The sequence below is a fragment of the Flavobacterium sp. GP15 genome, assembly GCF_014281985.1.
Classification (GTDB): domain Bacteria; phylum Bacteroidota; class Bacteroidia; order Flavobacteriales; family Flavobacteriaceae; genus Flavobacterium; species Flavobacterium pygoscelis.
The window spans coordinates 634,384-692,054 of the sequence record NZ_JACFTC010000002.1 but is presented as its reverse complement, the minus strand read 5'-3'; the positions used below and the strand labels follow the sequence as shown (position 1 = coordinate 692,054).

General features: G+C 32.1%; 54 protein-coding genes and 1 tRNA gene (2 of these 55 only partly in view). 26 read left to right on the top strand and 29 right to left on the bottom strand.

Features of this window, described 5'->3' with window-relative positions; translation table 11 throughout:
- Positions 1-3,007: the 5' portion of a tetratricopeptide repeat protein gene (locus H2650_RS07290; protein WP_188050133.1), read on the bottom strand. It extends 8 nt beyond the left edge of the window; 3,007 of the gene's 3,015 nt are visible here — the first part of the coding sequence; the start codon lies at positions 3,005-3,007; the stop codon falls past the left edge of the window.
- A gap of 247 nt (positions 3,008-3,254) precedes the next feature.
- On the opposite strand from H2650_RS07290, the gene H2650_RS07285 reads away from it, so the two are divergent.
- From H2650_RS07285 to H2650_RS07275, 3 genes are all read left to right on the top strand, one after another.
- A complete protein-coding gene (locus H2650_RS07285) occupies positions 3,255-3,941 on the top strand; it encodes a cell division ATP-binding protein FtsE (RefSeq protein ID WP_188050132.1) in 687 nt (228 codons plus the stop codon).
- Complete coding sequence (locus tag H2650_RS07280; RefSeq protein WP_188050131.1) at positions 3,941-4,858, top strand: glycosyltransferase; 918 nt, start codon at positions 3,941-3,943, stop codon at positions 4,856-4,858. The genes H2650_RS07285 and H2650_RS07280 overlap by 1 nt, the downstream gene beginning before the upstream one ends.
- 116 nt (positions 4,859-4,974) lie before the next feature.
- Positions 4,975-5,910 carry a glycosyltransferase family A protein gene (locus H2650_RS07275; RefSeq protein ID WP_188050130.1) on the top strand — a complete coding sequence of 312 codons (936 nt, stop codon included), beginning with the start codon at positions 4,975-4,977 and terminating at the stop codon, positions 5,908-5,910.
- Here H2650_RS07275 and H2650_RS07270 read toward each other — a convergent pair.
- Positions 5,897-6,301 carry an FdtA/QdtA family cupin domain-containing protein gene (locus tag H2650_RS07270; protein WP_188050129.1) on the bottom strand — a complete coding sequence of 135 codons (405 nt, stop codon included), beginning with the start codon at positions 6,299-6,301 and terminating at the stop codon, positions 5,897-5,899. The genes H2650_RS07275 and H2650_RS07270 overlap by 14 nt on opposite strands.
- 3 nt (positions 6,302-6,304) lie before the next feature.
- On the bottom strand, positions 6,305-7,378 hold the full coding sequence (locus tag H2650_RS07265) for a glycosyltransferase (protein ID WP_188050128.1): 1,074 nt from the start codon (positions 7,376-7,378) through the stop codon (positions 6,305-6,307).
- A gap of 46 nt (positions 7,379-7,424) precedes the next feature.
- Between H2650_RS07265 and H2650_RS07260 the strand changes: the two genes are divergently transcribed.
- Positions 7,425-8,321 carry a glycosyltransferase gene (locus H2650_RS07260; protein ID WP_188050127.1) on the top strand — a complete coding sequence of 299 codons (897 nt, stop codon included), beginning with the start codon at positions 7,425-7,427 and terminating at the stop codon, positions 8,319-8,321.
- Positions 8,322-8,351: 30 nt separating this feature from the next.
- Here H2650_RS07260 and H2650_RS07255 read toward each other — a convergent pair whose 3' ends face one another.
- Genes H2650_RS07255 through H2650_RS07240 form a run of 4 tightly spaced genes read right to left on the bottom strand, consistent with a single transcriptional unit; the run spans position 8,352 to position 12,551 of the window.
- Positions 8,352-9,839: an oligosaccharide flippase family protein gene (locus tag H2650_RS07255; RefSeq protein WP_188050126.1), complete on the bottom strand. Its 1,488-nt coding sequence runs from the start codon at positions 9,837-9,839 to the stop codon at positions 8,352-8,354.
- Between the two features lie 22 nt (positions 9,840-9,861).
- The gene (locus tag H2650_RS07250) at positions 9,862-10,965 is read right to left on the bottom strand and encodes a DegT/DnrJ/EryC1/StrS aminotransferase family protein (protein ID WP_188050125.1); all 1,104 of its coding nucleotides are present in this window, start codon (positions 10,963-10,965) and stop codon (positions 9,862-9,864) included.
- Entirely contained in the window at positions 10,962-11,912 is a 951-nt protein-coding gene (locus H2650_RS07245; protein WP_188050124.1) for a GNAT family N-acetyltransferase, read from the bottom strand. The genes H2650_RS07250 and H2650_RS07245 overlap by 4 nt, the downstream gene beginning before the upstream one ends.
- Positions 11,913-11,948: 36 nt before the next feature.
- A complete protein-coding gene (locus tag H2650_RS07240; protein ID WP_188050123.1) occupies positions 11,949-12,551 on the bottom strand; it encodes a trimeric intracellular cation channel family protein in 603 nt (200 codons plus the stop codon).
- Between the two features lie 178 nt (positions 12,552-12,729).
- On the opposite strand from H2650_RS07240, the gene H2650_RS07235 reads away from it, so the two are divergent.
- From H2650_RS07235 to H2650_RS07205, 7 genes are all read left to right on the top strand, one after another.
- The gene (locus tag H2650_RS07235) at positions 12,730-13,518 is read left to right on the top strand and encodes an RNA methyltransferase (protein ID WP_188050122.1); all 789 of its coding nucleotides are present in this window, start codon (positions 12,730-12,732) and stop codon (positions 13,516-13,518) included.
- 20 nt (positions 13,519-13,538) lie between these two features.
- The gene (locus H2650_RS07230; RefSeq protein ID WP_188050121.1) at positions 13,539-15,086 is read left to right on the top strand and encodes a serine hydrolase; all 1,548 of its coding nucleotides are present in this window, start codon (positions 13,539-13,541) and stop codon (positions 15,084-15,086) included.
- 100 nt (positions 15,087-15,186) lie between these two features.
- Positions 15,187-17,409, top strand: a complete 2,223-nt coding sequence (locus H2650_RS07225) for a bifunctional (p)ppGpp synthetase/guanosine-3',5'-bis(diphosphate) 3'-pyrophosphohydrolase (RefSeq protein WP_188050119.1) — start codon at positions 15,187-15,189, stop codon at positions 17,407-17,409.
- A gap of 105 nt (positions 17,410-17,514) precedes the next feature.
- Positions 17,515-18,000: a Fur family transcriptional regulator gene (locus H2650_RS07220; protein ID WP_188050117.1), complete on the top strand. Its 486-nt coding sequence runs from the start codon at positions 17,515-17,517 to the stop codon at positions 17,998-18,000.
- A 25-nt stretch (positions 18,001-18,025) separates the two neighbouring features.
- On the top strand, positions 18,026-19,297 hold the full coding sequence (locus H2650_RS07215) for an adenylosuccinate synthase (RefSeq protein WP_188050115.1): 1,272 nt from the start codon (positions 18,026-18,028) through the stop codon (positions 19,295-19,297).
- Between the two features lie 216 nt (positions 19,298-19,513).
- The gene (locus tag H2650_RS07210) at positions 19,514-20,095 is read left to right on the top strand and encodes an NUDIX domain-containing protein (RefSeq protein ID WP_188050113.1); all 582 of its coding nucleotides are present in this window, start codon (positions 19,514-19,516) and stop codon (positions 20,093-20,095) included.
- Positions 20,095-20,976: a DMT family transporter gene (locus tag H2650_RS07205; RefSeq protein WP_188050111.1), complete on the top strand. Its 882-nt coding sequence runs from the start codon at positions 20,095-20,097 to the stop codon at positions 20,974-20,976. Before H2650_RS07210 ends, H2650_RS07205 begins: the two co-directional genes overlap by 1 nt.
- Positions 20,977-21,042: 66 nt before the next feature.
- Here H2650_RS07205 and H2650_RS07200 read toward each other — a convergent pair whose 3' ends face one another.
- The 3 genes from H2650_RS07200 to H2650_RS07190 all read right to left on the bottom strand — a co-directional run bounded on the left by H2650_RS07200 (position 21,043) and on the right by H2650_RS07190 (position 24,097).
- The gene (locus H2650_RS07200; RefSeq protein WP_188050109.1) at positions 21,043-21,681 is read right to left on the bottom strand and encodes a peroxiredoxin; all 639 of its coding nucleotides are present in this window, start codon (positions 21,679-21,681) and stop codon (positions 21,043-21,045) included.
- Between the two features lie 248 nt (positions 21,682-21,929).
- On the bottom strand, positions 21,930-23,147 hold the full coding sequence (locus H2650_RS07195; RefSeq protein ID WP_188050108.1) for an MFS transporter: 1,218 nt from the start codon (positions 23,145-23,147) through the stop codon (positions 21,930-21,932).
- Positions 23,148-23,188: 41 nt separating this feature from the next.
- Complete coding sequence (locus H2650_RS07190; RefSeq protein ID WP_188050105.1) at positions 23,189-24,097, bottom strand: AEC family transporter; 909 nt, start codon at positions 24,095-24,097, stop codon at positions 23,189-23,191.
- Between the two features lie 226 nt (positions 24,098-24,323).
- Between H2650_RS07190 and meaB the strand changes: the two genes are divergently transcribed.
- Positions 24,324-25,472, top strand: a complete 1,149-nt coding sequence (gene meaB, locus H2650_RS07185) for a methylmalonyl Co-A mutase-associated GTPase MeaB (protein ID WP_370566822.1) — start codon at positions 24,324-24,326, stop codon at positions 25,470-25,472.
- 3 nt (positions 25,473-25,475) lie between these two features.
- On the opposite strand, the gene H2650_RS07180 is transcribed toward meaB, so the two are convergent.
- From H2650_RS07180 to H2650_RS07170, 3 genes are all read right to left on the bottom strand, one after another.
- Positions 25,476-27,416 (bottom strand): LTA synthase family protein, encoded by a 1,941-nt coding sequence (locus tag H2650_RS07180; RefSeq protein ID WP_188050101.1) that lies wholly within the window; start codon positions 27,414-27,416, stop codon positions 25,476-25,478.
- Positions 27,417-27,620: 204 nt separating this feature from the next.
- Positions 27,621-27,851 (bottom strand): hypothetical protein, encoded by a 231-nt coding sequence (locus tag H2650_RS07175; RefSeq protein WP_188050099.1) that lies wholly within the window; start codon positions 27,849-27,851, stop codon positions 27,621-27,623.
- Positions 27,852-27,859: 8 nt separating this feature from the next.
- Complete coding sequence (locus H2650_RS07170; RefSeq protein WP_188050097.1) at positions 27,860-29,254, bottom strand: MATE family efflux transporter; 1,395 nt, start codon at positions 29,252-29,254, stop codon at positions 27,860-27,862.
- 225 nt (positions 29,255-29,479) lie between these two features.
- Between H2650_RS07170 and H2650_RS07165 the strand changes: the two genes are divergently transcribed.
- Positions 29,480-29,998: a hypothetical protein gene (locus H2650_RS07165; RefSeq protein WP_188050095.1), complete on the top strand. Its 519-nt coding sequence runs from the start codon at positions 29,480-29,482 to the stop codon at positions 29,996-29,998.
- Positions 29,999-30,048: 50 nt separating this feature from the next.
- Here H2650_RS07165 and H2650_RS07160 read toward each other — a convergent pair whose 3' ends face one another.
- Entirely contained in the window at positions 30,049-30,927 is an 879-nt protein-coding gene (locus H2650_RS07160) for a PPK2 family polyphosphate kinase (RefSeq protein ID WP_188050093.1), read from the bottom strand.
- 150 nt (positions 30,928-31,077) lie between these two features.
- On the opposite strand from H2650_RS07160, the gene H2650_RS07155 reads away from it, so the two are divergent.
- The 3 genes from H2650_RS07155 to H2650_RS07145 all read left to right on the top strand — a co-directional run bounded on the left by H2650_RS07155 (position 31,078) and on the right by H2650_RS07145 (position 34,776).
- Complete coding sequence (locus H2650_RS07155) at positions 31,078-31,917, top strand: hypothetical protein (RefSeq protein WP_188050091.1); 840 nt, start codon at positions 31,078-31,080, stop codon at positions 31,915-31,917.
- Between the two features lie 65 nt (positions 31,918-31,982).
- Positions 31,983-33,851, top strand: coding sequence for a peptidase M61 (locus H2650_RS07150; RefSeq protein WP_188050089.1), 1,869 nt, complete (start codon positions 31,983-31,985; stop codon positions 33,849-33,851).
- A gap of 214 nt (positions 33,852-34,065) precedes the next feature.
- Complete coding sequence (locus tag H2650_RS07145; protein WP_188050087.1) at positions 34,066-34,776, top strand: DUF4369 domain-containing protein; 711 nt, start codon at positions 34,066-34,068, stop codon at positions 34,774-34,776.
- A gap of 151 nt (positions 34,777-34,927) precedes the next feature.
- Here the strand turns inward: H2650_RS07145 and H2650_RS07140 are convergent, their stop codons facing one another.
- The 7 genes from H2650_RS07140 to idi all read right to left on the bottom strand — a co-directional run bounded on the left by H2650_RS07140 (position 34,928) and on the right by idi (position 38,526).
- The gene (locus tag H2650_RS07140; RefSeq protein ID WP_188050085.1) at positions 34,928-35,383 is read right to left on the bottom strand and encodes a hypothetical protein; all 456 of its coding nucleotides are present in this window, start codon (positions 35,381-35,383) and stop codon (positions 34,928-34,930) included.
- Positions 35,384-35,505: 122 nt separating this feature from the next.
- Positions 35,506-35,579 (bottom strand) — tRNA-Thr (locus tag H2650_RS07135).
- A gap of 78 nt (positions 35,580-35,657) precedes the next feature.
- Positions 35,658-35,924, bottom strand: coding sequence for a hypothetical protein (locus H2650_RS07130; protein WP_188050083.1), 267 nt, complete (start codon positions 35,922-35,924; stop codon positions 35,658-35,660).
- 68 nt (positions 35,925-35,992) lie between these two features.
- Entirely contained in the window at positions 35,993-36,955 is a 963-nt protein-coding gene (locus tag H2650_RS07125; protein ID WP_188050081.1) for a type I phosphomannose isomerase catalytic subunit, read from the bottom strand.
- Between the two features lie 128 nt (positions 36,956-37,083).
- Positions 37,084-37,542 carry a peroxiredoxin gene (locus H2650_RS07120; RefSeq protein ID WP_188050079.1) on the bottom strand — a complete coding sequence of 153 codons (459 nt, stop codon included), beginning with the start codon at positions 37,540-37,542 and terminating at the stop codon, positions 37,084-37,086.
- Positions 37,542-37,952 (bottom strand): 6-carboxytetrahydropterin synthase, encoded by a 411-nt coding sequence (locus H2650_RS07115; RefSeq protein WP_188050077.1) that lies wholly within the window; start codon positions 37,950-37,952, stop codon positions 37,542-37,544. The genes H2650_RS07120 and H2650_RS07115 overlap by 1 nt, the downstream gene beginning before the upstream one ends.
- A gap of 22 nt (positions 37,953-37,974) precedes the next feature.
- Entirely contained in the window at positions 37,975-38,526 is a 552-nt protein-coding gene (gene idi / locus H2650_RS07110; RefSeq protein WP_188050075.1) for an isopentenyl-diphosphate Delta-isomerase, read from the bottom strand.
- A 553-nt stretch (positions 38,527-39,079) separates the two neighbouring features.
- Here idi and msrB point away from each other — a divergent pair.
- Both msrB and msrA read left to right on the top strand, forming a co-directional pair.
- Positions 39,080-39,640, top strand: a complete 561-nt coding sequence (gene msrB, locus H2650_RS07105; RefSeq protein ID WP_188050073.1) for a peptide-methionine (R)-S-oxide reductase MsrB — start codon at positions 39,080-39,082, stop codon at positions 39,638-39,640.
- A 1-nt stretch (position 39,641) separates the two neighbouring features.
- Complete coding sequence (msrA, locus tag H2650_RS07100; RefSeq protein WP_188050071.1) at positions 39,642-40,271, top strand: peptide-methionine (S)-S-oxide reductase MsrA; 630 nt, start codon at positions 39,642-39,644, stop codon at positions 40,269-40,271.
- A 94-nt stretch (positions 40,272-40,365) separates the two neighbouring features.
- On the opposite strand, the gene H2650_RS07095 is transcribed toward msrA, so the two are convergent.
- Positions 40,366-41,931: an NAD(P)/FAD-dependent oxidoreductase gene (locus H2650_RS07095; protein WP_188050069.1), complete on the bottom strand. Its 1,566-nt coding sequence runs from the start codon at positions 41,929-41,931 to the stop codon at positions 40,366-40,368.
- Between the two features lie 170 nt (positions 41,932-42,101).
- Here H2650_RS07095 and H2650_RS07090 point away from each other — a divergent pair, with 170 nt between their 5' ends.
- Positions 42,102-42,341: a hypothetical protein gene (locus tag H2650_RS07090; RefSeq protein ID WP_188050067.1), complete on the top strand. Its 240-nt coding sequence runs from the start codon at positions 42,102-42,104 to the stop codon at positions 42,339-42,341.
- A 74-nt stretch (positions 42,342-42,415) separates the two neighbouring features.
- Here the strand turns inward: H2650_RS07090 and recQ are convergent, their stop codons facing one another.
- Entirely contained in the window at positions 42,416-44,611 is a 2,196-nt protein-coding gene (gene recQ / locus H2650_RS07085) for a DNA helicase RecQ (RefSeq protein WP_188050065.1), read from the bottom strand.
- A gap of 85 nt (positions 44,612-44,696) precedes the next feature.
- Between recQ and H2650_RS07080 the strand changes: the two genes are divergently transcribed.
- The 5 genes from H2650_RS07080 to H2650_RS07060 all read left to right on the top strand — a co-directional run bounded on the left by H2650_RS07080 (position 44,697) and on the right by H2650_RS07060 (position 47,925).
- The gene (locus tag H2650_RS07080) at positions 44,697-45,662 is read left to right on the top strand and encodes an SIS domain-containing protein (RefSeq protein ID WP_188050283.1); all 966 of its coding nucleotides are present in this window, start codon (positions 44,697-44,699) and stop codon (positions 45,660-45,662) included.
- A complete protein-coding gene (tatC, locus tag H2650_RS07075) occupies positions 45,662-46,477 on the top strand; it encodes a twin-arginine translocase subunit TatC (RefSeq protein ID WP_188050063.1) in 816 nt (271 codons plus the stop codon). The genes H2650_RS07080 and tatC overlap by 1 nt, the downstream gene beginning before the upstream one ends.
- On the top strand, positions 46,470-46,814 hold the full coding sequence (locus tag H2650_RS07070; protein ID WP_188050062.1) for a carboxymuconolactone decarboxylase family protein: 345 nt from the start codon (positions 46,470-46,472) through the stop codon (positions 46,812-46,814). Before tatC ends, H2650_RS07070 begins: the two co-directional genes overlap by 8 nt.
- Before the next feature lie 103 nt (positions 46,815-46,917).
- The gene (gene lptB / locus H2650_RS07065; protein ID WP_188050060.1) at positions 46,918-47,658 is read left to right on the top strand and encodes an LPS export ABC transporter ATP-binding protein; all 741 of its coding nucleotides are present in this window, start codon (positions 46,918-46,920) and stop codon (positions 47,656-47,658) included.
- Between the two features lie 39 nt (positions 47,659-47,697).
- Positions 47,698-47,925 carry a DUF5808 domain-containing protein gene (locus H2650_RS07060; protein WP_188050059.1) on the top strand — a complete coding sequence of 76 codons (228 nt, stop codon included), beginning with the start codon at positions 47,698-47,700 and terminating at the stop codon, positions 47,923-47,925.
- A gap of 3 nt (positions 47,926-47,928) precedes the next feature.
- Here H2650_RS07060 and H2650_RS07055 read toward each other — a convergent pair whose 3' ends face one another.
- Both H2650_RS07055 and H2650_RS07050 read right to left on the bottom strand, forming a co-directional pair.
- On the bottom strand, positions 47,929-48,792 hold the full coding sequence (locus H2650_RS07055) for a glycoside hydrolase family 25 protein (protein WP_188050057.1): 864 nt from the start codon (positions 48,790-48,792) through the stop codon (positions 47,929-47,931).
- 5 nt (positions 48,793-48,797) lie between these two features.
- On the bottom strand, positions 48,798-49,514 hold the full coding sequence (locus H2650_RS07050; RefSeq protein ID WP_188050055.1) for a phosphatidylcholine/phosphatidylserine synthase: 717 nt from the start codon (positions 49,512-49,514) through the stop codon (positions 48,798-48,800).
- Between the two features lie 368 nt (positions 49,515-49,882).
- Here H2650_RS07050 and H2650_RS07045 point away from each other — a divergent pair, with 368 nt between their 5' ends.
- Together H2650_RS07045 and H2650_RS07040 are read left to right on the top strand one after the other, a co-directional pair.
- A complete protein-coding gene (locus H2650_RS07045; RefSeq protein WP_188050282.1) occupies positions 49,883-50,869 on the top strand; it encodes a PorV/PorQ family protein in 987 nt (328 codons plus the stop codon).
- A gap of 137 nt (positions 50,870-51,006) precedes the next feature.
- Positions 51,007-52,158 (top strand): DUF4105 domain-containing protein, encoded by a 1,152-nt coding sequence (locus tag H2650_RS07040; RefSeq protein WP_188050053.1) that lies wholly within the window; start codon positions 51,007-51,009, stop codon positions 52,156-52,158.
- Between the two features lie 22 nt (positions 52,159-52,180).
- Here the strand turns inward: H2650_RS07040 and H2650_RS07035 are convergent, their stop codons facing one another.
- The 4 genes from H2650_RS07035 to H2650_RS07020 all read right to left on the bottom strand — a co-directional run.
- Positions 52,181-53,575, bottom strand: a complete 1,395-nt coding sequence (locus H2650_RS07035) for an exopolysaccharide biosynthesis polyprenyl glycosylphosphotransferase (protein WP_188050051.1) — start codon at positions 53,573-53,575, stop codon at positions 52,181-52,183.
- Between the two features lie 80 nt (positions 53,576-53,655).
- Positions 53,656-55,002, bottom strand: a complete 1,347-nt coding sequence (locus H2650_RS07030; protein WP_188050044.1) for an O-antigen ligase — start codon at positions 55,000-55,002, stop codon at positions 53,656-53,658.
- A complete protein-coding gene (locus tag H2650_RS07025; protein WP_188050043.1) occupies positions 54,999-56,078 on the bottom strand; it encodes a glycosyltransferase family 4 protein in 1,080 nt (359 codons plus the stop codon). Before H2650_RS07025 ends, H2650_RS07030 begins: the two co-directional genes overlap by 4 nt.
- Before the next feature lie 171 nt (positions 56,079-56,249).
- Positions 56,250-57,671, bottom strand: the 3' portion of a protein-coding gene (locus H2650_RS07020; protein ID WP_188050041.1) for a nucleoside-diphosphate sugar epimerase/dehydratase. Its footprint extends 546 nt past the window's final position; 1,422 of the gene's 1,968 nt are visible here — the last part of the coding sequence; its start codon lies beyond the right edge, outside the window — the gene reads right to left on this strand; the stop codon is at positions 56,250-56,252.

Below are 57,671 nucleotides of genomic sequence, written 5' to 3'. Positions count from 1 at the left end.
CTACTGACGAATTCGTTTTAGATTCTTCTGTTTTAATAAAATCTAATGTTGTTTTAGCATCAGCAACCACATCAGAATAATCAGTAAAGTTTTTAATCACATTCTCTAATATATAAGTTGCCTGAAAACTATCTTTTAATCCGTAGAAATTTTTCGCCATTAAAACCAAGCCTTTTGCACCAAAATATTTATAACTAGAATAATTTTTAGCTAATTTTTGAACTGCTGTATTAGAGGCATCATAATTTCCTTCTTTATTTTTAAAATAAGCATCATAATACAAAGCCTCTGCCGCTAGTTCTCCTTTGGCAATAGTCATTAATTTAGCATAAGCTACTTTTGCTTTTGCTTCATCACCACTTTCTATAGCAGCTCTTGCAACAATAATTTGGGCATCACTTTTTACTTTATCATCGGTTTTAGGATTCGTCAAAACTTTTTCAGCATATAAGACTGATTTTGGATAATCCTTCATCGCATAATACGATTTCATCAAATTTGATTGTGCATACGTGACATTCTGCGCTACATCTCCTTCACTTTCTAAACGCAATAAAACAGGAATGGCTTTGTCTGTTTGTTTATTTTTTAGAAAAACTTGAGCTAATCGGGATAACGATTGTTCTGTAAATTCGGTAGTCGATTGCGCTATTACATATTCATAATAAGGAATTGCTTTACTTTCAGAACCTTCACCAAAATAAGATTGAGCTAGAAAATAATTCGCTTTTAAAGCATGAATTCCTTTAGGAAACTGATTGATATAACTGGTAAAGCCAGTAATTGCTTGTTTGACATTATTTTGCTGAAATTGTTTTTCGGCAGCTTCATAAGTATCATTATCGAGTTCAACATCTGTTACTGCAACAAAATCTAAAGTTCGAACCCAATTGGCATATTCGTCTACTCTACCGCTGTCTACATAAATCAAACGGGCTGTAGCAACAGCTTCTAAAGCTTCTGGTGTACGCGGAAAATTTGCCGCAACATTCTTGAATTTCAATAACGCTTGCTCATATTTATCAGTATTGTAATAAACTAATCCTTGACGCAAAACTGCTCTTGATGTAAAAGATCCTTTTTTAAATTCGACATTTAATCTTTCATAGGTTTTAATTGCCAAATCGTTTTTATTTTCAGCAACATAGGTATTAGCCAATTCAAAAAGTGCATCATCTTTGTACTCTGATTTTGGATATAACTGAATAAAGGAATTCAACTCCTCAATTTTTTTATCCACTTTTGACATAAATCCATAAGAAATAGCTTTTTGAAAATAAGCATAATCAGCATCAATACTTTTTGATTCTATTACCTTATTGTAAGCATCCACAGCTTGACTGTATTTTGAAGTTACAAAACGACAATCTGCCAAACGCAAATAAGAATCACTCAAACGAACTTTATCAGATGAGGATTTTTCGATCTGAGTTTGAAAATAATTTCCCGCCTGATCGTACTCTTTTAGTTTAAAATAAGTGTAAGCAATATTGTAATTGTAATTTCTAAATTCTGGTGTTTTTGAAGCTTGAGTTGATCCAGCAAACTGTTTGTAACTTAGTAAAGCTTCTTTAAAATCATTCAGAACATATTCCGTTTCTCCTTTCCAAAAAAGAGCTCTAGTTGTAAAAACAGGATCTTTTTGCTCTGTTGTAGCCTTAACAAACATCTTTAAAGCATCATTATAGTCACCATCATTATATAATTCTAATCCTCTGTAAAACAATACTTTTTGATAAGCTAATTTATTTTCTGCTGCTTTATTTTTTTCTAATAAAACGAGTGCTTCTTTATAATTTTTTGATGAAATATAAGAGTCAATTACTAATTTCTCCACCTCTGAACGATTGGCATTATTGGGATATTTAGTTAAAAAAGCTTGTAAGATTGAAGGCACACTTTGATACGAATTACCCAATTCATAACTCAGCTTTGCATAATTTAAAGCAGCGTCTTCTTGAATTGCTAAATCATAATCCATTTCGGATGCATTTTTAAAAGCATTTAATGCTTGTGGCTTTTTATCCGTATTTAAATAGCTTTCGGCTAAATGATAATAGGCATTTTGCGCAACAAAATCTTTTCCTCCAATGATTTTATTGAATTGAGAAATAGCATTCTCATACTCTTTTTGTTGGTAATAAGCATATCCTAACTGGTAATAATCGGTATTGTTCCATTTTCCTTTTTTACCTTTATAGGCTACTAAATAAGGAATGGAAGCATCATATTTTTTAAGATTAAAATAACTTTCCCCAATGATTTTATTTAATTCAGATTTTTCCATGGCGTTTGAGTTTGCCATCGCTTTTTGACCTAAATCTATTGCTTTCTGAAAATTACCCAATTTAAAATTCATATCTGCCTGATAATACGAAAGTTTCTCCTTGTATTTCTCCTCGCCCGAAACTTCATCAAAATACTTGGTTGCTTGCTTGTAATCGTCTCCTTCATAAGCCATAAAACCTAAGTAATATTTGGCTTGAGATCCATATTCCTTAGAGTTTACTACTTTATTAAAATAGGTAGTTGCCTCTTTTTTCTTTTTAGCGTTGAAGAAGCTATATCCTTTTTGAAAATTAAACTGATCTCGGTCACTAGAACTCAAACTGCTCTCATCTACTTTATCAAACCACTGTAGGGCTTGAGGATAATTACCTTGGCTAAAATGATAATGCGCTACCTCTATATAGGCTTGATTTTGCTTAACACTTGTTGGATAATCCGATACAAATCGCTCCATCAATTCATCAGCGTTAGACTGATTGGTACGAATGGCGCAATTTGCAGCATAATAGGCACAATCTGATTTTAATTCTTCGGTAGTTGCGGTTTCTTTTACTTTATCAAAAATTAATTGAGCCGAAGCATATTGTTGATCTTTGAACAAATAAACTGCTTTGTTAAAATCTTTTAATTCATGGGTATAAATAGTTGATTTTTGTGCCGAAACAGCAACGGTTATAATAAAACAAGAAAAGAAGTACAACCAGGAAAATTTACGCATTGTGATTTTATTTTAATAATTCAAATATATTATATTCCACACTCTATAACGAATCAAAATTAACTTTTATTATAATACCAAATTTTACAGATGGCTTTTTTGCGTTTTTAAGCATAGCATTCTTAGTATCAAATATCCTGCCTAACAAATAATACTTTTAATTTTTTAAATTCTACAGAATACAATAGAATTTATTTTGAATAGAACCGTTATCTTATTACTTTTACCCCATAAACAAAAGCAAATTATGTCACAATCCGTACTGTCTTTAAAAAATGTAACTATTTATCAAGAAGAAAAAACTGTTTTAACAGAAGTTAATCTGGAGGTAAATCATGGAGAATTCCTTTACATCATAGGAAAAACAGGTTCTGGAAAAAGTAGCTTAATGAAAACTTTGTACGCTGATTTAACTTTGACTGAAGGAGAAGGATCGATTGTCGGTTTTGATTTAGCCACCTTAAAAGAAAATGACATTCCTTTTTTAAGAAGAAAGATAGGCATTGTTTTTCAAGATTTTAAATTATTACCAGATCGCAATATTGATGACAACATGCTTTTTGTCCTAAAAGCAACAGGCTGGACAGATATTGAAGACATGCAAAATAAAATTGAAGAAGTTTTAAATAAAGTAGGAATGAGAGATTTTGGCAGAAAAATGCCACATCAGCTTTCCGGAGGAGAACAACAGCGTGTTGCTATTGCTCGTGCACTACTAAATGATCCCGAACTAATTCTTGCTGATGAACCTACAGGAAATCTTGACCCACAGACAAGTGTAGAAGTTTTAGAGGTTTTAAAGAAAATTAATGCCAATGGAAAAACCATTATTATGGCAACTCACGATTATGCTTTATTAATGAAATTTCCTTTCAAAACATTGAAATGTGAAGACTCTAAGATTTTTGAAGTGATACAGCAGAGAACAGCATAATGCTCTCCATTCTTATTCCGATATACAATTACAACGTTTATCCTTTAGTTCAGGAATTACATAAACAATGTTTGGAATGTGGAATAATTTTTGAAATTCTGTGTCAGGATGATGCCTCAAATTCACCACTAAATCAGATCAACGAAGCGGTAAATTCCTTAACCAATAGTTCTTTTGTTGCTTTAAAAAAAAACATTGCCCATCGTAAAAACAGAAATTCATTGGCTGCTAAAGCAAAATATGATTACTTGTTATTTATCGATGGCGACTCTATAATTATTTCCCCACATTACATTCAAACTTACATTTCTAATCTATGTAATTTTGAAGTTATCTATGGCGGAAGGATACATCCTAAAAAATGTCCAAGTAAAAATCAGAAATTACGATGGAAATACGGGCGATTTATTGAAGATAAAACAGCTATCAATAGATCAAAAAAGCCTTATCAGTCCATACTCTTTAACAATACGATTATTAAAAAATCATGTTTCGACAAAGTGAAATTTGATTCTGATTTAAAAAAATACGGTCACGATGATACCCAACTTTCCTATCAACTAAGTTTACTAAAAATAAGCGTCTTGCACATAGATAACCCAATTAAACATGGCGCAATTGATACCAATTTGGAATATATTATTAAAACGAAAGAATCGCTAGAAAATTTACTTTTACTATACGATGATCAAAAAATAGATCGTGATTTTGTACGATTAATAAAGCTGTATGTTTTTATAGAAAAAACTAAAGTAAAATTTATAATTACTAAAACATACTCCGTTTTCAGCAAATTCATTTTAAAGAATCTTATTGGAGAAAATCCCAATTTACTTGTATTTAATATTTTCCGAATAGGCTATTTGTGTTCCATTTCAAGCAAAAAACAAGGTAGTATTGGTGTTAGAAACGAATAATTTAATATTAATTCTTTTCTTGATTATAAAATACTCAACTTGATTAATTTACAAAAAAATCTCAATCAAAAGTCACTATAAAATCACCTATTTTTGTTGTCTTAATAAAAAAATAAATGCCTTTATTCTCCGTTGTAATTCCACTTTTTAACAAAGAAAATTTTATTCAAAATACTTTAAACAGTGTTTTGAATCAAACTTTTAATGATTACGAGATAATTATTATCAATGACGGATCGACTGATAAAAGTGAACAAATAGTTGAGGAATTCAATGATTCTAGGATTATTTATTTATCAAAATTAAACGAAGGCGTTTCGGCAGCAAGGAATTACGGAATTCAACATTCAAAAGGAAAATACATTGCATTTTTAGACGCTGATGATTTATGGTTACCATCTCATTTATCCGCATTAAAATCTCTTATTGACAGGCATCCAGAAGCTGGAATTTTTGCGTCACGCTATAAATTAATTTTCCAGAACCAAAGTATTTACACTCCGAATTATCAAAATATTAATGCGGAATACAGCGGAATTATAACTGATTATTTTGAATCGAGTTTGCATTATGCTGTTGCAACCTCCTCAAGCGTTGCTGTTCCTAAAAGCGTTTTTGAAAAAATAGGAAACTTTGATACTGCAATAAATATTGGAGAAGATATGGATATGTGGATAAGAATTGCATTAGAATATTCAGTAGTTATTGGCAACTCCGTTACTGTATCTTACTTGCATTTCGTAACGGATAGTTTATCTAAACAATCTATTTTTAATAAAAAAACAAAAGATTTTAGTTTTTATAAAGAAGCTGAAAAACAACATTCCACTCTTAAAAAATACCTAGATTTATATCGGATAGAATATGCGCTGCAATACAAAATGGCAAATAAAAAAAACATTGCCAAAAATTTATACCAACAGATTAATCCAGAAAACATCAGTTTAAAAAGTAAAATACTGTTTTACACACCCAGAATAATTTTAACTTTTCTCAAAAAAATCAAAATCATCTTGCGCAACAATGGTATAGAATTTTCTATCTATCACTAAATAATTTAGAGGCTATAAATTGATCAAAATCTCTGATATAATCATCTTCATCAAATACTGCCGAAGCGATTACTAAACAAACACTACCAGACGAAAAGTTATTGAGTTCTCTCCAAATTCCTTGATTTATTAACAACCCTTCAAAAGGTTTGTTTAATGTAATTGTTCGTTTTTCTTTTCCATCATTAAGTACCACATCAAAGCTGCCACTTAGCGCGATAAGAAACTCTTTTTGTGTTTTATGTGAATGTCCTCCGCGTTCTGCTGCACTTGGTACATCATATAAATAGTAAACTCGCTTCATTTCAAAAGGCAATACATCATGTTCAATAACAGATATATTTCCGCGATTATCTTCAATTTTTGGAATCGAAATAAATTCTACATTCATTTTTTATTCGGTATTACTTTTTAGTAACGTTATCCATTTTTGAGAAATTTTTTCCGATGAAAATTTAGCTACAGATCCTTTTGTATTTTCTTTGCAATAGGTATAAAGTACTTTTTCATATAGCATTCTATTCATTGCGATTTTCAAAGCTTCAAAATCCTGATTGTCTACTAAAAGACCATTTTCTTCATTCGTTATTAGTTCGCTTGGTCCCGTTTTACAATCAAAAGAAATTACGGTCGTACCAACAGATAAAGCTTCTAAAATAACCATTGGAAACCCTTCATAATTACTTGTTAAAACTAAAAAAAGAGCTTCTTTACAATAAAATAAGGTATTTTCTTTAAAACCCAAAAGATGAATATAATTTGAATATTGACTTTCTTGAATCAGTTTTTGCAAACGGTCTTTCTCCTCTCCTTCTCCTATAATTACTAAATGAATTTCACTATTTGGCAAATCACTTTTACAATAGGTTGTAATCAATTGATCAAATTGCTTCAATGACACTAATCTTCCTATTGCAAGACAATATTTAAAAGGTAAACTAGCTTCCGAATTCATTATTTTGTTTTTAACAATATTTGAAATTACAATCCCTTTTTCAAAACCATATTTTTTTTTGATTATAGCATTCATTTCACTCGAAACCGACACAATCTTAAAAGCTTTACTAAAAATTTGATTTGCCATTACTTTACTTGACGTAAAATAATGTTCTAAAACACTACTGTGAATCGTATAAATAAATTTAAAACCAGAATAGAGGTAATATAAAAAAACCAATTCCATCAACGGATTGATACGGTACCTAAAATCTATGATGTAGTCAAATTGTTGTTTGTTTAAATACTTTTTCAGTTTGAAGTATTTCTGAAATTTAGAATATTTCCCCAAATTAATTAAAGTACCATAATAAGGATAAGCTACTTTATTTTCTAAAACGATAACGTGAACCTCAAAATAGGAATCGTGCAATAGCTGCGATAACGAACTAAAGGCACGCTCTAAACCGCCATCAGCAAGTGTATATCCTATGAGCGCTATTTTAGTCGTTTTGCCTTGCTTTACCAACATTGAATTATTATTTTCGTAACAAATATAAAACTCCTACCTCAACTTAATGCAAAAAAATCCGCTAGTTACCGTAATTTGTTTGTGCTATAATCACGCATCATTTGTTGTTGAAGCTTTAGATTCTGTAATTAACCAAACTCATAGCAACGTAGAGCTAATTATAGCAGATGATTGCAGTACCGATAACTCTCAAAAAGTTATTGAAAGCTGGCTAAAAAACCACTCTGATATTCCGTTTATTTTAAACACTCAAAATAGAGGGAATACTAAAACCTTTAATCAGTGTTTAAAATTAGCTAACGGAGAATACATAATAGATCTTGCTGCTGATGATGTATTACATCCAGAATGCATCACAAAACAATTGAAAGGATTTGCTGAAAGCACGTATAAAAATCTTGGATTAGTATATGGTAATGCGGAATGGATTTCAGAAAAAGGGCAACACATTCACGACTATTTTGAAACTGACAAAAATAGAAAAGGAGTTACTCTACAACCTACTGGTAACATTTATATTAATTTATTAAATGGTAAAACAAAACTTTGCTCCGTAGCTGCTTTAGTAAAACGAGAGGTTTTTGACAAGCTCAATGGTTACGATGAGAATTTAGCCTACGAAGATTATGATTTGTGGATTCGGGCTTCAAGAGTTTATAATTTTGATTTTGTCGATGAAATTTTAGTTCAGAAAAGAAGGTTGAATAATTCTATGTACACTTTATTGCTACAAAAAAACAATTTGAAAACACGTCGTTTCAATTACTCGACTTATCTTATTTTGCAAAAGGTTTTTATTTTAAATCAAAACAAAGAGGAATTTAAGGCCATGCTGAAACGCATTCGAGTAGAAATGAAAATAGCTTTTCACACGCGTGATTTTTTATTGCTCACTAAGTATGTTTTTCTAGATTTGAAGGTTAGAGCAAAAACTTTGTACTAACTGATAGAGCGCTATAAATAGTTTTAATTATTAATATTTATTTCTAAAATTTGCTAAATAGCTTTTAATATTTATTCTTTTATCAAATTCTATATAAGATAAATAAAACGAATAAAAACAAAGTATAATCAAAATCCAAAAAGAATTAGGATAATCAATCCAAAAAACAACTATAGAAGCTAAAACCCCTAAAATTATTGATTTACAGATAATTATAAAAGTATTTTTTCTGAAATTAAATTCAAATTTCTTATTAACAATATAATAAACATACAAACCATAAAGAACGTAATTTAGCAGTAAGGCCAGACCAATACCTACTAAACCTAAATAGTTATAGAATAAAATAGTAAATCCAATATTCATTGTATCTGACAATAATTCTTGCTTAAAATACAATTTCTTTTCCCCTTTTGCTAAAATTATAAAAGCAAGTGGCCACATTATCGCCTTAATAATTATGGCTAATAATGCCAATTTAAGAATCAAAACTACTGCAATAAAATCTCTAGAATACAATATTCTAATTACAAAGGGCGCTAAAAGATAAAATACTAAAATAAGTGGCGTAATAAGCAATAAGCCCACTTCAATTTGATCATTCACCAAGTCTTTAACTTTTGCATTATCTTTTTGTACGATGGTCAATCGAGGATAAAAATCAGTACACATAGCATTAAAAATCAGCCCAACATAGCTAATCAGTATCGTAGAAGCAGCGACATACAATCCTAAAACAGACTCAGAAACATGCTGAAAATTGAAATAAAGTTTAAGTAAGTAAGCCGTTATTTGCCCGAAAATTACATTTACAGAGAGTAAAAACCCCAATTGTATCATATCCTTACCGCGTGATATCGTTTCTTTTATACTTACTTGAACCGGAATTACTTTAATCTTTCTTGAAAAAAACCAATTTACTAGATAATTCAAAATGGCAGACAAAAGCAAAACAGCTACAATACCATCTAATCTAAATAAATAATAGATAGGAATAGTAATTAGAGTTAATACAACCGAATAGACAACCGAGGAAAAAGCGATTTTTTTTATGGAGCGAGTGCTTTGCAAAAGCACCATTTTATGGACTGCTAAACTGGAAAAAATTAAATTAAAAGACAAAACGTAAAACCAATTAGCATGTGCTTCTGATCCAAAAGTCCAAATACTTAGATTATTTGCAAGTACAAAAGTCACTAAAAAACCAAAAAATCCTGTCACTATAGCAGCTCTTTTAAGGACTACAACTGTTCTTGAAAATTCTTCTATATGATTCTTAGAATGTGATAATGATACCATTCGTACACCACTTATACTAATACCAAATCCTGTTACAGCAGTAATTATGGATATCATATTTTGTAAAAGTCCTATAATACCAACGCCGGTAATTCCTAAAAACAAAGCGACAAATTTAGAGCCAACCAACCCAACAAGAATTTTTAATACTTGTGAAAAGCCAAAAACTCCTGTGGCTTTTAAAATGGTTTTCTGTGATTCCTTTCTTTCTGTTTCCACTTTATTTAAATACTACTTTGTACTAGATCCATTCATTTACTTTTTTTATGATAAAATTCACCTGCTCTATAGTTAAAGTTGGATTTAATGGCAGACTCAATACTTGATCATGAATTTTTTCGGTAATAGGAAAAGATAAATTATTAAAAGAGGCTAATGCTTTTTGTTTGTGTGGAGGTATTGGATAATGAATAACCGTTTCTATGCCATTCTCAGTCAAATAACTTTGTAATTCATTCCTGTAAGGAGTACGAATTACAAATAAATGAAAAATATGATTTACCGAATTATCATAAAACGGCAATGTAATTTTATCGTTTTTTATTTCTGATAAATAACGTTTTGCAATAGCACGTCGTTTATCATTATCGGCCTCTAAATAAGGCAATTTTATATTTAAAAAAGCCGCTTGTAATTCATCTAATCTTGAATTTACACCTGCAAAATCATTGTAATATTTGGTTTTAGAACCATAATTTCGAAGAGAACAAATTACTTTAGCCAATTCAGAATTGTTTGTTACTACTGCTCCTGCATCGCCTAATGCACCCAAATTTTTACTTGGATAAAAACTATAAGCAATGGCAGCTTCTTGATTTATTGTTTCTGTTTTTTGATTTGCTTTTGCACCATGAGCTTGCGCAGCATCTTCTACAACAACTAAATTATGCCCAGTAGCAATGGTATTTATTGCATCCATATCAGCTAATTGTCCGTACAAATGAACTGCTAAAATCGCCTTAGTTCTAGAATTGATTTTATCACTAATTAAGTCTGCATTGATATTATAGGTTTCTATTTTTGGCTCGACCAAAACCGGAACTAAATCGGCTTGTAAAATAGCCAAAATACTAGCGATATAAGTATTTGCGGGTACAATAACTTCATCGCCTTTTTGCAATTTACCTAAAACAATATATGCTTTAAAAAGCAACACTAAAGCGTCTAATCCATTGCCTGTACCAATACAATGTTTTGCGCCGCAATAGTTAGCAAATTGGGTTTCAAATGTTTTAACTTCATTTCCTAAAACATACCAACCGCTTTCTAAAACTGATTTTAATTTTTCATGAAAAGCAGTTTCAAAAGGTTCATTTATCTTTTTTAAATCTAAAAATGGTATCATATCAGATTCATTTTATAAAAATCTTGACTATAAACGGAACAACCCAACTCTTCTTTTTGTTTTAAAAGTCCAGCATGATATCCGCTTTCATTATCTTCATTTACAATACCCATATCAAAAAAAAGCTTTCCTTCTTGCTTATATTTTTGTATCAAGTTGATGAATAAAAAATCTAAAGCACGAAGGCTTTCCCCTCTATTGGTAGTTGCGCCATACTGAGACTTAACAGTTGTAGGAGTTTCAAATAGGGTAATTCCAGCAATAATTTCATTTTCATGATACACTGAAAATTGCTTGATATTATCTGGAAACCTATTTTTTAATTGTGTTATTTCGGCTAAAGTATGAACGGGTTTTGCATTGTATTTTTCTTTTAGACGTGGCTCTAATACTAATTGCCAAAAAGCATCTAATTGCTGTTCTTCGACTAAGTCTAAATCGTCCATTTCTATTTTTCTAAAGTGTTTTAATTTACTTTTTGAAATTTTTAGAGGCAGACTTAGATTTATAGCTAAATTCATTTCCTTTTTTAACACAAAGGCTCCTTTTTTAAATAAGAAAAAATCAGCTTCTTGATTACCCCTATAAGTGTAAAAAGAGGGAATTGGCTTGTAATAGAAATATAGAAATCCTTTTTGCTTCAAAAAAGATAACAAACCTTCAATAATAGGTGCTAGTTGCTCAGCATTTATTTTAGACGAATATACTAATCCACCATAAGTCAGCCCTTGATGGGAATAAACAGAATCCCCTACACGATTCGCAGGTAAAACAGCGACCAATTTTTGATCATCGTAGACCATCAATGAGAAATCCTTAAATCGATCTTTATGGTATTCCATAAAATCACGATGAAATAAAAAAGTTGCGTTTTTGGCTTGACCAATAAAGGCATTCCAGTTTAGATAATCGTTTTCTTGGTACTGTTTAAGAGAATAGTTTTTCAATATTTTATTTTAAACTTAGTGAAAGTGACCATTTTTTTATTTGTTTTCTAAAGTAGGTAAATACCATCTAAATTTTACAGCCATCAAACGCACAGAGATAATAACCAATGAGGTAGTCAAGTATAAAATATCATTATCTAAATTTAATTTTCGAAGTAAGAAGAAGACAGTTCCTCCTAAAATACATATGGTAGCATAGATTTCTCTTCTAAAAATAACGGGGATTTCGGTACATAAAATATCACGAATCACACCTCCAAAACACGCAGTCATTGTCCCTAATGCAATACAAATAACAGGATGAAGTCCGGTGTTTATTCCTTTTTCAAGACCTATCAATGTAAACACACCCAATCCGATGGTATCAAACAAAAACAACGAAGTACGCAATTTATCGAATTTTTTTCTAAAAATAATCGCCAACACAAAGCTAATTCCTATAACGTAAACATACTTTAGATCCAGCATCCAACCTACTGGGGTTCTTCCGATTAAAACATCTCGCAGGGTTCCGCCACCAACCGCAGTAACAAATGCAATAATAAAAACCCCAAAAGGATCCATCTTTTTATTCATAGCGGTTAATGCGCCCGACATGGCAAATGCCATTGTACCAATGATATCCAGTATTTGAAACATTTATTTTGGAAGTTTGAGTTTTGAAAATCGTACAAAAATAACTAAAATACGCGTCAAATCAGTTGGAAACTCTCTTAATTAAAGATTCTAATTATTCTAAATAAATATTCGAACCCGATCACAAAAACTGGATTTTCTCTGTGTATATTTGTAGCTATTAATTAAATAGTTGAAAGCTTTGAAACAAATCACTTCGATACAAAATTCATACATAAAATCTTTAGTGCTATTACAAGAAAAAGCGAAGGCGCGCAGACAATCGGGAACTTTTTTGATGGAAGGAAAACGTGAAATTGCTATAGCCATAAAAGGAGCTTACGAAATAGAAACACTACTGTTTTTTCCAGAAATATGTTCAGAGTCAGAAGCTCGTGAATTATCAAATAATGCGGAGCTAATAGAAATCAACAAAGAAGTCTATCAAAAACTCGCCTATCGAGATACCACCGAAGGGATTTTGGCTATAGCCAAAACAAAAGCACTACAATTATCTGATTTAAAATTATCAGATAATCCATTAATACTTGTTGCCGAAGCGCCAGAAAAACCAGGAAATATTGGTGCGTTATTAAGAACTGCCGATGCGGCAAATCTAGACGCAGTAATCATTGCCAATCCAAAAAGCGATTTATACAACCCTAATATTGTGCGTTCTAGCGTAGGTTGTCTTTTTACGAGACAAATCGCCACGGGAACAACATCAGAAATAATTGCTTTTTTAAAAGAACGAAACATCAATTTTTATTGTGCTACGTTACAAAATTCGACTGCATACCACACACAAGACTATACTGCTCCAACAGCATTAGTAGTGGGCACAGAAGCTACTGGTTTAACCCAAGAATGGCGAAAAGAAGCAACACAAAACATCATCATTCCTATGCAAGGTGAAATCGATTCTATGAACGTTTCTGTTGCTGCTGCAGTTTTGATTTTTGAAGCCAAAAGACAGAGAAATTTTAAATAATTAATTTTAAATTAAAAAAGATGAGAAAAAATATCTTAGCCTTATTATTAATCGCTTTTAGTGTGAGCACTTTTGCACAAATGAGTTCGACACAAGTCGACGAATTAGTAAATCGCACTTTAAAAACTTTTAACGTTCCCGGAATTGCAGTTGCCATTGTCAAAGATGGAAAAATTGTTCACGCTGAAGGATACGGTGTTAAATCTATTTTGACCAAAGAAAAAGTAGATGCCAATACACTTTTCGGAATAGCTTCAAACAGTAAAGCTTTTACCAGTGCAGCTTTAGCTATGTTAGTAGATGAGGGCAAAATGAAGTGGGACGACAAAGTCATTAAATACCTTCCTAATTTCAAAATGTATAATGATTACGTCACTAATGAATTTACGATTCGTGATTTACTAACCCACCGCAGCGGATTGGGTCTTGGTGCGGGTGACTTAATGATTTGGCCTGATGGAAGTAATTTTACAGCACAAGACATTATTCAGAATTTACAATATTTAAAACCAGTTTCCGCTTTCAGAACGCAATATGATTATGACAATTTACTTTATATAGTCGCTGGCGAAGTTATTCACGTTGCTAGTGGTTTAAGTTGGTGTGATTTTATCGAGCAACGCATTATGAAACCATTAGAAATGAATAACAGTGCGGCCTCTTTTTTACGACTAAAAGATACCACCAACATTATAGCTCCTCATGTGCCTATAGATGGAAAACTAAAAGTTATCAAGCGCTATCAAAATCAGCTTTTTGATGCAGCAGCCGGAATTTATTCCAGCGTAAATGACCTAAGCAAATGGACAATTATGCAAATGAATAACGGACAATATGGAGCAGATAAAAAGCAATTATTTTCAAAAAAAGAACACAACGAAATGTGGCAATTGCAAACTATCATTCCGGTAAATGCCAGACCACCTTATAATACCCATTTTAGTGGTTACGGATTAGGATGGTTTTTGAGTGATGTAAAAGGATACAAACAAGTGACTCATACTGGAGGATTAGAAGGAATTGTTACTCAAGTTACCTTACTGCCTGAATTGAATTTAGGAATTATTGTTTTGACTAATCAGCAATCTGGTGCGGCATTTAGAGCGATAACAAATACCATAAAAGATAGCTATTTAGGAATACAACCAGAAGATTATGTCGCCAATTACAGCAAGAGTTTAAAAGAAAATGAGGAATCTGCAGATAAAAAAACAGAAGCTGTCTGGGCGACAATTGCTACCAACAAAAAAAATAAAGTAAAAGAAGATTATAAGAGAATTTTAGGAACCTACAAGGACAATTGGTTTGGCGAAGTAGCGATTTCAGAAAAGAAAGGGAAATTATATTTTGCTTCCAAACGTTCGCCACAACTTACCGGTGAAGTTTTTTTTTATAAAGAAGGTAATTATGTTGTAAAATGGAACAATGCTTATTTTCATGCCGATGCTCATTTATTTTTTGAATATGACGCAACAGGAAAAGCAGCTCGATTGACAATGAAAGCCATTTCTGAATTAACCGATTTTAGTTATGATTTTCAAGATTTAGATTTTAGTAAAATAGACTAATGTTTTGATAAATTGTAATTTAATATTTAAGCATTGAAAAGCGTTTTTCCTTGCATATCTCCTAACAAATTTCTATTTTTAGGAATTGAATCCTACCCGTATGATAGAAATTGATCTAGAAAAAGAAAATAAAGCAATTGCTCAAGAATATAAAGAATTGCTGCGCATAAGCTATCAAACACTAAGTGATGAGGATAAAAAACTCATTCGCAAAGCATTTGATGTGGCTGTAGAAGCGCACAAAGACCAACGAAGAAAATCAGGTGAAGCTTATATTTTTCATCCCATTGCTGTTGCTAAAATTGTAGCCTCAGAAATAGGTTTGGGAGCAACCTCTATTGCTGCCGCATTGCTACACGACGTTGTAGAGGATACACCAACTACAGTTGAGGATATCGCCAATATGTTTAATCCAAAACTAGCTCAAATTGTAGAAGGACTTACAAAAATAGCATTGGTTCAAAAGGATTTAAACATCTCTATGCAAGCAGAGAATTTTAGGAAAATGATATTAACGTTGAATGATGATGTTCGCGTTATTCTGATAAAACTTGCCGACCGTTTGCACAATATGCAAACCATGGAATCGATGCGGGAGGACAAACAAGTCAAGATAGCCTCTGAAACACTATACATTTACGCACCTTTAGCGCACAGACTTGGCTTATACAACATCAAAACAAAGTTGGAAGACTTAGGTCTTAAATATACAGAACCAGCTATTTATAATGAAATTGTTAGCAAAATACAAGAAACCAAAGAAGAACAAGACGATTATATAAAATCTATTTCTGATGTACTTAAAAAGTCATTAGACGACGAAGGTGTCGAATACATAATAAAAGGGCGACCAAAATCGATCTATTCGATTCGTAGAAAAATGCATGCTCAAAACGTAAGATTCGAAGAAGTCTACGATAAATTTGCACTTCGGATTGTATACAAATCCAACACCCACGACGAGAAATTTATTGCTTGGAAAATATACTCTATAGTCACGGATCATTATAGACCGAGTCCAAGCCGTTTACGAGACTGGATTTCTTCACCAAAATCTACAGGTTATGAAGCCTTACACATTACTGTAATGGGACCTAAAGGACGTTGGGTAGAAGTTCAAGTACGAAGTGAACGTATGGATGAAATTGCAGAGAAAGGATATGCTGCACATTACAAATATAAAAATGGCGCTACAGAAGAAAGTGGTTTAGATGTATGGCTTAATTTATTGAAAGAAGCTTTAGAAAACTCTGAATCAAATGCAGTAGATTTTGTAGAAGATTTTAAAATGAATTTATATTCAAAAGAGATCTTTGTATTTACACCTAAGGGTGAAATTAAATCACTTCCTAAAGGGGCAACTTCACTCGATTTTGCTTTTAGCATACACTCGGAAATAGGAATTCGTACAAGAGGAACACGAGTAAACGGAAAATTAGTGCCTCTTAATTTTGAACTAAAAAGTGGCGACCAAATAGAAGTCATTACTTCACAACATCAAAAACCAACCATCAACTGGCTTGATTATGTGACAACTTCGAGAGCTAAAACAAAAATCAAAAATGTTTTAAACGAAAACACTAAGAAAATTGGTGAAGAAGGAAAAGAACTCCTAACTCGAAAATTAAAACACTTAAAAATAACGTTAAGCGAGCAAGTTATTAATGAATTGGTTAACTTTTTTAAATTAAAAACGAGTTTAGATCTATTTTACAGAGTTGGAGTTGGAGCCATAGAAAATCAACAATTAAAAGATTATGCTGCTCAAAAGAGCAATACCTTCATCAACTTTTTCAAAAACAAAATGAAGCGTTCTCCTAGCTCTCAGGCTATTGAGGACATACAAAGGCCAGTAATAAGCAGCAACTATGACATGCTTGTTTTTGGGAAAGAACAAGATAAATTAGATTATAAATTATCGCCTTGTTGCAATCCAATTCCTGGAGATGAAGTTTTTGGATTCGTTACGATTAACGAGGGAATAAAAGTGCATAAAAAAGATTGCCCTAACGCGATAGGAATGCAATCTAATTACGCTTATCGAATCATGCCTGCCAAATGGATTGACTCATCGCAAGAAGAATTTAAAGCAATCATTAACGTTACAGGAATGGATGTTTTAGGACTTACCAATCAATTGACAAAAGTAATTTCAAACAATATGCATGTCAATATTCAAAGTATAGCTTTGAATACCGACGCTGGAATTTTTCATGGTCAAGTAACTGTAATTGTACAGAACAATACGATCTTGAAAAAAATGATCAGTAACATCAAAAAAATTGATGGTGTAGATAAAGTAACTCGCGAATACAAAACATAAAAATTTGTTTATTTTTTATCTTTTAACCTAGAAAAAGGACAAACTTTGAACTTAACAAACGGGAAACTTTAATCTTTAAACTAAAAAAATTACCTTTGCCAGTATATGACACTCATTTCAATAGATAACACGAAAAACCAAGAAATTGTAAAAAATGTTTTTACAATGTATCTTGAAAATAAAGGACATCGTAAAACCCCTGAGCGTTATGCAATACTTCAGGAAATTTACGACAGCGAAGAACATTTTGATGTAGAGAATCTCTATATCAAAATGAAAAACAAGAACTATCGTGTGAGTAGAGCAACGCTTTACAACACCATCGAATTGCTTCTTGACTGTGCTCTAGTTCGAAAACATCAGTTTGGACAAAATCAGGCTCATTATGAGAAATCGTACTTTGACAAACAGCACGATCACATTATTATGACCGATACAGGTGAAGTAATTGAGTTTTGTGATCCCAGAATTCAAACTATTAAGAAAACAATTGAAGAAATTTTTGATATAGAAATCACTAATCATTCTTTGTATTTATATGGTGTAAAAAAACAAAAAAAGAACGAGGAACAAGACGGTTCCGAAATATAAAAATTAACTACAAATAACACACAGAATGACCGTAGATTTATTACTAGGATTACAATGGGGAGATGAAGGAAAAGGAAAAATTGTTGATGTTCTAACTTCAAAATACGACATTATTGCTCGTTTTCAAGGCGGACCAAACGCAGGACATACTTTAGAATTTGACGGAATAAAACACGTACTTAGAACCATTCCTTCTGGAATTTTTCACGGAAACAACATTAACATCATTGGTAATGGTGTTGTAATTGATCCTGTAGTTTTTAAAAGTGAGATTGATGGTTTGGCTAAATTTAATTTAGATCTACAATCTAAATTAATTATTTCAAGAAAAGCTCATTTAATCTTACCTACGCACCGTTTATTAGACGCAGCTTCGGAAGCTTCTAAAGGAAAAGCAAAAATTGGATCTACGCTTAAAGGAATAGGACCAACTTACATGGACAAAACTGGTAGAAACGGAATTCGTGTAGGAGATATCGAATTAGAAGATTTTGCTGATCGTTACAGAGCTTTGGCTGATAAGCATGAAGCGATGATTGCTTTTTACGATGTTGATATTCAATACAACTTACCGGAATTAGAAAAAGAATTCTTTGAAGCAATTGAAGATTTAAAAAAATTAGATTTTATCGATAGTGAAGAATATTTACACCAAGCACAGAAAGCAGGTAAATCTATCTTATGCGAAGGTGCGCAAGGCTCTTTATTAGATGTAGATTTTGGAACATATCCATTTGTTACTTCTTCTAATACTACTGCTGCAGGTGCTTGTACTGGTTTAGGAATTGCGCCTAATAAAATCAAAGAAGTTTTTGGAATTTTCAAAGCTTATATCACTCGTGTTGGTAGCGGACCATTCCCTACTGAGCTTTTTGATGAAGATGGTGCAACAATGGCAAGAGTAGGAAATGAATTTGGATCTGTAACAGGAAGACAAAGACGTTGTGGTTGGTTAGACTTAGTAGCGCTTAAATACGCGATTCAAGTAAATGGTGTTACCCAATTGATGATGATGAAAGGCGATGTGCTTTCTGGATTTGAAACACTAAAAGTATGTACGGAATACAATTATAAAGGAGAAAAAATTTCTCATTTTCCTTATAACATCGAACCAGAAAATGTAACTCCTGTTTACCAAGAGTTCAAAGGATGGAAACAAGATTTAACTGGTATGACAACTTATGATGAATTACCGCAAGAGCTTAAAGAATATATTGAATTTATAGAAAAAGAAGTTGAAGTTTCTATTAAGATTGTCTCTGTAGGACCAGACAGAAAGCAAACGATTCTAAAATAATATTACTAACGCTCTGATAATTCAGAGCGTTTTTTTTTAAACAATAGCTTTTTAATTAAGATCACAAACCTACTCCACTCTAAATCTCAAATTTATTTTGGCTATTTAGCAAATTGATGACGATTAACAAATACACTCCTTAAGTTATTATTGTAGTATGAAATAAACAGCTACATTATTGCTCTAAAATACTCTTTTAAACAAAATCCATTTCACATGAAAAACCCCGTAATTAACATACAAAAAACCGAAGTCCTTTCTAATAACCACTATATTTTAAATAAAGTAACATTTGATTATCAAAAGAAAGATGCATCATGGATCACTCAAAAAAGAGAAGTGTATGATCGTGGCAATGGTGCAGCTATTTTGTTGTACAACACCAAACAAAAAACAGTTATTCTTACCCGACAGTTCCGATTGCCTACTTACTTAAACGGGAATGCATCGGGAATGATGATTGAGGTTTGTGCGGGATTACTAGATCAAGATAATCCAGAACAATGCATCATAAGAGAGACTGAGGAAGAAACAGGATACCGAATTACTGCTGTACAAAAAGTAATGGAAACTTATATGTCGCCAGGTGCCGTGACAGAAATTCTATATTTGTTTGTAGGACACTATGACGAAAGTCTAAAAGTGAGTGAAGGTGGTGGATTAGAAAGTGAACAAGAAAATATAGATGTTTTAGAAATGTCCTTTGAGGAAGCTTATGCTAAAATCGAATCGGGTGAAATTAAAGATGCCAAAACAATCTTGTTATTGCAACATGCCAAAATAAAGAATCTTGTTTAATGAGCAAAACAACAAAAGGCATTTTATTTGCATTGCTAGCTACGTTTTTATGGTCGGTAAACATGGTTATTGCTAGTGGCGTAAAAGAACATATTCCGCCAATAGGATTGGCTTTTTGGCGTTGGACAGTTGCTTGTGTTGTCCTTACTCCTTTGGCTTTGAGAGCGACTATTACAGATTTTAAAATTGTAAAAAAACACATTAAATATCTCTTATTAACTGCAATATTAGGTATCTCGATCTTTAACACTTTAATTTACTTTGCCGGAAAAACCACGAGTGCTTTTAATTTATCCTTGATGGCTATCTCGATTCCCTTATTCATTATAGGGATTTCTAGAATTGTATTTAAAGAGAAAGTTTCGAATCTAGCTATAGCGGGAATTATAACTATAATTACAGGAGTTTTAGTACTTATTAGTAAAGGTTCATTAGACGCGTTGCTTCGTATTAACTTTGCATTTGGAGATTTATTAATGCTTCTCGCCTGTTTTTTCTTTGCTTGTTATACTCTTTTAGTTAGAAAAAAGCCAAAGGAATTAGAGCCTAAAGTGTTTTTATATTATGTATTCGTAATTGGTACCTTGATACTGCTGCCTTTTTACCTCTGGGAAAATACTTATCTCGAAAAAGTAGTAATCGATTCAAAGACACTTCTTATTATCTCCTATGTTGGCATATTCGCTTCGTTAGTTTCTTTTTACTTATGGAACGAAGCCATCGTATTAATTGGCACATCAAAAACAGCTGTTATTTATTACTTGATTCCAATATTTAGTGGCATTCTCGCATATTTTTTTCTAGGCCAATCTATTGAATTTATACAAATTATAAGCATGGCTATTATAGTATTGGGACTAATAATTACCAATAAAAAATAATTAGAAAACAAAAAGCAGTATAATAATACATACTGCTTTTTGTTTTAACTTGTAAAATGAAAAGACCTATTTATTAGGTTGTGGTGTCATTCTTAAATATGGTTTTATTCGTTCGGAACCTTTTGGAAATTTTGCCGCAATATCTTCATCTTTAATTGATGGTGAAATTACAACAGGATCACCGTCTTTCCAATTCGCTGGAGTGGCTACACTATAATTTGCAGTTAGCTGTAAACTATCAATTACACGTAACAATTCATCAAAATTTCTACCCGTAGAAGCTGGATACGTCAGTGTTAATTTAATTTTTTTATCGGGTCCAATTATAAAAACAGAACGAACTGTAAAACTTTCACTGGCATTGGGATGCATCATATCATATAACATAGCAACATGCTTATCCTCGTCGGCAATGATAGGAAAATTTACAGTAGAATTTTGAGTTTCATTTATATCCTTAATCCACTCCATGTGAGAAGCTACACCATCAACACTCAAAGCAATAACTTTTACATTTCGTTTTTGAAATTCAGGATAATAGTTTGCTACTGTTCCTAATTCAGTAGTACAAACTGGAGTAAAATCAGCTGGATGTGAAAATAATATACACCATGAATCTCCCAGCCATTCATGAAATTTTATTTTTCCTTGTGAGGTCTCTGCTTCAAAATCAGGGGCAATATCGCCCAATCGTACTGTTGCCATACTCATTTATTTATTTGATTAATAGTACGGTAAGTTATTGAATTTAAATTGATAAAGAAAAATATAAACTTAAAATTCTAATCGTTTTACTTAAAAACAAAAAAAAGTAATAGTAAAGTTCGCCTTAGGAATACTAAGCTCATAGCCCTGATCGCAATGGCATCCTTTTATTTCCTATTAAGACGAAGGAAGAATAGGAAATAAAAGATATAATGGAGAGCAGGAATAAGCTACATAAAAAATTTATATTAGGACTGTTTTTTCTTTAAGTTAGGCAAAAAGAAAGCTATGATCCCGATTAGAGGCAAATAAGCACATAAATGATATACATAAGTAATACTGCTATGATCTGCTAAATTTCCTAACAAAGCGGAACCAAGACCGCCCATTCCGAAAGCAAAACCATAAAACAGACCGGAAACCATACCCAGTTTTTTAGGCAATAATTCTTGTGCATAAACCAAAATTGCTGGAAATGCCGAAGAGATAATTGTACCGATTACTACTGATAATACACCTGTCCAGAATAAATCTACAAATGGCAACAATAATGTAAAGGGAGCGGCTCCTAATACAGAAAACCAGATAACATATTTTCGGCCAAATTTATCTCCTAAAGGACCTCCAATTAAGGTTCCTAAAGCACACGAAGCTAAAAAGAGAACCAAGTGAAATTGAGCATCTTGAACAGATAAATTAAATCTCTCCATCAAATAAAAAGTAAAATAACTAGACATACTAGCCATATAAACAAATTTTGAGAATATGAGCACCATCAAAATTACTACCGAAATTACAATTTGATTTTGAGACAAATTCGGTAAATCGATTACTGCTTTTTTGGTACTTCTTAAACTGAGGTGATTTTGATACCAAAGTGCTATTCTGCTCAAAACTAATAATCCGATGACTGCCGCTACAAGAAACCAAATAATGTAGTGTTGCGCATTAGGCACAACGATTAATGCCACTAACAAAGGTCCTAAAGCTGTACCAGCATTTCCACCCAACTGAAATATAGATTGTGCTAAACCACGCTTTCCTCCAGAGGCTAAAAAGGAGATGCGAGAAGCTTCTGGATGAAAAATTGAAGAACCAATTCCTACTAAAACAACCGAAAGAATAATCATAGAAAAACTAGCTGCGTAAGACAAAGAGATTATTCCGAGTGCTGTAAAAATCATTCCGAAAATCTGAGAAAAAGGTTTAGGCCTTTTATCGGTGTACAAACCTACCAAAGGTTGCAAAATCGAAGCTGCTAGTTGATATGCTAATGTAATTAAGCCTATTTGAGTAAATGTTAAATTATAATTGTCCTTTAAAATAGGATAAGCAGCAGGAATTACTGCTTGTAATAAATCATTAATCAAATGCGCAAATGCAATTGAAAATAATATAGGATAAACTGTTTTTTGTGCAGTAGAAACGCCATCAATAGTTGATGCGTTAGTGGAGGATAAATTCATTTTTTTTTAATAAAATACATTAATACTGCTTCAAATAAGATTTATAGTTGAAGTACAAAATACCAAAAAATTAAGGTGATGAAAGAAAGTGGAATTCCAAAACCAATCATCATGCTACTCAATTTAGGTTTTAATCCGTGAGTAGTTGCGAGAATGCTCCCAGTAATCATTGGAGCCATTGCAGATTCCATAACAGCTACGTCTATCGTTTTTGAATGCTGCTGCAAAATTACAACATACAGTAAATAGATGAAAGCCGGAGTGAGTATTAATTTAAATAAAAGTCCCAATCCTAAATATCTCCAATGCTGACTTCTTCTATCAAACTGTAATTGCAAACCAACAGAAAGCATCGCTAATGGCGTAATAACACTTCCTGTTTTTTGAAGAAAATATTGAATGTATTCGTGAAAATCAACATTTAAAAAATTCATCAAACAAGCTATCACAAAAGTGATGAATGGTGGGAAAATAGCAATTTTTTTTGCGATTTCGAGACCATTTGGCTTTCCAGTAGAATACAAAGTAGCGATGAGAATAGTAACCGTAGAAAGCACAACAAATGAGCCAGGTTGATCAACTAAAATAGCCGTTTTCAACCCTTCCTCTCCATACAATGCTTCGATGATTGGATAACCCAAAAAAGAGGTATTTCCTAAACCAGCTGTAATAATTAAACATCCTGTAAGCTTACGAGACCATCCGAGCTTTTTACCTAAAAGACTAAAAAACAGATAAGAAGCTGCAAATCCAAGCCAAGCTACTCCAATAGGATATAACAGTTGGTTATTCCATACGATTTTAGGTATATAATACAATGCAATAGCAGGAAGACACAAGTAAATTACAATCTTATTTAAAAGTTTGTAAATTTCCGTAGGGAAGCCCTTTAACTTTTGAAGAAAAAGACCTAAAAATAAAAAAATAAAAATTAATGCAAAGTTATACATGACACACAATTGATTGCAAAAATACTATTTATAAATCTCCTAGAAATAAAGAAAAACAGAAATGAATAATAATTACATCATTGCCATTTATAGCATTAATAATAATGATATTGGTAAAAAAGCATTGTATCCTTTTACAATTCTTATTTTTAATTGAACAAAAAAAAAGAATCCTTTTACAAGGTAAACAATGACTTGATATAGGATGCTTTTTTTGAAACTGTTTATGTTTTCACTACTTTTACTTTTCAAATCATCCATTTTGCAAAACAAAAAATCACATCTTAGCGCTTTGAATGAAAAAGCAGGAATTCCTCCACCAGAAACCACTAGTTTAACTTCTATTGGAACAATTCAGCATTTTAGAAAAATACAACCTTCAGCAACTGCATTAGTTGAAGGTATTTTAGAGGGAAACATAACTGCTTTGAGTCGTGCCATAACTTTAGTGGAGAGCACAAATAGCAATCACTTAAGCAAAGCCAATGAAGTAATCAATGCTTGTTTACCACATTCTGGAAAATCGATGCGAATTGGAATCACTGGCGTTCCCGGTGTAGGTAAAAGTACTTTTATTGAAGCCTTTGGTAAATTTTTGACCAATCAGGGAAAAAAAGTAGCGGTACTTGCTGTTGATCCTAGTAGCACCATAAGTCATGGTAGTATTCTGGGTGATAAAACTCGTATGGAAGAATTGGTTAAAGATAAAAATGCTTATATCCGTCCGTCTGCTTCTGGTGAAACATTAGGAGGTGTTGCTCGAAAAACTCGTGAAACAATTACACTTTGCGAAGCGTGTGGTTTTGATACTATTATTATAGAAACGGTTGGCGTTGGCCAAAGCGAAACCGCTGTTCATAGTATGGTAGATTTCTTTTTATTGCTAAAAATAGCGGGTGCTGGAGATGAATTACAAGGCATAAAACGGGGTATTATGGAAATGGCAGATGCTATTGTAATTAATAAAGCCGATGGTGATAACATTAAAAAAGCGCAGTTTGCTAAAATGGAATTCAATAGAGCCTTACATCTTTTTCCAGCAAAAAAATCAGGATGGATTCCTAAAACCTCCACTTGTAGCGCTATCACTAAGGAAGGAATTCCAGTAGTTTGGGAAATAATTCAAAAATTTCTAGCATTGACTAAAGAAAATCAATCCTTTTTTGAAAAAAGAAAAGAACAAAATCAATATTGGATGCTGGAAACCATAAATGAGCAATTAAAAATAAATTTCTACAACCAACACGAAATACAGAATCTTTTAGAACCTACAAAAAAAGCGGTGCAAAATAATGAAATATCACCATTTGCAGCCGCTCAAAAATTATTAAACTTGTATCAAAATTCTAAAAACAATCCGCAGAATACGGACTAGTTTCTATTTCTTTTTCTTGATATCTCTTAGCTTATATTTATTTTCTCTATATAAATTACCTGCAGTAATCACATGCGCTAAAGCATCTTTTGCCAATTCAGGATCTAATTTTACAGGAATCAATGTAGTATCATTTTTAATTTTAAATTGCAAAGGTTGCAAATTAGGTTGCATAATAACAACTTGATCCTCAATTCTAAAAGCATTGATATCATTAAACTGCATGATTGATCTTCCTTTTGTTGTTGCCTTTATTTTAGTTAAATTTCTCCCCACCATAGGAGTTTCAAACTCAGCGCCTAAATAACTTAATAATGTAGGCGGAATGTCAATTTGACTCGCTAATTGATCGTATGTTTTTCCTTTAGGAACATTTGGACCAATTATTAAAGCAGGAATATGAAATTTATTGATTGGAACTAAATTTTTACCAAATGTTCTGGTGTTGTGATCTGCTATCACAATAAAAATAGTGTTTTTATAATACGGTTCTTTTTTAGCCATTTCCATGAATTTTCCAATCGAGAAATCAGCATATTTCATGGCATTGTTCACCGTTGCAGCTTTCTGATCGTATCTTTTTATTCTTCCTTCAGGATATTCAAAAGGTTCGTGATTGGATGTAGAAAACATCAATGAAAAGAATGGTTTGTCTCCTTTAGATTTAAAATAATCGTTGGCCTTAACTACTAAATCTTCATCAGAATAACCCCAAGTTCCTTTGAAAGCATATTTTTTACCATCAGCATCAAAATCATCTTGATCTACAATATCCTCAAAACCATTTCCGTTAAAAAAAGAAGCCATATTGTCAAAATTAGACATTCCTCCATAAATAAAACTGGTTTCGTATCCTTTGCGTTTTAAAGCTTCTGCCAAAGTAAAAAACCCTTGTTGTGAATTACCTAATTTTACCACACTTTCTGATGGAGATGGAAGAAATCCTGTAACTACCGCTTCTATCCCTCTTACACTTCGCGTACCTGTACAATATAGATTAGTAAACAATAAACCTTCTTTAGAAAGTTTATCAAACTCCGGTGTTAGGGGTTTTCCACCTAAAATTCCAACATATTCTGCACCTAAACTTTCTTGTAAAAAGATAACTAAATTATACGGTCTTTTTAAGATGGTGTCTGGAGTTTGAACATGCAAAAAAGGAATAGCTGGATCTGTAAATTGAGTCACATCCATGTATTTTTTTACACGTGCTGTGGCTTCTGCCTCTTCCATTTTGCCGTACATTTTTGTATTTCCTTCGTTCTTAATTGAATAAGCCGCAAATGCAACCGTATAAAAAGAATTTAATCCTAAGCAATTGGTCAATTGATCTGTAGAAAAAACTGCATTGCTGGCATTAATAGGTCTTTTAGAAGTCAAACTAGAACGTGCTCCAAAAAAGAGTAAAAAGAGCACCAATGGAAAGAGTAGTAATTTGAATTTATAATCTGAAGAATGAGTATGAAAGAGAACTTTTCCTTTTTTTAGAGCAAAATACAATACAACACCCAGAATTAAAAAAGTAACTATAATGGAGGTCAAATAGCTTTTTAGCAACATTCCAACTACTTCTTTGGGATATATTAAATAATCTAAGAAGATTTTGTTGGGACGTGTATCATATTGCTTTACAAAATCTGGAGTAGCAAGCTCGACAAAAAGAATCAAAAACAGAAATAAAAAACTATAGAAAGGCAGGATTTTATTAACGAATTTAATAGCATTATTTGGAGTAAATGTAACTAAGAGCGCTGGAAGAAAGGATAAATAACTCAAAAGAATTAAGTCCATTCGTAAGCCAATTGGAAAGATATACCAGTAATTCTCCGTTTCTACTACTCGATCTTTGAATAAGAAAAATAAAAACAACCGACTCAAAGTCATAATTAGCAATCCAATTGCCATAAAGTTAAAAACAGGTTTTAAAAAAGCTAATTTTTTCATTAAGAGGAAATTATTATATTTTATAAATGGATATTAATTTTAAACAAAAATAAACAGAATAAAAGGAATATGATTCTGTTATAGAATTAAAACAAAAAATAAAAGCCAATCATAAACAAATCAACACTCTAATTTCTCAGACTTCATTTTGTTTATAATCAGCTTTTTACTTTATTTTCGATACACTAATTTTTTTTGTAAAAACTATTCTTTTTCGTAGCGCTCCATTTCACGATCGTAAAAATCATTTGCAAGAACAATTAATCCTTCCATTTCTGCATTTAATTCTCCTTCATCTAGATCTTCAGCCTCTTCAATAAACTCTACCTCATCGTCTTTCAAATTGATTATAAATCTTGGATAATCAAGATGTATGATAAAAATGTCTTCTGGGAAGTCAGTATTGTCACCTAGTAAAAATTTTGGTAATTCCATAATATATTTTATTTATTAATGTCTTTAAATTGTCCTTCTAAAATTAATTTTTTTGTTAGTCTTGCAAAGCGAATATACAAAAATATAGCCGCAGCTGTAAGTCCAGCCGAAAGTCCAATCCAAATACCGATGGCTTTCAAATCAGTGTACAATCCTAAGTAAATTGAAATTGGAAATCCGATAACCCAATAAGCAACAAAAGTAATGTACATAGGCACTTTTACATCTTGCAAACCCCTTAACGCTCCTAAAACGACTACTTGTATTCCGTCAGAAATTTGAAAAAATGCAGCAACAAATAATAGTTGCGAAGCGATTAAAATAACTTCTTTAGTTTCTACAATGTGCTTGATATCATTGACATCAACGAAAATTCTAGGTAAATATTGGTAAAAAACGATAAAGATAACAGCAAAAACAATTTCTAAGAGTATGGCTAGTAAAAATATGGAGCGAGCTACGAGTTGTAATTTCACATAATCCATTAATCCTTTTTGGTTTCCTACTCTAATCATTACGGCAACACTCAAACCCATTGCAAACATAAAAGTTAGAGAGGCTAAACTTAGCGCTATCTGATTCGCGGCTTGGCTAGTCGTACCTAAAAGTCCTGAAAGCCAAATAGCTCCCGTAAACAAAGCTACCTCAAAAAACATTTGCATAGAAGACGGTAAGCCTAAATTAATAATCTTATTCAGCATTTTTTTCTTAATCTCTTTAAAACTGAAATTTTCAAAATAAGGATGAAATTTTGGTTTTCTAATCAAACTATAATGCATATAAACCAACATTACGATACGAGAAACAATGGTACCAATTCCGGCTCCGACAATTCCCATTTTAGGAAAAATCCAAATACCATAAATTAAAAAATAATTGATCACCACATTGACTACATTACCTATAATGGTAGCCCACATAGAATATTTCGTCTCCGACTTACCATCAGCAAATTGCTTGTAGGCTTGGTAAATTATCAAAGGGACTAGAGAAAAAGCAACAATATCAAGATAAGGTTTGGCCATTTCGACCACAATATCCGGCTGACCCATCAAGGAAATCAAAGGTTTAAAAAAGAAAATAATCAAGAATAAAGTAAATCCTAAGATCGTACATAAAAACAATCCGTGATGAAAAACACTCCTTCCTTCTTCTATATCATTTTTACCATCCGCTTCTGCTGCCAACGGTGTAATCGCAGTAGAGAAACCAATCCCTAATGATAAAGCTATAAAAACAAAACTATTTCCTAAAGAAACCGCTGCTAGTTCTGTTGGACCTAATTTTCCAACCATTATATTATCAACAATACCAACAATGGTATGTCCTAGCATTCCTAAAATAATAGGATACGCTAATTTTAAATTATAAGAAAACTCTTTGGTGTACTGGGATAAATTCACTTGCTTTTTTTTAAAGTCGACAAAGGTAAGCAGAAGCAATGAATTGTATCGATACAATTGAATATATAAGCTACTATTTTAAAAATTATCTCATCCAAACAAGTAATTCTATAACAAAGGCTTCAAATTGTATAACTATTTCGAGCGCTAACAATTTTACATTTGTACCGTTGTGTTTGACACACTAAAACAAAAAAATTAGAATAAAATTTAAAAAGAACAATTATGAAAATTTCAGGAAAAATTAAAATCGCAGTAGCATTTACAATGGCAGTAATGTTTTCAAATCAAACTCAAGCTCAAGAAACTAATAAATTAGAAAATTACGATCAAGGTTTCCGTTTAGGTGTTGGTCTTAACGCTGGTGTACCTACAAACGAAGATGTTTACAACTATTCAATAGGTGGAGATGTAAGACTTCAATACGATTTAACAAAAAGATACTCAGCAACATTAACTACAGGTTTTACAAACTTATTCATCAATGATGGTGTAAAAGATCTTGGATTTATTCCTGTAAAGTTAGGATTTAAAGCTTTCGTATGGGAAGATCAATTTTATGTATTAGGTGAAGTTGGTGGTGGTATTGCTGTAACTAACGGATACAAACAAGATACTTACTTATGGTCTCCAGGAGTTGGATTTGCTGGAAAAGATATTGATGTGAGTTTGCGTTATGAATCATACACAGAGTATGACACGAATCAAATTGCTTTACGTATCGCTTATGGTTTTAAACTATAAACTATATCTGATTAAAAAAAATGCGCTGATCTCAGCGCATTTTTTTTTGTTTATTCTTTATCTAACATTTCTTTGTAAACGGCTATGTTTGCTCGTATTTTATCATCCATTTCAGGCTCTTTAATATCGGTATATTTTTGCATTTCTTCCCAAATTATTTTTCCTACAATGTAACGCGCCATTTCTTTATCATCAGCTGGAATTACATACCAAGGTGCCTCTTTAGTTGCGGTTTTATTTATTGCTTCTTCATAATATTCCATATATTCCTCCCAGTGTTCTCTTTCTTTTAGATCACCAGTCGAGAACTTCCAATTGTGTTTCCCTTCTTCTAAACGTCGCAACAATCGTTGTCTTTGTTCTTCCTTACTTAAATGCATAAAGAATTTCAGAACTATAATTCCGTTTTGAGTAATGTGCTTCTCAAAATTTCTAATTTGCTCCATTCTATTTTCCCAAAACTCGGGTGTAATGTCTTCTAGCTTTTCTATTCCAGGCAAATTCTCATTCAGGATATATTCGGGATGAACACGTGTTACTAAAACATTCTCATAATGAGTTCTATTAAAAATCGCAAATTTTCCCTTTTCAGGTAAAGCTAAATAGTGACGCCATAAATAATCATGTTCCAGTTCAGTAGAATTTGGAGTTTTAAAACTACTAACCACAACTCCTCGTGAATTAAACCCTTTAAAAACTTCGCGTATCAAACTGTCTTTTCCAGAAGTGTCCATTCCTTGCAAGCAAATCAGTACACCATATATATTGTGCGCGTACATAACGTCCTGCAATTCGCTTAACTTGGCAGTTATTTTCTCTAATTTATTTTCTTTTTTTTCATCGCTAGCACCAACTTCTAGATTAGTTGGTAGTGCAGACAATTTAATCTTGTCAACCACTTTAAAATCATCTGGATTTATAGATTTCATAGGAAATAATTTATCTTTATAAACTCAAATATAGCAAATTTTAAGGAGCTTTTTCCTGCTGTACGCTATATCTTTTGCTTCGCCAAAATGGCTAAAGCAAAAGGATACCGCTACCATCAGGGCTAAGAACCCATTTTCAAAACTCTACCAATGGAAAAATTTAAAATCGATTTATTATTTCAAATCATCGGAATTGGCTCTGCTTCTGGACTTATATACAAAAATAATACACTCTGGATTATTGGTGACAATAGTGGTTTCCTTTACGAATACAATATAAATTCAAACGAATTAAATCGGCATCCATTAATCGAAAATCCAACTGAAAATATTGCTAAAAAAGACAAACCCGATTTTGAATCTATTACCAACCACGGAGACAACCTCTATGTTTTTGGTTCAGGATCGACTGACAAAAGAAATAAAAACATACAAATAGATTGGACTACTAAAAAGATAATAGCAACCAACGACCTCTCTAATTTATATAAACTGATGCAAAGCGTTGGTAAAATAAATCCCGAAGATTTTAATCTTGAAGGCGCTATTTACGATGGTAAAACTTGGTATTTTTTAAATCGAGGAAATGGAATCGCTGCCAAAAATGTACTTTTTACCATTAAAGGAGAAAGTATAACGAAACCATCTAGCATTCTTTCAAACGAATATAGTCTACCAAAAATAAAAGGTGTTCGCACCAGTTTTACAGATGCAGTCCTAGTGGAAAACAGCATCTATTTTTTGGCAACAGCCGAAGACACAGTTTCTACTTATGAAGACGGTGAAGTATTAGGCAGTATTATAGGAAGCATCGATCTGACAACCATGAAAATAAAATTCACAAAAAAAATTAGCAACACTAATAAATTTGAAGGATTAACGCTGTACAGTCATTCGAGTACTAAAATTGAATTTTTACTCTGCGAGGATAAAGACACATCCATTTTAGAAACAGCTATTTATAAATTAACACTTTTTATAGAACAGTAAAAATAAGACCTATTGTAACAATTAAAAAAGGAATAAGACTAACTAATAAAATCAACACTTAAAAGATGAAAAAAATATTTTTTGCATTAGCATTCGCCTCCTTTTTTTGGAGTTGTAAAACTGGAGGAACTGCCGTTACAGATACTAAATCTGCTACAGAAACCGTTGCCGTTTCTATTAACTTAAACGACATTAAAGACGACAAAGTAATAGTTGTCGTTACCTCACCAAAAATAACAACCGATGAAGTAACGTACAGTATCCCTAAAATTGTTCCAGGAACCTACTCTATTGATGATTATGGCAAATATATCGAGAACTTTAAAGCTTTTGATAGTAAGGGGAATATCCTTACTACAACTAAAGTTGACGATAATACATGGAGCATTAAAAATGCAAAAGCAATTGCTAAAGTGACTTATTTAGTAAATGACACCTTTGATACCGAAAAAGGAAGCGGATTCGGAAATAACGATATTTTTTCTCCTGCAGGAACAAACATCGATGCAGGCAAAAATTTTATGCTAAATATGCATGGTTTTGTAGGTTATTTTAAAGATAAAAAAGACCTTCCTTATCACGTAACTATTTCACATCCAGAAACACTTTGGGGCGCAACTTCTATGACTGATCTTGATGCAAGCACAACAAATGATCTTTTTGTTACATCGCGTTATGCTGAATTAGTAGAGAACCCTATAATGTATGCAAAACCAGATTATACAACTTTTACTATTGATGGCATGGAAATCCTTATTGGAGTTTATTCTCCTACAGGAATTGTAACTGCTGAAAGCATCACTCCAGAAATGAAGACTATGATGACGGCTCAGAAAACGTTTCTAGGTAAAGTAAATGCTACAAAAAAATATAGTGTATTATTGTATTTATCAACAATGACTCCAGATGACGCTAAAGGTTTTGGCGCACTAGAACATCCTACCGCAACAACAGTAGTTTTACCAGAAATGATGCCAAAAGAAGAATTGGTAAAGTCGATGATAGATGTAGTGTCACACGAATTTTTTCATATTGTTACTCCATTATCGATTCATTCTAAAGAGATTCATAATTTTGATTATAATGCACCAAAAATGTCAGAACATTTATGGATGTATGAAGGCGTTACAGAATATTTTGCTAATTTATTCCAAATCAATCAAGGCTTAATTTCTGAAGAAGATTTCTTGACTAGAATAGCAGAAAAAATAGCTCATGCAAATGCAATGAATGACACAATGCCGTTCACAACAATGAGTGCGAATGTTTTGAAAGAACCTTACAAAGCTCAATATTTAAATGTATATGAAAAAGGGGCTCTTATTGGGATGTGTCTGGATATTATTATCCGAGAAAAAAGTAATGGCGAAAGAGGGATTCTTGATTTGATGCAGAAATTATCTAATGAATACGGACCATCAAAACCATTTAATGACAACCAACTTTTTGCTAAAATAACTGCGCTAACCTATCCTGAAGTGGGAACATTCCTAACAACATATGTATCTGGAAGCACTCCTATTCCTTATGACATCTATTTAGCCAAAGTAGGTATTACAAAATCTATCACAAAAACAGCAGCCAATGTTTTCTTAAAAGGACAAGTTCCTTATATAGCTGTTGATCAAAAAACAAAAGAAATCAGTGTGAAACCAAATATTGAACTCAATGATTTTTATAAAAATTTAGATTTAAAAGGCGGAGATATTATTGTATCTATTAACAACAAACCTTACTCACTTACGAATATTTATGATATGATCACTAGCAGCCAAAACTGGAAAGAAAACGATGCAATCACTATCAAAATAAAAAGAAACGGCGTAGAAAAAGTAATCAAAGGGAAAGTAAAGCTTCCTTACGAACAAAAAGAAGGCCTTAAAGCGTCTGATGCAACAAAAAAAGCTTTAAAAGAAGCTTGGTTAAAAGGATAAAATATAAAAAAGTATAGCAAATCCCAATTTAGAAATAGATTGGGATTTTTTTTTGTGAAATTTGATACTATTACCCACATCTTTCCAACAATTTTCTTTATTTTGCGGCAAAATTTAAACCGCTAAGAAATCGTCAAGATTGATCTTGAAGCCTCAAGGAATATCATAAAAATGGCGAAATCGTGTTCCAAATAAAACCAAATTTAAACTTAACATGAAAAAATCGATTATTGCGCTCGTTACACTATCATTATTATTCGCTTGTGCTAAAAATGAGCCTAAAGGGAACTTACACATTACAGGGAATATCAAAGGATTAAAAAAAGGAACGTTGTACATCCAGCGAATTGTAGATACTACTTTAGTAGTCTTAGACTCAATTAATATTGACGGTACTTCTACTTTTGAAAATAATTTAGATCTAAAATCTCCTGAAATGTTATACATGTCTCTCGATCGTGGTACCACTAATTCATTAGACAACAATATTCCTTTCTTTGCCGAGCCTGGAAATATGACAATAGAAACCACTTTAGATCGTTATTTATTTGACGCTAAAGTTACCGGATCAAAAAACAATGAAATATTTGAAGAGTATAAAAAAATTAATAATAGTTTCACAGACAAGAATCTTTCTATGATTGAGGCTAGATTTAAAGCTATCAAAATTCAGAATCTAAAAGCCGCGGATAGTATCACTACCCTTCAAGATGCCAATCTTAAAAGAAAGTATTTGTTTGCAGCAAATTTTGCATTAAACAATAGAGATTACGAAGTAGCTCCTTATATCGCACTATCTGAGATTTACGATATTAATGTAAAGTATTTAGATACAATTCAGAAAGCAATGTCTCCAAAAGTAGCACAATCGCTTTACGGAAAAAAACTAACAGAATATGTCGCACATTCAAAACGTCAAAAATAATTTATTTGATTCTTAAAAATAATTTATAAAAAAACCATCTTGCTATAACAAGATGGTTTTTTAGTTTTAAGCTCTTAATGTTTCAAAAGATCAATTAGAAAACTATACTAAAATGGTAATTCTATTGCTATTGAAATACTATTAATGATTATTATTTGCTAAGTGCAGCAATAAACATACCTACAAAAATTAATAGATAAAGTGAAAAAATGATTACTGTCATTATTCCAATAAACTTATAATGTGATTTCAAATACCCAAAAGAAGTAGCTAAAGTTTCAGAATCATTATTCTTCAATGCTAGTTTAGCGTTAGAAGCAAATTTATTTAAATAATATACCGGAAAGAAGTAGATTGCCGCAATTATCAAATAAATAACAGTAATCATAATCCCAAAGGAAGCACCCATCATTCCTACAGCAGGATTAATTTTTGCCATTGCTGCAAATAGCGTACCCGCGAATAATGCTATTACCACTAAGAAAGCAATCCCTATATATCCTATAATAGATAAGAAATAAGCCCACTTAGCTGTTTCCTTTAAAAAGTCTTTAGCAGACACGTTTAATTTCATTTCGAAACTTTCAATTACTGAATTCTCTTCCATAATTTATTTTATTTGGTTAAGCGCCAAATTTAACAAAAAAACTATGACAAACTATAAAACTGAAAAAAAAATCGAAATAAAACAAAAAACCACTTAACTTTCGTTAAGTGGTTTTATTTAAGAGCCGGCGGAGGGACTCGAACCCACGACCTGCTGATTACAAATCAGCTGCTCTAGCCAACTGAGCTACGCTGGCGACTCATTACGGGTGCAAATATAAGACTGAATTTCTTTTTTCCAAAACAAATTCGAACTTTTTTTTGCTTTTTTTTTACTACAATTCGTTGATTTTAGCAATCAATTGATTAGCAGTTTGTTCCAATTCAACATTGATTTGTTTGAAGTGAGATTTTTTATCTTCAACCTTTTTTGCGTTCACTTTAGTGATCAAAACATCAAAAGCAGCAATTGCTTCATCAATTAAAGCATTAGTTTCTGTAGTCGGTTTTCCTGTAGTAGAAATTTCGAATAAGTAAACTGCTTCAATAATATCTCCTAAAACGTAGTTGATGTCTTTTTTTAAATTTTTAACGTTTGCCATTTTTATTTTTTTAAAATTTGAATTTTAATTTTCGTCTGCAAAAGTACACATAATCTTTCTATTACCGACTATGAAATGTAAATTTCTAAAATAGAAGCTTTTCCATTGAGAATGAATTCATTCATAGCAGCAGGAATCAAAATGGTGTCTCCTTTTTTATATTGTAGTTTAATGTGATCCTTTTCAATTTCAAAAAATCCCTCAACACACATATATACAGTAAAAGTTTCTGCTAATTTCACAACTTCCATTGTTCCGTCAAGCGATATAAAATTTGTGGTAAAGTAAGGACAATCTACTACTACATTAGATTCATTGGTATTTTTAGTAAATTCTTTTTTGGTTTGTACTTTTTTATAGTTTATTGCTTCTAAAGCTAAGTCAACATGTAGTTCTCTTAAAAATCCTTTGTCGTCTACTCTATCAAAATCATACAAACGATAGGTTATATCAGATGTTTGTTGAATTTCTGCCAACAATAAACCCGCTCCTATAGAATGAACAGTTCCGCTTTCTATGAAATAAGCATCACCAGACTTTACGTTTACCTCATCTAAAATTGAAAGTAATGTTTTATTTTTGAGATTTTCTAAATAGGTATTAGAGTTAGAATCTTCTTTAAAACCTACAATAATACGCGCCTCTTTATCTGCTTGAATTACGTACCACATTTCAGTTTTACCAAAAGAATTGTGTCGTTTTTGCGCTAAACTATTATTAGGATGAACTTGGATTGACAAATCCTCGCGAGCATCAAGGTATTTAAAAAGTAACGGAAATTCCGTACCAAAACGTGCGTAAACTGCCGTACCTAAAATTTCCTTTGGGTATTCTTTAATTAAATCTATAAAAGATTTTCCTTTCCAGATTCCATTTGAGATAACACTAACATCTTCTTTTACGGTAGAAATCTCCCAGCTTTCGCCGATAGTGCTTGAAGTAAATGATTTATGAAGTACTGATTTTAATTGCTCTCCGCCCCAAATTCTTTCTTTAAAAATAGGCTCAAATTGTAAGGGATAAAATTTCATGTTATTTTATTATAATGCAAAGATGCAAAATCAATCTTAAATTCAACCAATACTATTTGATTCAATTATTATAAATCGAATAAGTTCGAGAAAGCTTTAGCGGTCAATATTGCTAATACATTATATGTCTAGGATACTAATTTTTTGATTGCTGCTAATGCTTTAGGAATGTGTTTTGCGGCTAACATACTATCAAAAATCATTTGAATAATTCCGTCCTTATCCGTTACATAAGTAACTCTTCCTGGCAACAAACCAAACATCCCAGAAGGAACACCAAATGATTTTCTTATTTTCTTATCTAAATCAGACAAAAGAATAAACGGCAATTTGTATTGACTACTAAATTTTTGATGGGAAGCTGAACTATCACTGCTGATTCCTATAACTTCAGCACCTAGGTCTTTAAAATCTTCGTATTGATCTCTAAAACTACAGGCCTGAGTAGTACATCCTGGCGTATTATCTTTTGGGTAAAAATAAATAACTAAAGGTTTTTTACCTACTATAGAATTACTATCAAAATCTACTCCATTCGCATCTTTTGCTGTAAAATGCGGAATTTTATCTCCTACTTTTAACTCCATTATTCTCCTTTATACGTTACGAAATTACGAGGAGTTTCATAAAGAACTACTTCTAAATCAAACTCTGGTTTTATTCTTTTTCTAATTTTGTCCCAAATTACAACTACTATATTTTCAGCAGTAGGGTTTAAATCCTTAAATTCTGGAACATCAAGATTTAGATTTTTATGGTCAAATTGATTTTCAACATCTTCTTTGATTATATCGCTCAAAAATTTGACATCCATAACATAACCTGTTTCAGGATCTATAGCGCCTGTTACACTAACGATCAATTCGTAGTTATGTCCATGAAAATTAGGATTATTACATTTACCAAAAACAGCATCATTTTGTTCGAAAGTCCAATCTTTCCTGTGTAATCTATGTGCCGCGTTAAAGTGTGCTTTTCTTGAAATAGTAACTTTCATATTATAGAATAAATTAGCTGTTTTAGAATCTTTCTTCTATTGACAAAGGACTTTTATTTTCTTCTAGAAAATGATAAAACTCGTCAAAAATAATTTTAAACCAAACGGTGTATAATTCGGGATGAATCACCATATCTGTTTTAACCTCTTCAATTTTCATCCATTTCCAGTTTTCTACTTCTTCTGGATTAACTACAGGAGCATCATTATAATAGCCAATCATGACATGATCTAGTTCGTGCTCGGTTAAACCATTATCAAAAGGAGCTTTGTAAATAAAATGAAAAAGCTCTTTAAGTTCTGTCTTAAAACCCATTTCTTCAAACAAACGTCTGCTTCCTGCTTGAATATTTGTTTCCCCATCGCGTTGATGACTGCAACAGGTATTTGTCCACAATAAAGGAGAATGATATTTTTGATGTGCACGTTGCTGCAACATGATTTCGTTTTTACTATTCAATACAAAAACAGAAAAGGCACGATGCAAAACTGCTTTTTCATGCGCCTCAAGCTTAGGCATTAATCCTATTTGCTCATCATTTTCATTAACTAAGATTACGTTTTCTTCTGTCATATAAATGTATTTCCTGCCAAAAATACAAAAAAGAAAATTAGGGATCTAGGCTTTAACGTTCTGTTTCATTTTGTTCAAGTTGAACAAACATTTCATTCAATTAATTCTCGAATTATCCCATACTTCTTAAAACTAAATCTATTATAAAACACACAACAAATTAAATTTGCCGCAACAACAACTGCATCATGACACGAATTGAAAAACACTACTATTACCTATTAAATTAGAAGATTAATTTAAAGTACCATTTTCTAAAAAAACTAAATATCCTACCATTTTTGAGTTTAATAGAAAACATAATAATATCAATAAGAGTAAAACAGTTCTACAACAACTACTTTTTTATTATTTATAAAACCAAAACAAGTCTTTAGACGTAAATAGAAATAGTTAAACCTTACTTAAATCATTATTAAATTACAAAGCAAGAGGGTTATAAAAACCGAGCAAGGCTTTACATTTGTATTAAAGTAAGCGTTAGCACGAATGAATTCTAAAACAAATACTGGAGATAAACTCTGCTAATTTTAAAATCAACAATACAGTAATTATGAAAACAATAACCCATTTTTTAAGTCTCTTATTTTTGCTTCCTTTATTCATTTTCACTGCTTGTGGCCAAACATCTGCAAAGCAAAAAGATATAAAAAAAAGTATAACTATGGAAAATACAATCAAAAAACCAGGAAACCCTTATTATTCTAACACGGATACAACGCAACTAAAAGTTACGGATGCCGAATGGAAAAAAGTTTTACCAGAAGATGTTTATGAAGTATCGCGCAATGCCGATACAGAAAGACCATTTACTGGAAAATATTGGAATACCGATGATAAAGGAACTTATTATTGTGCAGCTTGTGGCAACAAATTATTTCGCTCTGGTGCAAAATTCTCTAGCACTTGTGGGTGGCCAAGTTTCTTTGAGCAGGAAAACAGAAATAGTGTGGTTTTTAAAAATGACAATTCCTTAGGAATGCAAAGAACAGAAGTGCTTTGTGGAAGATGCCACGGACATTTAGGTCACTTATTTGATGACGGACCAGAACCAACTGGAAAAAGATATTGCATGAATTCTATTGCACTTGACTTTGTACCTGATTCTAAATAATATGAAAAAGCTATTGCTATTAGTTGTGCTTGCGAGCTCAAGTTTGTTTGCACAGAAAAATAACTCCGATAACAACACAAAACAATCTTCTATTGAAACCATCACTTTAGCTGGTGGTTGCTATTGGTGTGTTGAAGCTATTTATGAAAACTTAGATGGAGTGAAATCAGTTGTTTCCGGATATGCGGGAGGAACAACTGTAAATCCAACTTACGAAGAAGTATGCACTGGAAAAACCGGTCATGCAGAAGTTGTACAAATTACCTTTGATAAAAACACCACTAATTTAGATGAAATTTTCAATGTTTTTTTCACATTACACGATCCAACAACACTCAATCGTCAGGGTGCTGATGTAGGAACTCAATATCGATCTGCTATTTTTTATAAAAACGAAGAACAAAAACTTGCAGCTCAATCTATAATAAATGCACTCAAAAAAGCAAAAGTTTACGATAGTCCCATTGTAACCACATTAGAACCTTTGAAACAATTTTACAAAGCAGAAAATTATCAACAAAACTATTATGCTAATAATAAAAGTGAGCCTTATTGCAAATTAGTAATACAGCCTAAAATAGAGAAATTTGAAAAATTATTCAAAGATCGATTAAAAAACAAAAAGAAATAAACGAATAAAACCGTCTCACAAAACAGTAAGACGGTTTTTTTATACTTTTTATTTAACAAATTTACTTTTTAAAGAAATTCGTTTTTAGTTAATTCTATTGTTTCTTTAAAGTGGCAGCAATCATTAAAGCGCATTTTTCACCATCTATAGCCGCTGATATGATACCGCCAGCATAACCTGCTCCTTCTCCACACGGATATAACCCCTTTATTTGTAAATGTTCATACGAATAAATATCTCTTGGGATACGCACCGGTGATGAAGTTCTAGATTCTGGCGCATGAAGAACGGCGTCGTTTGTAAGATATCCACGCATTGATTTGCCAAATTCTGTAAAGCCTTCTCTTAAAATTTGAGTTAAAAAACCAGGAAAAACTTTTCCCATTTCTATAGATGTAGTTCCAGGAACGTATGATGTTTTGGGTATATCTGAAGACACTCGGTTTTGAGTAAAATCGATCATTCGTTGTGCTGGTACCTTTTGAGTTTCCCCGGCTAAATGCCATGCTTTTTGCTCAATACTTTTTTGGAATTCCATTCCAGCCAGAGCACCAAATTTAGCAAAAGGTTTAAAATCTTCTAATTTTAATTCGATTACTATTCCGGAATTAGCCGTAACCTGATCTCTTTTAGACGGAGACCAACCATTCGTAACTACTTCACCCGGACTTGTTGCACAAGGCGCTATAACACCACCTGGACACATACAAAAAGAATACATCCCACGACCATTAACCTGCTTCACAATAGAATATGGAGCTGGAGGCAAATGCTCACCACGATAATCACAACTGTACTGAATACTATCAATCAAGGATTGTGGATGCTCCGCTCTTACTCCCAATGCAAAAGGTTTTGCTTCTATGAATACTTTCTTTTTATCTAATAATTCATAAATATCACGAGCAGAATGTCCCGTTGCAAGAATTAATTTATTAGCCAGAATAGTTTCTCCATTGTGAGTAACTATTCCTTGAACTTCATTATTTTTAATTAAAATATCTGTTAACCTAGTTTCGAATAAAACTTGCCCACCAAATTCAATAATTTTCTCTCGAATATCCTGAATAATTTGAGGTAACTTATTGGTTCCAATGTGCGGATGTGCGTCTACTAGAATATCTGGAGTAGCACCAAAAGCTACAAACAATTCCAAAATTCGGGTAACATCACCTCGTTTTTTAGAGCGCGTATATAGTTTTCCATCAGAATAGGTACCTGCGCCACCTTCACCAAAACAATAATTAGAATCTTCGTTTACCACATGATCTACATTAATAGCTTTTAGATCACGACGGCGACCGCGAACCTCTTTACCTCGTTCAATTACAACTGGTTTAAGCCCAAGTTCTATTAACTGTAAAGCAGCAAACAATCCAGCTGGACCTGCTCCAACAACGATTACTTCTTGCGCATTAGAAACATTTTTATAATCAGGAAGCCTAAATTCAGTTTCATGAAAAGGTTCTCCTTTTAAATAAACCGATACTTTTAAATTTATTTTTATAGATTTCTGACGTGCGTCTACGGAACGCTTCAAAATAGAGACATGCTGAATTTCATTGACCGAAACTTTAATATGTTTCGCCAAATAGTCTTTTAGCAACAATTCGTTTGTTGCTATTTCGGGAGTAACTTGTAAAAGAAGTTCTTGTGGCATTTTTTATTTTTTAATCTTTATTTTCTCAATCAGTTTATTCAAAAATTGAAAACAAAGTACAAAAGTAGTATTTTGAAGTGAAATTAGTTATTGAATGAGAAATGCTTTTTTAAAATAGACTTTGTAACTTTGGCAATTAAAACATAACAACTTATATAATTCCTATAAATATGTCTCGAAAAATAAAATTAATTTGGGATTTCCGTGGACCTGCTTCCTCAAAAACAGCTGAGCACCATGAAATTCATTTAAAAGAATACATCGCCATTGAAAAATTTCCGTTAGATATTACGGGTTTTGAAATAATCAACGAAATGTTTGCTATTGCTTTTATGGTAGTAAATGAAGAAAATATGATTGCTGTTCGTGACACTTTGAAACCACATCGAGGAGAAGTTTATGAAGGATAATATCCAACAAAAAAAACCAAATTTCAACATGATATCATGTTTAAATTTGGTTTTTTTTTATATAATATGATATCTTAATTTGCCACTTCACTAATAAACTTGATACGCATTAATCGCAATTCATCAAGATCATAATCGCCATCAAATTCTTTCAACGCTGATTCAATGCTATCAGACTCCGATTCCATATAATAATCATGAATTTCTTCTTGCTGATCTTCATCAAGCATATCATCAATCCAGTATTTAATATTCAGTTTTGTACCAGAATAAACAATTTGCTCCATTTCTTTGATTAAAGCATCCATATTGATCCCTTTTGCAGAAGCAATATCATTAAGAGGTAATTTACGATCTATATTTTGTATGATATAAAGCTTGTTTACAGAATTTACTCCAGTTGACTTAACAACTAGATCCTCTGGCCTTATAATGTCATTTTCTTCAACATAGCGACTGATTAACTCTAGAAATTCTTTTCCATATTTCTTAGCTTTACCTTCTCCAACACCATGAATATTAATCATTTCTTCTTGAGAAATAGGATATTTCAATGCCATATCTTCCAATGAAGGATCTTGAAAAACTACAAACGGAGGAACACCCACTTTCTTAGCTACTTTTTTTCTTAAATCCCTAAGCATACCCATCAAAACTTCATCTGCAATTGCCGATGATTTAGAAGCAGTAACAATAGCTTCGTCAACCGTTTCGTTGTATTCGTGATCCTCAGACATCATAAAAGATTGCGGGTTTTTAATAAAGTCTAATCCTTTATCTGTAATTTTCACAATTCCATAAGTCTCAATATCTTTAGATAAATATCCAGCAACTAAAACTTGTCTTAACAATGCCATCCAATACTTTTCATCATAGCTTCCTCCACACCCAAAAAAAGATTGAACATCTGTTCTATGTGCCTTTATAACTGCGTTTACGCGTCCTATTAAGGTAAATACAACCTCTTTTGATTTATATAAATGTTTGGTATCGCGTACAACTTGTAATAATTTTACGACTTGATCTTTAGCTTCAATTTTGATTTTCGGATTGCGAACATTATCATCCATATCGGCACCTTCGCCAGTTATGTCGTCAAATTCTTCTCCGAAATAATGCAGTAAAAACTTTCTTCTGGACATCGAAGTTTCGGCATAAGCCACCACTTCTTGCAATAGTGCGAAACCTATTTCTTGCTCAGCAACAGGTTTACCAGACATAAATTTTTCTAGCTTTTCTACATCTTTATAAGAGTAATAGGCAAGACAATGCCCTTCACCACCATCTCTTCCTGCACGACCAGTTTCCTGGTAATAACTTTCTAATGATTTTGGAATATCATGATGAATTACAAAACGCACATCTGGTTTATCAATTCCCATACCGAATGCGATAGTAGCCACAACAACATCTACATCTTCCATCAGGAACATATCTTGATGTTTGGCTCTAGTTTTAGCATCCAATCCAGCGTGATAAGGAACAGCACTTATTCCATTGACTTGCAAAACCTCAGCAATTGCTTCAACTTTTTTGCGACTCAAACAATAAATAATTCCTGATTTGCCTTTATGTTGTTTGATGAAACGAATAATATCCGATTCAATATTTTTTGTTTTGGTACGTACTTCGTAATATAAATTAGGTCTATTGAATGAGGCTTTAAAAGTTGTCGCATCAGTCATATCTAGATTCTTCAAGATATCTTCTTGAACTTTTGGAGTAGCAGTTGCGGTTAAACCAATAATAGGAACATCCCCTAATTGTTTAATGATATGTTTTAGATTTCTATACTCTGGTCTAAAATCATGTCCCCATTCAGAAATACAATGGGCTTCGTCAATTGCTACAAAAGATATCGTTACATTTTTAAGAAAACTCACATACTCTTCTTTAGTCAACGATTCTGGTGCTACATAAAGCAACTTTGTCAATCCAGAAGTAATGTCTTTTTTTACTTGAGCAATCTCTGTTTTGGTAAGGGAAGAATTTAAAACGTGCGCAATTCCGTTTTCTGAAGACAAACTTCGGATGGCATCGACTTGATTTTTCATTAAAGCAATCAAAGGAGAAACTACTATTGCAGTCCCTTCTCGAATTAAAGCTGGTAATTGATAACAAAGTGATTTACCGCCTCCAGTAGGCATAATCACAAAGGTATTCTGTTGATTCAGTATACTTTTTATGACTTGTTCCTGCAATCCTTTGAATTGGCTAAAGCCAAAAAACTTCTTTAATTCTTTATGTATGTCAATTTCGTTTGGATTCATTCTTGATTATGTGGTATTTTGTATAAATTTGCAACACCTAAAGGTACAAATTTCTTTTACACATACAAATTTTAATTATTCTGTTTTGATTACTAAAGAAAATATATTGGCTAGCGCCAAAAAAACAATCCTATCTGAAAGTGAATCTATTGCCAAACTAGCTGACTTTGTGGATGCAAACTTTATTGAGGCCGTACAAAAAATCTACAATTCTAAAGGAAGATTAGTAGTAACGGGTATAGGAAAGAGTGCTATTATTGCACAAAAAATGGTTGCATCATTCAATTCTACTGGCACTCCATCACTTTTTTTGCACGCATCCGAAGCTATACATGGCGATTTAGGCATGATTCAAAGTGAAGATGTAATTATTTGCATTTCAAAAAGCGGTAACAGTCCAGAAATAAAAGTATTGGTTCCTTTATTAAAAAGATTTGGAAACACACTTATTGCAATAACGGGAAACATGACTTCGTTTTTAGCCAAAGGTTCTGATATTGTATTAAATACTACAGTAGATGGAGAATCTTGTCCAAACAACTTAGCTCCTACCAATAGCACCACGGCACAATTAGTAATGGGTGATGCGCTTATTGTTTGTCTTATGGAAATGCGCGATTTTAAACCAGAAGATTTTGCTGTTTATCATCCAGGAGGCGCTTTAGGAAAAAAACTTTTACTACGCGTAAAAGACATGTTAGAACACAGCTTAAAACCTATGGTTGCACCAGAAGCTTCTATAAAAAAAGTGATTTTTGAAATTTCAGAAAAACGATTAGGAGTTACTGCAGTAGTCGAAAATGATAAGGTCATAGGCATTATAACTGATGGTGATATTAGGCGAATGTTAAATGACAGAGATACTTTTGCCGATTTGACTGCAAAAGACATTATGACAATCAATCCAAAAATAACAACATCTGAAGCTATGGTTGTGGAAGCATTAAACATAATGGAGGATTTCTCTATTACTCAATTAGTAGTAGTAGATAATGGGGACTACAAAGGCGTATTACACTTACATGATATTTTAAAAGAAGGAATCGTATAATGGCTAAAAAAAACTTAAACGAAATGTCGTTTTTAGACCATCTTGAAGAATTAAGATGGTTATTGGTTCGAAGCACAATTGCCATATTAATTTTGGCCACTTTCACTTTTTTTGTAAGTGATTATATTTTTGATGTGATCATTTTTGGGCCTACAAGTCCCAATTTTGTGACTTATCGCTTTTTTTGTGACTTATCCAACCAATTGGGTTTTGGTGAAACAATATGCGTAACTGAAATGCCCTTTATCATTCAAAATACGAATATGGAAGGTCAGATCAATGTTTTGATTTGGACTTGTATTACGGCAGGATTCATTCTTGGATTTCCATTCATATTATGGGAAGTTTGGAAATTTATCAGCCCAGCTTTATATACAGCAGAAAAGAAAAATGCAAAATTATTTATATTTTCATCCTCTTTACTTTTCTTTTTAGGTGTATTATTTGGTTATTTTGTGATAGTGCCTATGTCGGTTAATTTCTTTGCCACATTTACTATAAGTAATGTTGTAAAAAACCAATTTAGCGTAGATTCCTATATTGGAATGGTAAAAACCAGTGTTATTGCCTGTGGTTTATTTTTTGAATTACCAATTATCATTTATTTCTTGACTAAATTAGGACTTGTAACTCCACAATTTTTAAGAAAATATTGGAAATATGCCGTAATTGTCATCTTAATCGTTGCTGCAATTGTTACCCCTCCAGATGTAGTAAGTCAAGTAATCGTAACAATACCTATGCTTATCATTTATGAAGCAAGTATCATAATCTCTAAAATAGTAGTAAAAAATAAAAACAAAATAAATGGCTGATATAATAGAAGAATTCAATGAATACCGTTCAAAGATGAACGAAAAATTATTGGCAGACAATAATAAAATTGTAAAAAGAATTTTTAATCTAGACACCAATGCATACGCAGCAGGCGCATTAGATGTAAAAACAAAAGAATTACTAGGATTAGTAGCTTCAGCCGTTTTACGTTGTGATGATTGCGTAAAATATCATTTAGAAACTAGTTTTAAAGAAGGCGTTACCAAAGAAGAAATGATGGAAGCTATGGGAATTGCAACTCTTGTGGGCGGAACTATAGTGGTGCCTCATTTAAGAAGAGCCTATGAATTTTGGGAAGCATTAGAAAATAATTAGAAAATTTTTTTCCGTAGAAAATTCAAAAATTGAAGTTAAAAACTAAAACCAAAGAAGCGAATTTCGTTTCTTTGGTTTTTAGTTAACGATTAAACCTAAAAACATGAAATTAAGAGCCGAAAATCTAATCAAAACTTATAAAGGACGTAGTGTTGTAAAAGGCATTTCGGTAGAAGTAAATCAAGGGGAAATCGTTGGGCTTTTAGGTCCTAACGGTGCCGGAAAAACCACTTCTTTTTATATGATTGTTGGCTTAGTAAAACCAAATTCGGGTAATATTTATTTAGATGATCTCAACATAACAGATTATCCAATGTACAAAAGAGCCCAACAAGGAATTGGATATCTAGCACAAGAGGCTTCTGTTTTTAGAAAATTAAGTATTGAGGACAATATCCTTAGTGTTTTACAACTAACAAAATTATCTAAAGCGGAACAAGTTGCAAAAATGGAAAGCTTGATAGACGAGTTTAGTTTAGAGCATATTCGCACCAACCGTGGCGATTTACTTTCTGGAGGAGAGCGCCGTCGTACAGAAATTGCTCGTTGTCTTGCTACAGATCCTAAATTCATATTATTAGACGAACCATTCGCAGGTGTTGATCCTGTTGCCGTAGAAGACATTCAACGTATTGTAGCCCAATTAAAAAATAAAAACATAGGAATTCTTATAACAGACCATAACGTACAAGAAACCTTGGCTATTACAGACAAAACTTACTTAATGTTTGAAGGTGGAATCTTGAAAGCTGGAATTCCAGAAGAACTGGTAGAAGATGAAATGGTACGTCGTGTTTATCTAGGACAAAATTTCGAATTGAGAAAGAAAAAACTAGAGTTCTAGTGTTCAATTTTTATTAATAACCGTTATATCTTCCACTTTATGAATTCAGAAAACGAACCTTCAGAAGAAACTAAAAGACAGTGGCATCAAGATCCTTCTAATTGGATTTTGGGAATTTTTTATTATAATAAAGAGGACAAACGTATTTTTCCACCTAAAAGAATTCAATGGATGGGTTGGACAATTAACTTTGCTAATCCAATGTCAGTTAGTGCAATTTTGATTTTATTACTACTTATTCTTAGCCTAGCCACTTTTAATAAATAAAACCTAATCTACGGTAATAAATTTTAACTGTTTTAAATCTCCATTATAGATATTTACGTCAACATTCCCTTTAATACCGGGCAATGTTGCTTTCTCTGTAAATTGCCAAAAAAGCCAATCGGCCCCAATTTCTTCTCTATAAAAGTTATAATTTGCAATCCAAAAAAGATAATCGGAAAACTCATCTTTCAAAAAATCATCATAATAACGCTCGCCTGTATAAATAATAGGTTTTACTCCATAATGCGCCTCTACCGCTTTTAACCATCTTTTCAATCCAATTTTAAGATTAGTAATAGATTGGTTTTTAGGTAATCTTTCTATATCTAAAACGGGTGGCAAATCTCCTTTTTGAAGTCGTACCGTGGTAATAAAAAGTTCGGCTTGTTCTAATGAATTTTCATTTGGACGGTAATAATGGTATGCTCCTCGAATCATTTTATTAGCTCTGGCACCAATCCAATTTTCTTTAAACTGATAGTCCTCTCGGTCCTTACCCACTGTAGCACGGATAAAAACAAAATCTAAGGGATATTTTTTCTCTAAAACACCCAAATTCGACCAATTTATATTCCCTTGATACTCAGAAACATCAATACCGATACTTTTGCCTTCGTGTTTCTCTAAAACTTGAAAGTTTCGAACGTCAGAAATTCGTTTTTCTTCGCTATTTGCTTTGGTTATTTTTTTTGATTTAAAACCTAAATAGTAAGCAAAACCATTGCGATAATGAAAACCAACACCAATTACTAGCGCTAACAGACAAGCTACAAGAATATACCGCAATAACTTTACAGAAAAAAAATTCGTTTTTTTCTGAGGTTTACGGACTGCCGCAGTTCTCTTTCGAACAACTTTTTTTGCCATTCAAACTAATTTTTGAGCACTTTATTATTTATTACTGAAAGCAAAACGTATAGAAGAATCAATAAAGGAATCCCTAAGTATTGAAAGAAAATTAAAAACAACAGCGACAATATTAAAAAGACGATCTGAATCGCATTTTCTTTAAAACTAAACTTCTTTATTTTTAAAGAAAATAATGGTATTTCTGCATTTAGCATATAAGCGCTTAGTAAAGTAATTACCAATAAAAACCATTGATTTGTCAGCAATTCAATAACGAATAAGGATTCAGCATATTTCAATACCAATGGTAAACTTAAAATAAAAAGGGCATTTGCGGGTGTTGGCAAACCAATAAATGAATCGGTCTGACGAGTATCAATATTAAAATTAGCCAAACGGTAACACGATCCTAAAGCAATCATGAATCCTAAATAAGGAAAAATCTGCAGATGACCCGCAACCAGAGGTGATGAATTACTGATCATCATTTGAAACATCACTAAACCTGGTACTACTCCACTAGTAACCATGTCTGCTAAAGAATCTAATTGCAAGCCTAGTGGACTAGAAACTTGAAACAATCGAGCAAAGAAGCCATCAAAAAAGTCTAAAAATATTCCGAGACAAACAAAATAAAAGGCCATTTCACAGTCTTGGTTAAAAGCAAAAACCAAGGCAATACAACCCGAAAAAAGGTTGAGTAATGTAATTAGATTGGGGATATGTTTTTTAATATTCATAGTTTATTCTTTAAATTTTAAAAATCTACTCTAGCACCATTGAAAAAGTCATCAAGGTTGGCAAATTTAGTATAATAAGTGAATGAGAAGTACGTTTTTTATTAGAGTTTTTAATTACCATCAAAAAACGTTTCTATTTTAACTAACAGATAATTCATTTATTGTAAAAACAGATAAGAAAAATCAATTTCGTAAAGCATTATTTTTCAAAAGAAAGAATTATGCTCTATAAATAGTATATTTTTGATGCTTACTTAAATAATACCTGTCTAAAAACAAAATCTTTGAAAAAAAGCGTCATATTACTCTTGCTTTTTAGTAACATAGTTACTTACAGTCAGAGCGTTCGAAAATACTCTAATGAGTTTATGAATATTGGTGTAGATGCTGCAGCATTGGGTATGTCTAATGCTGTTGTGGCTTGGACAAATGATGTAAATTCTGGATATTGGAATCCAGCTGGTTTAGTACAATTAAAAGATCACCAAGTGTCTTTTATGCACGCCAACTACTTTGCTAACATAGCACAATATGACTATTTAGCCTACGCAAGTCCAATAGATAATCGCAGTGCATGGGGCATTTCTTTAATCCGTTTTGGCGTTGACGACATTTTAAACACTACCGAATTAATTGACAGTCAAGGAAACATTGATTACAATCGCATCAGTCTTTTTTCTGCTGCAGATTATGGTTTTACATTTTCATATGCAAGAAAACTTCCCGTTCCTGGCTTTCAATATGGAGTTAACGCCAAAGTAATTAGACGAATTATAGGAAAATTTGCAAATTCATGGGGATTTGGTTTTGATGCAGGAGTTCAGTTTGAGAAAAACAATTGGCACTTTGGACTACTCGTTCGAGATATTACAACAACCTATAATGTTTGGAATATTGACGAGAAGGAATATAAAAAAATAGCGAATGCTATTCCTGGAGAAAACCAAGATTTACCAGAAAGTACTGAAATTACAGCTCCTAAAGCACAATTAGGAATAGCCAAAAAATTCATCATTAGATCCGATTATAGCATTTTGGCCGCAGCCAATATGAACATGCAATTTAATAAAACCAATGATCTTATTTCGACCAACTTAGTTAGCATTGATCCTGCATTGGGCCTGGAATTTGGATATACTGATTTAGTTTTTGTAAGAGCGGGAGTTGGTAATTTTCAGAAAGTACAACAATTAGATTACACAGAAAAAATAGGTTTTCAACCCAATATTGGATTGGGATTTAAATATAAAGGGATTCAAATCGATTATGCATTAACAGATTTAGGCAATCAAAGTGCTGCATTGTATTCTAATGTTTTTTCAATAAAAGTAGATTTGGGAATGTTTAGAAATTAATATTCATTTACTTAAACTTTACAATACAGAAAGTGTTTTTTGTATTTTTGTACATGTACATAAATTCAAAAAAGATAAAAAATAATTACTTGTATTATAATAATTAATATCACCCTTTGGGTTAAGAACATACTAATATGTCTAAATATTTGTCTACAGCAAAAAGAATTTCAACTGCATTATTACTATTACTTTCGTGTACTTCCATTACCAGTTTTGCACAAAACATGATTCTTTCAAAGGATGCGCATGTTAGCGTAATTACATGTGGAACCGGAAATGAATCCTATTCTCTTTTTGGTCATACAGCTATAAGAGTAGAAGATCGATCAAATGCATTTGATTTCGTTTATAACTATGGTGCATTTGATTTTAATACTCCAAATTTTGTCATGAAATTTGTTAAAGGAGATTTACAGTATTTTGCAGTAGCCCACTCCTATACTGACTTTATTAATGAATATCAATATGAAAAAAGATCTGTGTATGAGCAGGAACTCAATATTCCGCTAGCTTTGAAACAAAAACTATTTGACAACTTGACTGTTTCTTTGTCTACCGGAGAAAGTCATTATACTTATAAGTTTATTGATAAAAATTGTACTTCTATGGTAGTTGATATCATTAATGAAACCCTAAATACTAAAGCTATAGTTAAAAAAGAGGATACCAATACTAGTTATAGAGCCATTTTATACCCTTATTTCGATGGACATTTTTATGAAAAACTTGGAACAAGTGTTATTTTTGGAAGAAAAGTTGACAAGATGGGAACTGAACTTTTTTTACCTTTAGAACTGCAAAAAAGTCTCAAAAAAGCTACTTTTCAAAATCACTTACTAGCTCCCATCAACAAAACCGTATTAGAATTTAAAAATGAAACACCATTTTCTTGGTGGAACAATCCTTATACGTATATACTGTTTCTTATGTTTATCGTTTTTATAAATAAAAAAAGTGTGAGTTTATTCTACCTCAGCATTATGGCTGTAATTGGCTTTTTCTTTGCTTTTGTTGGCTTTTACTCTCAACATTTAGAATTGGGATACAATTATAATATATTGTTGTTTAACCCTTCTTTATTAGCATTGCTCTATTTTTATTGGAAAAAAGATAAAAAAGCTATTTATAGATTGGCGCTTATAAATATAATTTGCTTGGTTGTTTATTTGTTTTTTATCATTAACAAAGTGCATTTTATTTTAGTATTACCGTTAGTAATTACAAACGGGATTCTTTTAGTGAGGATAGCGATTCAAAATAAAAAGAGAATTCCCATAATCATTTAAGACGCTTTAGAAATAGAGCCAATTATTGACCTCTATAGAATAAAACGGTTGTTATAGTCTTAAAAGCAATATTCATATCTAAATAAATACTACGGTGTTTGATGTAATAAAGATCGTATTGTAACTTTATCAAACTGTCATCAATCGTTTCTCCATAAGAATAATTTACTTGTGCCCAACCCGTAAGACCTGGCTTAATTATATGTCTAGTTTCATAAAAGGGCATTATTTCGGCAATTTCTTTGACAAAAAAAGGACGCTCCGGACGTGGACCAATTACACCCATTTCCCCTTTCAAAATATTGACAAATTGCGGAAATTCATCTATTCTGGTTTTGCGTAAAAATTTGCCAAAAACAGTTATTCTTGTATCATTAGATGATGTGAAAACAGCTCCATTTGTTTCAGCATTTTTTACCATAGTTCGAAATTTCAAGATTTCAAAAATAACTCCATCTTTACCTACTCTTTCTTGTGTATAAAACAAACGTCCTCTATTTCCTATGGCATTGCCAAACACTATTAATGGCAATAAAAACAACCCGATTAGCAATCCAGACAACGAAATTACAATCTCAAAAGCGCGAGCAATTAATAGGTATAATTTATTTTGATTGCTTCGGCTAAATGGAAAAAAACGATAAAAATCTCTAGACATATATTGCACAGGGATTCGTTGCGTTTTACTTTCATAAACTTGAGTGTATTCTCTAATAATACTTCCAGACTCTAATAAATGTAATAAATGTTGGTATAATTCAGGCGTGATGCCTTCTGTTTTTTGAGAGGCAATAACAATTTCGGAGACACTATTTTCTTTCACGAAAGTGAATAAATCCTCTGTCTTAATATTTTGAACATAATGATAATCTCTTATTTCACTCTCGAATGCATCTGTATTAACGAAACCAATTATTTTATAATGAGGATCTATATTTTCAAGTCCTAAAATCAACTCTTGAACTTGATCTTGGTCGCATATTAATATTGCTTTTTGAAAAAAACGGGTGGAGGCCAGAAAATTAACATACAACATACGCCAAATCACTAATGCCAAAAACATTACGATAAAAAACAATAAAATTTGTAGCCGACTGCTAGGTAGTTGTGGTGAAAAAAAAGGAGTTAATAGATAAATCAATACGGTTGTTGAAACCGTAATAAGCGTACTTTTAAGAACTTGAAACTGATTACTCGCTACTTGCAAATTATACATTTCGAAAATGGTACCAAATGCATTAATGTAAATTGCTAAAACAATAGTCCAATAATAATTGGTGCTGGAAATCACAAAATAATCGAAATCAAAAACTTTTGAAGTAATAAATAATGCGGACAAAACAAACAGAACGTCAAAAAGACGCAAAATCATCTTTCGTTCTGATATTTCAAAATGCATTTTATCTACTGAAAACATAGTTTGTTTTTATAATAATATTAGGTTAGGCTTTAGCTAAAGTTAAGACTAATAATCCCTTTTAACCAAAGTAAAATGATCTAATTGTTTGGAATCCGTTTTTTGGGTAAGCCCAACTGCACATTTAATAGTGCTAAGGAATAAACGAATGCAGGTGCGGCTATCCTCATTGCAGCATGATTGATTGTTAAAAACCAGAAAAAAACAAAGCACAATAAAAACATATTGAAATTATTCTGCAAAAATAAAACCAAAGGGGTAACTACCAAAATCAATAAGGCAAATATCCCTAAAGTACCATGTTCAGCCAGCATACGAGTTATCTCATCATGAGATGCCGCTTTTATACCGGTTTCTGCTTTACGAACTTCAGTTCCTTTCCCTACGCCAACACCAAAAATAGGGTTTTTTAAAAAAATCTCAATTTCACTTCTTGCTATTTCTTCTCGACCCGTAAATTGACTTTCTTTGACTCTTCCGGCGGCATCTTGATTGGAATATCGTTTATTAATTAATCCGTCGGTTTGAAATGAAGTATAGGTCCAAGTTGCCATCATAGCAAAACCTAAGAAAACCATAATATAACTCAATTTAAACTTTCCAGCTTGATTTGATTTAAAATATAAAAATATTAGTAATAAAAGAATCATTAAAAAACCCGTAATCATTCCGCCTCGTGAAAAAGTCAACATCCCACGATACATAATATTAAGAGCAATAAATAAGTTAACTATGATTTGCAATTTGGTTTTAGAATCCAATATGAATCGTGAAAAAAATATAAACATTCCTAATCCCAAAATAGTAGCTACTTGATTAGGGCCAAAACCTCCAGAGGTTTCAAAATTAGATTCTGTACCTGTTATGACTTCTTGAAGATTGGGTGTGTATAAAATTAAATATATTACACAACTTAAAATAGGCAAGCCCATACTGAGTAAAACCGTATTTATTTCATCTAATGAAATTTTCCTTCCCATAGTATATAAAGAAGCTACTCCTAGACAAACGGGACCTGAAATATTAAAAGCGATTGCTTTACGAATATTTGTATCAAAATTTAAGGCATAAGTAGAAATAATGATACTAGGAACTAATAGAAGAAGAAATATCCAATATGGTAGAGCTTGTTTAGAAAAACTACTAAAATACATTCCTAATAAAATAAAAACAATCACTCCATACTTAGAAATCTCATACAGCGGATTCCCATCAGTCATTCTCAAGAATACTTCACTCCCAACAACATAAGCAGCTGCAATAAGCGCTTCGTTATTTCTATTTTTATTTTTAATAATATAATATAGTCCAAAAATAAAAATAGAATATCCATATATTTTTGAGGTAAAAGGAACTATAAATCCTAATGCGCCCACAACTACATGGAAAAGTATTAAATAAAGATAAGATTGATCCTCTTTTTTCATTTACAACTATTTTGCAACCAATTTATATATATTTTAATCACGGACTCTTCACTGTAATTCTCCACAATTGTTTTGTAGAGTGCCAAACCAAAGTCTATTTGTAATTTATCATTTGCAATCAACTTTACAATCGAGTCGTAAAAAACCTCGATTTGATCCGACTCTACAAGAAAGCCATTTACATTCTTTTGAATCACTGTAGAAACATCGCCAACATTAGTAACAACAACAGGCTTTTTATGCAAACCGTATTCTAAAAGTGAAACTGGTAATCCTTCTGATTTGGAGGTAAGAATACAAATGGAAGCCTGATCTATAATATTTCCAACATCTTGCTTACTGCCGTAAAGGAACACCTTTTTTTCTAAATTAGAAGCGACTATTAAAGCCTTAATTTCACGAGAATAATCATCTAAGAAATCTTTACCCACCAAATGAAAAGTCCAATCAGGATGAGAAAATTTTAGCTTTTTGGCTACTTCAATCAAAAAATAATGATTTTTTTGACTTCTTAAATTAGCGAGACATACTATTCTCTTACCAGCAATTCCTTTTAAAATAGTTTCCGAAGGGGTTTTATTTTCACTTTCCACAAAATTAGGAAGGAAAATAATATTTGCTATTTTTAATCGCTGTTTACACCAATCTTTGAGATTATGATTTACCACTACCACTCCTGAAAAAAACGGAATTATTGCTCTTAAAATTCCCGTAGGTCTTTTAGATAAGAATTCACTATTCCCATAATGATCGTGCCAAATTAACTGTACACGAGGATAAATTAATTTGAGTAAAAAAGCCAAAAAGAAGGAAGAAGAATGTGCCTGAACAATTGTAATATTATTGTTTTTAATGTAGGAACGCAGTCTAAATAAGGAAGCGATATCTAGCGTACTTTTTCTGTTTAAAAAAAAATAAGCAACTTCCTTTTCGATCAAATTCACAAGAGGACCCTGTTTCCGAGTTGCAATTAAACCTGAAAATTCAATTTCTTTAGACAAAGCATTAGCATAGCTGACCGCCATGCGTTCTGCACCTCCTGCTTCTAATGAATCTATTAATTGAATAATTCGCATTTATTAATTTTTCTATTCTAAAGATTTAAATATAGGAGTTTAGAATAAATTGAAATTACTACTTCTTGCTATTTAATAAAACAACAATACATTAACTCTTTTCAAAAATAAAAAAAGTTCACAAAGAAAAAACTCTGTGAACTTCACTATGTAACAATTTATATTTTTCTCTTATTTATCCAACAATTGAAATGTAGAATTCATACTTTTAAATTCGGGAACAATTTTTTTCATCTGCATGACAACATCTTCTTTCCCTAAGAAATTGGCTTTATGAATCAAATCGTCGATATCCTTTTTTAACGTTTCAAAATCATCTTGAATATCTTCTGCAATCATAATTTTTTCATGATAAGTAGGCAATGTTTTTGAAGTATCATTTAGTAATTCTTCATATAATTTCTCACCAGGTCTTAAACCAACTATTTTAATTTCAATGTCTTTCTCTGGAATAAAACCAGCTAGTTTAATCATCTTTCTCGCTAAATCTATAATTTTAACTGGTTTTCCCATATCAAAAATGTAAATCTCGCCTCCGTTCCCCATTGCGCCTGCCTCTAAAACTAATTGACAAGCCTCAGGAATAGTCATAAAATATCTAATTATGTCTGCATGTGTGATGGTAACAGGGCCACCTGCTGCAATTTGTTTAGTAAATAAAGGCACTACAGATCCATTAGATCCTAATACATTACCAAAACGAGTTGTGATAAATTTGGTGCATTTCTCTCCTTCTAATTTTTGATTTGTTGCATGTAATGATTGTACGTATTTTTCAGCTATTCTCTTGCTAGCTCCCATCACATTACTTGGATTCACAGCCTTATCTGTAGAAACCATTACAAATTTATTGACTTTATACAAACAAGATAAGTCTGCTATATTTTTTGTCCCCTCAATATTTGTTAGAATAGCTTGCGAAGGATTTTGCTCCATCAAAGGCACATGTTTATATGCAGCTGCATGAAAAACAACTTGCGGGGTGTATTTTTTAAAAACAGAATTCATCGCCTCTTTATTTCTTATATCTGCCACTAAAGAAATAATTTTTGTAGTCGAGTTTAAAAGTTCTGTTTCTAATTGCAAATGATGCAAAGGAGTTTCTGCTTGATCTAAAAGAATAATTTTTTTAGGTTTAAAAAGCAAAACTTGTCTTGCGATTTCACTTCCTATCGAACCGGCAGCACCAGTAATTAAAATCGTTTTTTCTTTTAATTGTTTTGAAATTAGTTTGCTGTCAAGTACAATTGGTTTTCTGTCTAACAAATCCTCAATTTGTATGGTTTTTACTTTTTGAGAGATTTCTTTTTGGTTTTCCCAGTTGGTAATCAAAGGTACGATGTAGACTTTGTAATTGAATTCTAAACATTGATCAATGATAACCAATTGTTCCTCTTTTGTTAAACTTTTGTCTGCTATAATTACCGCTTCTGCACCTATAGAACGCATTAAAGTAGGTAGTTTTTTCTTTTGAACCAGTATAGGCAAATCTAACATCCTTTTAGAGGCGTTCTGATTGTTTTTATCTACAAAACCAACAATCTTAAATCGACTTGGCGTTTCAAATTTTAGTGCGTTGGCAACTGAAATAGC

Bases quoted from the DNA above. Each gene is read 5' to 3' on its own strand.
- H2650_RS07285 (WP_188050132.1), top strand. From the start codon at position 3,255: ATGTCACAATCCGTACTGTCTTTAAAAAATGTAACTATTTATCAAGAA.
- H2650_RS07280 (WP_188050131.1), top strand. From the start codon at position 3,941: ATGCTCTCCATTCTTATTCCGATATACAATTACAACGTTTATCCTTTA.
- H2650_RS07275 (WP_188050130.1), top strand. From the start codon at position 4,975: ATGCCTTTATTCTCCGTTGTAATTCCACTTTTTAACAAAGAAAATTTT.
- H2650_RS07270 (WP_188050129.1), bottom strand. From the start codon at position 6,301: ATGAATGTAGAATTTATTTCGATTCCAAAAATTGAAGATAATCGCGGA.
- H2650_RS07265 (WP_188050128.1), bottom strand. From the start codon at position 7,378: ATGTTGGTAAAGCAAGGCAAAACGACTAAAATAGCGCTCATAGGATAT.
- H2650_RS07260 (WP_188050127.1), top strand. From the start codon at position 7,425: ATGCAAAAAAATCCGCTAGTTACCGTAATTTGTTTGTGCTATAATCAC.
- H2650_RS07250 (WP_188050125.1), bottom strand. From the start codon at position 10,965: ATGATACCATTTTTAGATTTAAAAAAGATAAATGAACCTTTTGAAACT.
- H2650_RS07240 (WP_188050123.1), bottom strand. From the start codon at position 12,551: ATGTTTCAAATACTGGATATCATTGGTACAATGGCATTTGCCATGTCG.
- H2650_RS07230 (WP_188050121.1), top strand. From the start codon at position 13,539: ATGAGAAAAAATATCTTAGCCTTATTATTAATCGCTTTTAGTGTGAGC.
- H2650_RS07225 (WP_188050119.1), top strand. From the start codon at position 15,187: ATGATAGAAATTGATCTAGAAAAAGAAAATAAAGCAATTGCTCAAGAA.
- H2650_RS07220 (WP_188050117.1), top strand. From the start codon at position 17,515: ATGACACTCATTTCAATAGATAACACGAAAAACCAAGAAATTGTAAAA.
- H2650_RS07215 (WP_188050115.1), top strand. From the start codon at position 18,026: ATGACCGTAGATTTATTACTAGGATTACAATGGGGAGATGAAGGAAAA.
- H2650_RS07210 (WP_188050113.1), top strand. From the start codon at position 19,514: ATGAAAAACCCCGTAATTAACATACAAAAAACCGAAGTCCTTTCTAAT.
- H2650_RS07205 (WP_188050111.1), top strand. From the start codon at position 20,095: ATGAGCAAAACAACAAAAGGCATTTTATTTGCATTGCTAGCTACGTTT.
- H2650_RS07200 (WP_188050109.1), bottom strand. From the start codon at position 21,681: ATGGCAACAGTACGATTGGGCGATATTGCCCCTGATTTTGAAGCAGAG.
- H2650_RS07195 (WP_188050108.1), bottom strand. From the start codon at position 23,147: ATGAATTTATCCTCCACTAACGCATCAACTATTGATGGCGTTTCTACT.
- H2650_RS07190 (WP_188050105.1), bottom strand. From the start codon at position 24,097: ATGTATAACTTTGCATTAATTTTTATTTTTTTATTTTTAGGTCTTTTT.
- meaB (WP_370566822.1), top strand. From the start codon at position 24,324: ATGTTTTCACTACTTTTACTTTTCAAATCATCCATTTTGCAAAACAAA.
- H2650_RS07180 (WP_188050101.1), bottom strand. From the start codon at position 27,416: ATGAAAAAATTAGCTTTTTTAAAACCTGTTTTTAACTTTATGGCAATT.
- H2650_RS07175 (WP_188050099.1), bottom strand. From the start codon at position 27,851: ATGGAATTACCAAAATTTTTACTAGGTGACAATACTGACTTCCCAGAA.
- H2650_RS07165 (WP_188050095.1), top strand. From the start codon at position 29,480: ATGAAAATTTCAGGAAAAATTAAAATCGCAGTAGCATTTACAATGGCA.
- H2650_RS07160 (WP_188050093.1), bottom strand. From the start codon at position 30,927: ATGAAATCTATAAATCCAGATGATTTTAAAGTGGTTGACAAGATTAAA.
- H2650_RS07155 (WP_188050091.1), top strand. From the start codon at position 31,078: ATGGAAAAATTTAAAATCGATTTATTATTTCAAATCATCGGAATTGGC.
- H2650_RS07150 (WP_188050089.1), top strand. From the start codon at position 31,983: ATGAAAAAAATATTTTTTGCATTAGCATTCGCCTCCTTTTTTTGGAGT.
- H2650_RS07145 (WP_188050087.1), top strand. From the start codon at position 34,066: ATGAAAAAATCGATTATTGCGCTCGTTACACTATCATTATTATTCGCT.
- H2650_RS07140 (WP_188050085.1), bottom strand. From the start codon at position 35,383: ATGGAAGAGAATTCAGTAATTGAAAGTTTCGAAATGAAATTAAACGTG.
- H2650_RS07130 (WP_188050083.1), bottom strand. From the start codon at position 35,924: ATGGCAAACGTTAAAAATTTAAAAAAAGACATCAACTACGTTTTAGGA.
- H2650_RS07125 (WP_188050081.1), bottom strand. From the start codon at position 36,955: ATGAAATTTTATCCCTTACAATTTGAGCCTATTTTTAAAGAAAGAATT.
- H2650_RS07120 (WP_188050079.1), bottom strand. From the start codon at position 37,542: ATGGAGTTAAAAGTAGGAGATAAAATTCCGCATTTTACAGCAAAAGAT.
- H2650_RS07115 (WP_188050077.1), bottom strand. From the start codon at position 37,952: ATGAAAGTTACTATTTCAAGAAAAGCACACTTTAACGCGGCACATAGA.
- idi (WP_188050075.1), bottom strand. From the start codon at position 38,526: ATGACAGAAGAAAACGTAATCTTAGTTAATGAAAATGATGAGCAAATA.
- msrB (WP_188050073.1), top strand. From the start codon at position 39,080: ATGAAAACAATAACCCATTTTTTAAGTCTCTTATTTTTGCTTCCTTTA.
- msrA (WP_188050071.1), top strand. From the start codon at position 39,642: ATGAAAAAGCTATTGCTATTAGTTGTGCTTGCGAGCTCAAGTTTGTTT.
- H2650_RS07095 (WP_188050069.1), bottom strand. From the start codon at position 41,931: ATGCCACAAGAACTTCTTTTACAAGTTACTCCCGAAATAGCAACAAAC.
- H2650_RS07090 (WP_188050067.1), top strand. From the start codon at position 42,102: ATGTCTCGAAAAATAAAATTAATTTGGGATTTCCGTGGACCTGCTTCC.
- recQ (WP_188050065.1), bottom strand. From the start codon at position 44,611: ATGAATCCAAACGAAATTGACATACATAAAGAATTAAAGAAGTTTTTT.
- tatC (WP_188050063.1), top strand. From the start codon at position 45,662: ATGGCTAAAAAAAACTTAAACGAAATGTCGTTTTTAGACCATCTTGAA.
- H2650_RS07070 (WP_188050062.1), top strand. From the start codon at position 46,470: ATGGCTGATATAATAGAAGAATTCAATGAATACCGTTCAAAGATGAAC.
- lptB (WP_188050060.1), top strand. From the start codon at position 46,918: ATGAAATTAAGAGCCGAAAATCTAATCAAAACTTATAAAGGACGTAGT.
- H2650_RS07060 (WP_188050059.1), top strand. From the start codon at position 47,698: ATGAATTCAGAAAACGAACCTTCAGAAGAAACTAAAAGACAGTGGCAT.
- H2650_RS07055 (WP_188050057.1), bottom strand. From the start codon at position 48,792: ATGGCAAAAAAAGTTGTTCGAAAGAGAACTGCGGCAGTCCGTAAACCT.
- H2650_RS07050 (WP_188050055.1), bottom strand. From the start codon at position 49,514: ATGAATATTAAAAAACATATCCCCAATCTAATTACATTACTCAACCTT.
- H2650_RS07045 (WP_188050282.1), top strand. From the start codon at position 49,883: ATGAATATTGGTGTAGATGCTGCAGCATTGGGTATGTCTAATGCTGTT.
- H2650_RS07040 (WP_188050053.1), top strand. From the start codon at position 51,007: ATGTCTAAATATTTGTCTACAGCAAAAAGAATTTCAACTGCATTATTA.
- H2650_RS07035 (WP_188050051.1), bottom strand. From the start codon at position 53,575: ATGTTTTCAGTAGATAAAATGCATTTTGAAATATCAGAACGAAAGATG.
- H2650_RS07030 (WP_188050044.1), bottom strand. From the start codon at position 55,002: ATGAAAAAAGAGGATCAATCTTATCTTTATTTAATACTTTTCCATGTA.
- H2650_RS07025 (WP_188050043.1), bottom strand. From the start codon at position 56,078: ATGCGAATTATTCAATTAATAGATTCATTAGAAGCAGGAGGTGCAGAA.